The following is a 50,908-nucleotide window of genomic DNA, read 5'->3' as shown; positions in this document are numbered from 1 at the left end:
CCGCCCGATCACCACCGCGATCTGCGGAAACGACAACCCCTGCCCGAACAACACCTCAATCTGCGCCCGCTCCCCGGACGACAACCGTCTCCCCGACATGAACCAACATCCTCACGAAGATCCACCCCGTTGCAACAACCCCTTTGAACCCAAGCGCACCGGAAACCGCGATGTCGGGGAACTGGAGTCGATCAACGCGGACTCCGCCGGCGGAGTGGGCGCCGGTCAGCCCTTGACCGCGCCGGCCACCAACCCGGAGACCATCCGCCGCTGCACCAGCAGGAAGAACACGATCACCGGCAGGGTGAAGAGGGTGGACGCCGCCATCACCGGCCCCCAGGCGGTGTCGTCCCGACCGAAGAAGAAGGTCATCGCCACCGGCAGGGTGTAGCGGTCCTGGTCGTTGATGAACGTGAGCGCGAAGATCAGCTCGTTCCAGGCCGTGATGAACGAGAAGATGCTGGTGGCGACCAGCCCCGGGGCGACCAGCGGGAAGAGGATCCGCCGGAAGATCTGGGTCCGGCTGGCCCCGTCGATAGCCGCCGCCTCCTCCAGTTCCTTCGGCACGGCGGCGACGAAGCCGCGCAGCATCCACACCGCGAACGGCAGTGAGAACCCCAGGTAGGTCAGGACCAGGCTGAGCAGGTTGTTGTAGAGCCCGAGCCGCTGGATCATCAGGAACAGCGGGATGACCAGGGCCTCCAGCGGAATCATCTGCACCACCAGCAGCATGATCAGGATGCTGGTGCGCAGCCGGAACCGGAACCGGGCCACCGCGGTGGCGGCCAGCAGCGCGACCAGGCCGCTGAGCAGCACGGTCGCGACCGCGACCAGGGCGCTGTTGAGGAAGAAGTCGGCGAAGGTCACCCCGGGGATGAGGTTGCCGGTCAGGATCTCCCGGTAGTGCTCCAGCGTGGGGTGGGTGGGCACCGGTTGCGGAGTGGTCGAGAAGATCTCCCGGCTGGGCTTCAGCGACGTGGCGATCATCCAGTAGACCGGGAAGGCCGCGAAGAGCGCCACCAGCAGCCCGGCGCCGTTGAGCGCGACCTTCTTCACGACTCGTCCTCCTGCTTGAGCACCATCCGCACGTAGAGGCCGGTCACCACGAGCAGGATCAGGGTGAGGATCACCGCGATGGCCGCGCCGAGGCCGTACTTCGGCGGCGGCGAGAACGCCTCGGCGTACGAGTAGATCGAGAGCATGAACGTCGGCCGGTCCTGGGTGCCGCCGGCCAGCACGAACTGCTGGGTGAAGACCTTGAAGTCCCAGATGGTGGAGAGCACGATCAGGATCCCGAAGACCGGGCGCAGCAGCGGGAAGGTGATCCGCCAGAACACCCGCCACGGCCCGGCGCCGTCCACCCGGGCGGCCTCGTGCAGCTCGCTCGGCACGCTCTTCAGCCCGGCCAGCACGCTGACCGCGATGAACGGGAACGAGTGCCAGACCACCACCAGCGTCAGGATCGAGAAGAAGAGCAGCGGCGAGTTGAACCAGCCGTAGCCGGTCCAGTCACTGCGGCCGAAGAGGCCCTGCGACAGGCCGTCCGGCAGCGCGTTGAACAGCCAGGTGACCAGGCCGCTGGTGTCGTCGAAGATCCACTTCCAGACGATGGTGCCGGTCAGCGCCGGCGTCGCCCACGCCAGCATCACGCAGCTCGCCACGAAGGTGGCCATCTTGCGGCCCAACCGGTTGAGCAGCAGCCCGACCAGGGTGCCCAGGATCATCGTGAGCGCCACGTTGGCCACCGCGAAGAGCACGGTGTTGCGCAGCACCGTCCGGAAGAACGGATCGCTGAGGATCTGGGTGTAGTTGCCCAGCCCGACCCACGGCCACTCCCGGTCGCCCCGCAGCTGGCGGACGTTGTTGAGCCGGTGGAACGACATCACCACCACCTGGCCGAGCGGCCAGAGCAGCAGCACGCCGATGATGGCCAGACAGGGCAGGAGCAGCGCGTACGGCAGCAGGTTGTCGACCCGTCGACGCCGCCGCGCGGGGGTCTCCCGCGCGGCCGACGTCTCCGGTGCCTCGGTCAGCGTGGTCACTTGGCGTTGAGGATGCTTTCCATCTCCGCGGCCGCGTCGGCGGTGGCCTTCTCGACCGTCTTCTGACCCTTCATGACCGAGCTGTTCATCGCCTGGGTCACCGTCTTGGTACGGCTGACCTCCACCCACTTCGGGGTGAGCGGCGTGACCTTGGTGTTCTGCATCGTGGTCGCGAACGCCGACATGATCTTGTCATTGGTGTACTTCTCGCCGCCGACCAGGTCCTGGTAGACCGGGAAGAAGCCGAGGCTGTCGGCGAAGGTCTGCGCGTTCTTCTTGTTCAGCAGCACGGTCAGGTAGTCCCAGGCGAGATCCTGCCGCTCGCTGTCCTTCCAGAGGGCGATGTCGGAGCCGCCGGCGAAACCGGGCGCCGCCTTGCCGTCCGGGCCCGGGATCGGGAAGGTGCCCCACACCTTCTCGATGTCGGGGTTGTCCTTCTTGATCGCGCCCTGCTGCCAGCTGCCGGCGAACGCCATCGCCGCCTTGCCGGTGGCGAACTGGGTCCGCGCGTCGATCTCGTTCCACCCGGCGGCGGCCGGCGGGGCGACCTTGTGCACGGTCACCAGGTCGGTCCAGAACTTGACCGCCTTCTGGGCCTCCGGGGTGGTGTAGCCGGACTTCCAGCTGCCGCCCTGGTCGGTGGCGATCTCGCCGCCGGCGCCCCAGAGGAAGGAGTAGAAGGGCAGCTCGGAGTTGCCGGGCAGGGCGATGCCGTAGGTGTTCGGCTTCTTGGCCTGCACGGTCTTGGCCACGGTCACCAGCTCGTCCCAGGTGGTCGGCGGCTTGACGCCGGCCTCGGCGAACCAGTCGGTGCGGTAGTAGATCGCCCGCACGCCCGCGTACCAGGGCACGCCGTACTGCTTGCCGTCGAGCTGCGCGTTGCGCACCAGGTCGGGCAGGATGTCCTTGCCGTCGGCCCAGCCGCCCATCCGACCGCTCAGGTCGGCCAGCGCCTCCTGCGCCGCCCAGCCCTGGGTCTCAGTGTTGCCCAGCTCGGTGACGTCCGGCCCCTCACCGCCGGCGAGGGCGGCCTGGAACTTCTTCGGCGCCTCCAGCCACGGGATGTACTGCACCACCACGTCGGTGTCCGGGTGCTTCTGCCGGAACTCGGTCTCGACGGTGTCGAGGAAGCTGGTCTGGGCGTCGCTGCCCTCGCCCATCATCCAGACCGTCAGCTTGCTCGTGTCGGCCGCGCCGTCGTCGCTCGAGCCGCCACAGCCGGCCAGCGCCATCGCGGCCGAGGCCACCACGGCGGTGACCGGGGCCAGCCGCTTCCACCTGTTCACGCCACATCTCCCCTCGCGCCGCCTGGCACTAACCTTCTCCGCCGCACCTTAGTAGGAAAAAATCCTTTACGACAGTGGGGCGGTCGGCGGAAGCGACGCGACCGTACCGCAGGCCGGGCCGAAGGGGCAGGGGTGGCACCGGGGCGAATCTGGGCGTACCACGACGAAGGGGCGCCCGGCCGACGGCCGGGCGCCCCTTCGTGGGTCGATCTACGAATTACCGGTAGTTGACGCTGCGCCGCCGGCCGACGCCGGCGACCAGGGCCACCGCGATGGCGGCCACCACGACCTGCACCAGCAGCTCGGCCCAGTCGACCCCGGCGGTCTCGGTCGCGATGCCCAGCGCGCGGGCCAGCACCGTACCGAGCAGCGCGGCGCCCACACCGATCAGCATGTGCAGCCACATCGGCATGTTCTGCCGGCCCGGAACGACCAGACGGCCCAGCGCTCCGACGATCAGACCAACGATGAGCGCAGTGACGATGCCCCAAACGGTCAGCTCCACGATCGCCCTCCTCAAAGGAAACGTCTCACACGTTTTGTGTGCTTACTGTCGTGACCACAAAGTTCCCGGTCGCCTGAGAAACCAAACCGACTTTCCGGGACAGTGGCCGCCGGACGCTCCGGTATTGGCACGTTCTCCCCGCGCTGGCGGCGCTCAACTTCTACTGGCGACACTCGGCCGCGGCTGCCCGCGTTCGACTCTTACTGGCCGCGTCCCGCCCGGCGCGGGCCGCGGCGCGCGGCGCACGCGGACGGGCGCCCGACCTCTGGGAGGTCGGACGCCCGTCGAAGAGTGCCCTTGCCACCGGTCGCCGGCCGGTCCGCCGACGTCACCGGGTCATGCCGTGGCCGTTACCGCGTGACGCGGCGGCGGCGGCCGACGCCGGCCACCAGGGCCACCGCGATGGCGGCCAGCACGATCTGGACCAGCAGCTCGCCCCAGTCGATCCCGGCGGTCTCGGTGGCGATGCCCACCGCCCGCGCCAGCACCGTACCGAGCAGCGCGGCACCCACGCCGATCAGCATGTGCAACCAGATCGGCATGTCCTGCCGGCCCGGGACGACCAGACGGCCCAGCGCCCCGATGATCAGACCAACGATGAGCGCGGTGATGATGCCCCACACGGTCAGCTCCACGGTCGCCCTCCTTCAAGAATGAGTCACACGGTGTGTGCTTCCTGTCGTGGCCGCTAAGTTCCCGGGCCGCCGAAACGCCAAACCGGTTCACCGCGGACACCATTCGGCAGGAGTCGATACGATCCGCCGCGCCGGCACCCGCCGGAGCACCGTCCACGCAGGTCGGAGGCGGTGTCGCTGGGCCGACGGCCCGAGCCCGGGCAGCGAAAATTTCCGCCGCCACCGGACCCGGAGACGCGGACGGCCGGCGCCCCGGGCCCGGGTGGGCGGGACCTGGCGGTCCCGGCCTCGGGTGGAGCGCCGGCCGTCGTACGTCGTCGACGCCGGAGAGGTAAGCGGCTACTTCTTGCCGGGCGCCTTGCCGTCACCGCTGTCGGAGGAGAGCGCGGCGATGAAGGCCTCCTGCGGAACCTCCACCCGGCCGACCATCTTCATCCGCTTCTTGCCCTCCTTCTGCTTCTCCAGCAGCTTGCGCTTTCGGCTGATGTCACCGCCGTAGCACTTGGCGAGCACGTCCTTGCGGATCGCCCGGATGGTCTCCCGGGCGATCACCCGGCTGCCGATCGCCGCCTGGATCGGCACCTCGAACTGCTGCCGGGGAATGAGGTTGCGCAGCTTCGCGGCGATGGTGACGCCGTAGTTGTACGCCTTGTCCTTGTGCACGATGGCGCTGAACGCGTCCACCGGCTCACCGTGCAGCAGGATGTCCACCTTGACCAGATCGGACGCCTGCTCACCGGAGGGCTCGTAGTCCAGCGAGGCGTAGCCCTTGGTACGGCTCTTGAGCTGGTCGAAGAAGTCGTAGATGATCTCGGCCAGCGGCAGCGTGTAGCGCAGCTCCACCCGGTCGGCGGAGAGGTAGTCCATGCCGAGCAGGTTGCCGCGCCGCCCCTGGCAGAGCTCCATCACCGCGCCCACGTAGTCGTTCGGGGTCAGCACGGTCGCCCGCACGGTCGGCTCGTACACCTCGGCGATCTTGCCCGTGGGGTACTCACTCGGGTTGGTGACTACGATCTCCTGGCCGTCCTCGGTGATGGCCCGGTAGACCACGTTCGGCGCGGTGGAGATCAGGTCGAGGTTGTACTCCCGCTCCAGCCGCTCCCGGATGATCTCCAGGTGCAGCAGGCCGAGGAAGCCGCAGCGGAACCCGAAGCCGAGCGCACCCGACGTCTCCGGCTCGTAGTCGAGCGCGGCGTCGTTGAGCTTGAGCTTGTCCAGCGCCTCGCGCAGGTTGGGGTAGTCGGACCCGTCAATCGGGTAGAGGCCGGAGTAGACCATCGGCTTCGGGTCCTTGTAGCCGCCGAGCGCCTGGGTGGCCGGCCGGCTGTTGATGGTGACCGTGTCGCCGACCCGGGACTGCCGGACGTCCTTCACCCCGGTGATCAGGTAGCCCACCTCGCCGACCCCGAGGGCGTCGGCCTTCACCATCTCGGGCGAGATGACGCCGATCTCCAGCAGTTCGTGCACCGCGGCGGTGGACATCATCTTGATCCGGTCGCGGGCGCTGATCCGCCCGTCGATCACCCGGACATAGGTGACCACGCCCCGGTAGACGTCGTAGACCGAGTCGAAGATCATCGCCCGGGCGGGCGCCTCGGAGTCGCCGACCGGCGGCTTGAACTGTCGGACGATCTCGTCGAGCAGGTAGGGAACTCCCTCGCCGGTCTTGCCGGAGACCTTGATGCAGTCGGCCGGGTCGCCGCCGATCAGGTGGGCCAGCTCCTCGGCGTACTTCTCCGGCTGGGCGGCCGGCAGGTCGATCTTGTTGAGCACCGGGATGACGTGCAGGTCGTTCTCGAGCGCGAGGTAGAGGTTTGCCAGCGTCTGCGCCTCGATGCCCTGGGCGGCGTCGACCAGCAGGATCGCGCCCTCACAGGCGGCCAGCGAGCGGGAGACCTCGTAGGTGAAGTCGACGTGACCGGGGGTGTCGATCATGTTGAGCACGGCCTGCTCGCCGGCCCGGTCGCCCTCCCGCACGGTCCACGGCATCCGGACGGCCTGGCTCTTGATGGTGATGCCGCGCTCGCGCTCGATGTCCATCCGGTCGAGGTACTGGGCACGCATCTGCCGGGGGTCGACCACGCCGGTGAGCTGCAGCATCCGGTCGGCCAGGGTCGACTTCCCGTGGTCGATGTGGGCGATGATGCAGAAGTTCCTGATCCGCGCCGGGTCGGTGGCACCAGGAGCGTTCGCGCCGGAATCGAGCGTCGGTGGCACAGCTGTCCGTTCTGGTCGGCTGACGTGAGCGGGCCGGCGTGACGCCGGCCCCCTCTATGTTCCCACGCCGCCCCGGACGCGGTCGGATCACTCCTCCGGCGGCTCGACGAAGAGCGCGGCGAGGCGCGGCAGCCGCCGTCGGGCCTCCTCCTCGTCGTCGAAGTCCCAGAAGTCGTTGAGGTCGGGCGTGGTGACCGGGTCGCGGTCGGCCGGCAGGTCGGTCGCGGTCGCCTTCCGGTAGGCCTCCCAGGGCACCGCCAGCATGTCCTCCGACTGGAACTCCTCGCCGGTGAGCGCGGCGGCACGGATCTGCGGCAGCTCGGCCAGCGAGTCGGGGTCGGCGGTGGCGCGGGCGTAGACCTCCCGGCCCTGGGTCATCAGCCAGCCGCGGAAGTATTCGAAACCGTCGTCGGAGGCGCCCCCGTTGATCAGGTAGGCGGCGCCCCACAGGTCGACCCGGAACGAGGCGGCGAGCACCCGCCGCTGGTGGTGGGCGTAGCCGACGATGTCGGCCGGGTCGCGCTCGGCCAGCAGCGCCACCGCCCGGGCCGCGACCGCGCTGGCCTCACCACCGCCGCCGGCCCGGGCCCGGTCGATCAACTGCCAGAAGTCGTCGGTCCTCATGGCCTGGCAGTCTCGCAGACCGCCCGGCCCGAACCCGGCGGGACGAGCCCGACGCGGGCCCGGAAGTCGTCGGTGTGCACGGCTGCATCCTGCCCGCCGGGTACGACAGCATGGGAGGCGTGCCCGCCGACCCGCCGCCGCCGTACCACGCGACCGCCGTACGGCCGGGCTGGGACGAGTTACCGGCCGGCCTGCGCTCGGCGGTGGCCGCGCGGCTGGGCGGCCCGGTCACCGCCGTCCGGGTCGCCGGGGCCGGTTTCACCCGGGGCTTCGCCGCGGTGCTGACCACGGCCGACGGGGCGTCCGCCTTCGTCAAGGCGGCGACGCCGGCCGACCAGCCCCGGTTGGTCGACTGGTACGCCCGGGAGGCCGCCGTCCTCGCCCGGCTCCCGGCCGGGCTGCCGGTCCCCCGGCTGCGCTGGACCCTCGACGCGGCCGGTTGGTACGCCATCTGCCTGGACGCCGTGGACGGCCGCACCCCGCGGCTGCCCTGGGCGCCGGCGGAGCTCGCCGCCACCCTCGCCGGGTACGCCGAGGTCGCCGCCGCGCTCGCGGACCCGCCGGCCGACCTGCTCGCCCTCGACCCGCCCCGGCTCGCCGACCTGGCCCGTGAGGACATCCTCTGGTGGGGTGAGGTGGCCGCCGGCCGCGAGCCGCCGCCCGCGCTGCCCGATGCACTGGCGGTCCGCCTCCCCGAGCTGGTCGCGCTGGAGTCGCGGTTGCCCGGGTACGCCGCCGCCGGCCCACCGGACGGGTTGATCCACGGCGACCTGCGGCTGGACAACGTGCTGATCGACCGGGCCGGTCGGGCGTGGTTCTGCGACTGGGCCTGGCTGTGCCGTGGCCCGGCCTGGTTCGACCTGGCGGGCCTGCTGATCACCGGTCACGCCAGCGGGCTGGACGTGGACCGGCTCTTCGCCGACCATCCGACCACCGCCGACGCGCCCGCGGACGCGCTGGACGCGACGCTGGCCGCGCTGGCCGGGTACTACCTCACCACCGCGGCCGCGACTCCGCCGACCGCCTCCCCGCAGATCCGCCGGCACAACCGGTGGAGTGGCGAGCAGGCGCTGGCCTGGCTGGCGGCCCGCCGGGGCTGGGCCTGACCGGTCCCGGCGGCTCGGGCATGATGGTCCGGACGATCCGCCCCGGCGACGTCGTCCCGAGCCGTTTTGGCTCGTCCCGGTCCGACCTGGTAACCTGGCTTTTCGCGCGGCGACGACGCATGCTCCGTCACGCGCACAAGCTGACCAACCCGAGCTATCAAGACGAGGCTGTCGCGTGGCGAACATCAAGTCCCAGATCAAGCGCAACCGGCAGAACGAGAAGCGCCGGCTGCGGAACAAGTCGGTCAAGTCGTCGCTGAAGACCGCCATCCGCAAGTTCAACGAGGCCGCCGAGACCGGCGACGTCGAGCAGGCCACCGCCCTCATGCAGGACGCCTCGCGCAAGCTCGACAAGGCGGTCAGCAAGGGTGTGATCCACGCCAACCAGGCCGCGAACCGCAAGTCCGCGATCGCCAAGCGCGTGGTGACGCTCGCCGCCTGACCCGGCGGTACCCATAACTCACCGGAAGCCCTCGGCACCACGCCGAGGGCTTCCGGCTGTCTGTGACCCGGACCGTTGCCGGTCGCGGGTCGTGCCGATGGCGGGTCGGGCCGTGCCGGTCGTGCGCCGAGGGCGGTGCCGGGTCGGTGCGGTGCGGTCAGGACGGCGGGGCGGTGCGGTGCCGGCCGGCTCCGGCGTCGTCGGACCGTGCGGCGGGCTCGGTGGAGACCACGATCCCGGGCACGCTGTGGGTGATCCACTCCACCCGGGCGCGCCCGACGACCGGCTCCATCTGCCGGCGGAACCGGTCCCGCTCCTGCTCGGGTACGAGCGCCGCGGAGCGCACCACCACCGCGGCCACCATGTCGTTGAGCTTGACCATGACCGCGACGGCCGCCGGCAGGACTAGCACGGCCCACCAGCTGACCAGCTCGGCGAGGGCGAGCAGCACGGCCAGCGCGACGGCGCCCTCGAAGAAGAGGAAGCAGAGCACCCCGCCCGGGTTGACGAATCGCAGCCCGAGGGCCCGGGCGTAGAGCGGGCGGTACTGCTCCTCGTCGGCCGGGAGCGTGGCCCAGGTCACCCGGGTCGGTCCGGTCACCGGGCGCCACCCGCGCGGGCCGCCGCCACCGAGAAGACGGCCCGCTCCAGCGCGTACGCCCGGTCGTCGGAGCCGCCCTTGACCGCCGCGTTGCACTCGGCGGCCACCTGCATGGCCTGGACCAGCCCCTCCGGGGTCCAGCCGCGGCCCTGCCGCTGCGCCCGCTCGATCTTCCACGCCGGCATGCCGAGGCTGCTCGCCAGCTGGTAGGGGCTGCCCCGGCCGGCGGAGGCCACCCGGGCCACGGTGCGGACGCCGTCGGCGAGGGCGTCGGCGATCGGCACCGGGTCGACCCCGACGTGCAGGGCCCAGCGCAGGGCCTCCAACGCGGCCGGCACGTCGCCGACCATGGTGGCGTCGGCCACCGTGAAGCCGCTCACCTCCACCCGGCCCCGGTAGTAACGCGAGACCGTGTCCGCGCTGATCCGCCCGTCGGTGTCGGCGATCAGCTGCGAACAGGCGGCGGCCAGCTCGCGCAGGTCGTTGCCGACCGCGGCGATCAACGCCTCGGCGGCGTCCTCGGTGCACTTGCCACCGGCCCGGCGGATCTCGTCGCGGACGAAGGCGACCCGGTCCCGGTGCCCCTTGAGCTTCGCCGCGGGCACCACCGTCGCGCCGGCCGCCTTCAACCCCTCGGCGAACGCCTTGCCCTTGGCCGCGCCGAGGTGCAGCACGATCAGCTGCACCTCCGGGTCGGGGTTCTTCGCGTACGCCAGCAGCGCCGCCACCAGGTCCTTGCGGGCGTCCTGACCGGAGCGCAGCACCAGCACCCGCCGCCCGCCGAACAGCGACGGGCTGAGCATCTCGGCGATCTCCCCCACCGCGAGCGCGCCGGCCTGGTACTCGCGTACGTCCACGTCGGGGTCGACGCTGCGCGCCTTCGCGACGGCTTCGGCCACCGCGCGCGTGGCGAGCAGCTCCTCATCACCGAGGACGAGCAGAATGGGGGCGAGGCTGGCGGGGGTCACGTCGCCCATATTCGCACGCCCCACGGTGGGATCGTGCCTGCTCATCGGCCGCTCGGGCGGCGGAGCCCGCACTCAGTGCAAATCCAGACATTTATTTCAATTCCCCAGATAAACCTACAAATCGTCACTCAGAACGACGTGGACCTGGCCGGTGAGTTTGGCTGCACCACCCGCCGCCGGTGGACCCGGCCGGCGCGCGGTGGGTCGCGCCACCCGCCGCCCGTGGACCGTCCCGGCCGGCCGTCGCCCGCCCGGTCAGGACTGCGTCCCGGGGCGGACGCTCCGCGCCACCACCGCGAGGCCGGAGTCCCCGCGCACGGCCGCCACGTCACCGTCGGTGTCCGTACGCAGCACTCGCGCCCCGCCTCGTGAGAGCCGCGCGAGCAGCGCCGGGTGCGGATGCCCGTACGTGTTACCCGTCCCCACGGGCACCAGCGCGACGGCCGGGCGGACCGCGTCCAGGAAGGCCCCGTCCTGATAGGCCGACCCGTGGTGCGCCACCTTCAACACCTCGGCCCGGAACGCGCTCGGCGGCATCCGGTCCAGCAGAGCCTGCTGCTCCTCGGACTCCGCGTCACCTGGAAGCAGGATCCGCACCCCCGCCACCGTGGCACGCAGCACGAGCGAGTTGTTGTTCGGATCAGACCGGGTGCCCCGCAGCGGGTACGGCGGACCGAGGACGACCAGCGCCACCCCACCGACCCGGTACGTCCAGCCGGCGGGCGCGGTGACCAGCCGGGCCCGCCCACCGGCCGCCGCCGCCCGGACCAGTTCCTGCCCGGTCTCCGGCTCGCTCCACGCCGGAGTGAGCACCTCGCCCACCCGCCGCCCACGGAACACGCCGGCGACCCCGCCCACGTGGTCGGCGTGGAAGTGGCTCACCACCAGCAACGACACCTCACGGATGCCGAGCCGGCGCAGGCAGCCGTCCACCGCGGCCGGCTCCGGCCCGGCGTCGACCACCACCGCCCGCCCGGTCGCGACCGGAAGCACCACCGCGTCGCCCTGCCCGACCGCGCAGACGACCACCACCCAGCCGGAGGGTGGCCAGCCCCGGGCGACCAGCCGGACCGGCAGGGTGCCGAGCACCACCGCGACGGTCACCACCGCCACCAGTCGACGGACCACCGGCCGCCGGGTGGCGACCAGCAGCGCCACGGTCAACGCCGCCAACAGCAGCGCGCCCGGAACCCCGCCCATCCAGGGCAGCGTGCCCGCCGGCAACGCGGCGCCGTGCCGGGCCACCAGCACCAACCAGAACGCCGGCCAGCTCGCCAGCCACGCGACGAACTCCGCGCCGGCCGGCCAGAGCGGTGAGATCATCGCGGCCAGCACCCCGAGCACCGTGGCCGGCGCGATGGCCGGCACCGCGAGCAGGTTGGCCGGCACCGCGACCAGGCTGACCGTGCCGGAGAGCCCGGCGACCACGGGTCCGCAGGCCAACTGGGCGGCCGCGGGCACGGCCAGCGCCTCGGCCAGCCCGGCCGGCACGCCCCGCCGGCGCAGCCCGTCGCGCCACCGCGGGGCAAGCAACAGCAGGCCTCCGGTGGCGAGCACGGAGAGCGCGAAGCCCGGGTCGCCGGCCAGTTCCGGGTCGACCAGCACCAGCGCGGTGACCGCGGCAGCCAGCGCCGGCAGCGCGGCACGGGGGCGGCCGGCGGCCAGCGCGGCGAGCCCGATCGCGCCCATCGTGCCGGCACGCACCACGCTCGGCGAGGGGCGGACCAGGATGACGAAGCCCACCAGGGCCACCGCGCAGAGGCCGGCGGCGAGCCACGGCCCGGCCCGGGACCAGCGGGCCAGCAGGAGCACCGCACCCACGACGATCGCCACGTTGGAGCCGGAGACCGCGTTGAGATGGGTCATGCCGGTGGCCCGGAAGTCCTCCTCGACGGTGGGCAGCAGCCGGCTGGTGTCGCCGACCACCAACCCGGGTAACAGCCCGCCCTGCTCGGCGGGGAGCGGTGCGCAGGCCCGTTGCAGCCCGTCGCGGAGCGATCCGGCGGCGCGCTGCGGCCAGGACGGTGGACCGCGCCGCAGCGGCGGACCGGCGGCGCTGAGCACGGCCGCGGTGAGGTCGCCGCCACGGGGCAGGCCCAGCCGCCCCTCCGCGGCGAGCCGCTGCCCGGGCAGCAGTCCACGCCAGGCCGGGTCGGTGGCCAGCGCGAGCACCCGGACGGACGCGCTGATCCGCTGGCCGTCCGGCCCGACGAGGCCGACCAGCCGGGCGGGCACCAGCAGGGTGGCCGGGCGACCGGGGGCGCCGCGGATCGGTCGCGGATCGTCCCGTACGACCAACTCGGCGGTGACGCTCGCCCGCTGCTCGGCGAGGACACGCACGGCGGGCGCGTCCCGTACGGCCAGCCGGGCGGCAGTGGCCGTGCCGCCGCAGACGACGCCGAGCGCCACCGCGACGGCGATCCACCCGTAGCGCCGGACGACGGCCCGCGGCCGCCCGAGCAGACCCAGCAGGTGCAGCGCACCGACGGCCGCCAGCGCGGCCGCCACCCCGGCCATCAGCAGCGCGCTCGGCGCGTCGAGGTACAGCCCGGCCAGGGCGTTGAGCCAGGCCGCCACCGCCAGCCCGGCCAGCCGCAGGTCCGGCGGGTCGGCCGTCAGCGCCGTGCCGGACGCGGATTCTGCCGGCGTGCTCACACCGTCACCAGTTCCTTGAGCTGCTCGTAGCGGGCGTCGCCGATTCCCTCGACCTGCCGCAGGTCGCCGACCGACCGGAAGCCACCGTGCTGCTCGCGGTGGGTGAGGATGCGCTGGGCGAGCACCGGACCGACCCCGGGCAGCGCGTCGAGCTGCGCCAGGGTCGCGGTGTTGAGGTTGACCGGCCCGCCGGCGCCGGGGGCCGCGCCCGCGCCGGGCGGTGCCGCACCGGGCGCCGGCTGGCCGGCGGCGCCGGGCGGCGCGGGCACCCCGACCACGATCAGCTCGCCGTCGACGACCTTGCGGGCCGGGTTGAGCAGGGCCACGTCGACCCCGGGCAGCGCCCCACCGGCCGCCGCCACGGCGTCGGCGAGCCGGGCACCGGGCGGCAGACGCACCAGCCCGGGACGGCGTACCTTGCCCGCGACGGCCACCACCAGCTCACCGGCCGGGGTGGGCCCCGCCTCGGTGACGTCGGCCGCGACGGGGGCAGCGGCGCTCGCCGGTGACGGGACCGGCTCGGCGCGTGGCCGGGAGCGCCAGGCCCAGAGCCCGGCCCCGAGCACCACCACCACGGCCACGGCCGCCAGGGCACGCACCCCACGCCGCCCCGGATCGAATGCGCCCGGTCCGGGCAGCCGGGGCGCCGCACGCGCCGCCGGCTCACCCGCCGCCGACCGGTCAGCCCCCTCGTCGGGCAAGGCGACCCGCACGCCGGTGACCGCACGGTCCAACGGCGCACCCGACGCCAAACCGTCCGGCAGCGCGGCCGACGCCGCACGGTCCAGCGGCGCGCTGGCGGCCAGGCGGTCCAGCGGAGCATCCGATGCCACACGGCCCAGCGGCGCGCTGGAGGTCGCGAGGTCCACCGGCGCACCAGGGGCCGGGCGGTGCAGCGGCGCGCGGTCCGCCGGGGCGGGGTGGGTCGGGTGCGCCGTGACCGGGTCGGCGAGCGACGATGCGGCTGCCGGTTCCGGCCCGGTCGGCGGTGCGGCCGTCAGGCGCAGCAGGCGTTGCCGTACCACGGTCTCGTCGTCGTGTGACACGGCGTGACGCTACGGCCGCTACCGGCCGGGACGGCCCCGCCCGGCGTCGGCTGTGGACGGTTGAGCGGGCTGTGGAAAACGCCCTGATCACGCCGCTCTGTGCTAGCAGGGTCGGCGGCAGGTCGGCGGCAGGTCGGCGGCAGGTCGGCGGCAGGTCAGCGCGGCAGGTCAGCGCGGCAGGTCAGTGCCCTTCCGGGTCAAGGCCGAGCGCCGCGCGCCCGCCGTCGACCGGCAGGATCACTCCGTTGACGAAGCCCGCCGACGGCGAGAGCAGCCACGCGACGGCGTCCGCCACCTCCTCGACCCGACCGATCCGGCCCACCGGATGCAGCCGGTTCAGCTCGGCGCCAATGCGGGCGGCCTCGGCCGGGCCCTGCCCGGCGAGGAAGTCGGCGTGCCGCTCGGTGCCGATCGAGCCCAGCGCGACCGCGTTGGTCCGGACTCCCTGCGGCCCGTACTCGACGGCGAGGGCCCGGGTCAGCCCTTCGACCGCGGCCTTCGCGGTGGCGTACGGCAGGCAGCCGGGCACCGGCCGGGTGGCCTGGTGGGAGGAGACGTTGACGATCGCCCCGCCGGTGCGGGCGGCGAGGTACCGGCGGACCGCCGTCGCGGCGCCCGCGACGGCCGGCCGCAGGTTGGCCCCGATCAGGTCGAGCACCTCGCCGACCGGCGCGGCGTGCACCGAGGCGTCCCGGAACACCGCCGCGTTGTTGACCCACCCGGTCAGCGGCGCGGCCCGCTCGGCGAGGTCGGCGGCGCGGGCGATGACGTCCTCGTCACCGGCGTCGCCGACCACGCCGATCAGGCGGTCGGCGGCCGGGTGGCCGACAAGCCAGCCGAGCGCCTCGGCGTCGTGCTCGACCACGACCACGGTGCCGCCACCGGCCAGCAGCCGCTGCACGATGGCCCGACCCACTCCCCGGCCTCCGCCGGTCACCACAAAGGACACCGCCGCTGCTCCTCTCCCGGCACACACCGACGGCCGGCCTGCTCAGCCCTGCGGTCTCAAATTTGGGGCAGTTCGACAGCGTCCGTCAGGTCTGGCCGGGGTCGCCGGACGCCGCCGGACGGCGGTGCACCACCACGCAGGCCAGGCCCGGTCCGGCATGCGCGGCGACCACCGCGCCGGCCTCCGACAGGTACGTCTCGCGCACCTGGTCGCCGAGCCGCTCGATCAGCGCGGCGCGCAGCGCCTCGGCCCGCTGCGGCGCGGCGAGGTGGTGCACGCCCAGGTCGACCTCGGCGTCCCCGGCCGCCTCGACGGCCAGGTCGATCAGCCGTGCAACACCCCGACTGGCGGTGCGGACCTTGTCCTTGAGCACGATCGCCCCGTCCGGCATGTGCATGATCGGCTTCACCGACAGCGCGGTGCCGAGCAGCGCCTCGGCCGCGTTGATCCGGCCACCCTTGCGGAGGAACTCCAGGGTGTCCACGTAGAAGTAGATGGTGGTCCGGGCCACGGCGTCGAGCGCGGCCTGGCGTACCCCCGCCAGGTCCGCGCCCCCGGCGGCGGCCTCGGCGGCGGCGAGCACCGGGAAACCCAGGCCCAGGCCGGTGGAGCGGCTGTCGACCACCGCGACCCGCCCGCCCAGCTCGTCGGCGGCCAGCCGGGCCGCCTCGACCGTGCCGGAGAGCTCCGCCGACAGGTGCACCGACAGCACACCCTCCGCGCCGGCGTCGAGCAGCTCGCGGTACGTCTGCGCGAACTGCTCCGGGGCGGGGCGGGAGGTGCTCGCCGAGACCCGCCGGCCGCTGAGCGCCCGGGTCGCGTCGGTGGGGTGGACCTCCACCCCCTCCAGCCCCTCCGCGCCGTTGATCACGACGGTCAGCGGCACCACGGTCAGCCGGTGCGCGTGCACCAGCTCGGGCGGGAGGTAGGCGGTGGAGTCGGTGACGACCGCGACGGGCATGCCCGGCACGCTAGCCGATGCCGACCCCGCCCGACGAGGCCGCGTCAGACCGCGTCGGCGACGGCCGGCGCGACGACCAGACCGACGTTGTGCGACCGCAGGTGCCAGCCCCGTACGTCGTCGTGGCGCAGCTCGGTCCAGTGGCAGTTCTGCAGCGAGCCGACGGTACGCAGCACGCCCGGCTCCCAGCCGAGCAGGTGCCCGACGCCCTGCCGAGCCCCGCCGCCGTGGGTGGCGACCACGACGGTGCCGCCGGGCACGGCGTCGGCGGCCTCGGTGAGCGCCGCGCCGACCCGCTTGCCCAGGTCGTCCAGGGTCTCGATCTCCGCCCCCGGGTCGGGGTCACCGGCCCGCCAGCGGGCGTACTCGGCGGGGAACCGCTCGGCGACCTCGGTGAGGGTGAGCCCCTGCCAGCGCCCGAAGTGACGTTCCCGCAGCCGGGCGTCGCTGCGTACCGGCAGCCCGGTCAGGGCGGCCAGCGCGGCAGCGGTCTCCGCGGCCCGGCTGAGGTCGCTGGCGACCAGGGCGTCCGGACGCAGCCCGGCGAGCAGCGGCGCGGCGGCGCGGGCCTGCTCCCGGCCGAGATCGTTCAGCGGTACGTCGGTCTGGCCCTGGACCCGGTTGGCGGCGTTCCAGTCGGTGTTGCCGTGCCGCCAGATGATCAGGCGGGTCATTCCGCGGCGGAACCGGTGCCGGACTCGGCGTCGACCAGGTCACGGTCGACGAACGGGATCGTCGGGCAGTCCTTCCACAGCCGGTCGAGGGCGTAGAACTCGCGCTCCTCGGTGTGCTGGACGTGCACCACGATGTCGACGTAGTCGAGCAGCACCCACCGACCGCCGCGCTCGCCCTCGCGCCGCACCGGCTTGGCCTTCTCCGGCAGCTCCAGCAGGCGCTCCTCGATGGCGTCGACGATGGCGAGCACCTGACGCTCGTTCGGGGCCGCGGCGAGCAGGAACGCGTCGGTGATGGCGAGCTGGTCGCCTACATCGATGATGACGATGTCCTGCGCCTTCTTGTCGGCGGCGGCCTGGGCCGCGGCGGTCGCCAGCTCGTACGCGCGTTCAGAAACTGTCACCGTTCTCCTTCGATCAACCGTGCGACCCTCCAAGCGTCTCACACGCGGCGGCGTCCCGACTTGTCAGTTCTGGTCGATTACCCGGCCAGACGCCGCATAGCGGGCGTCGTCAGGCCTGATAGAGGCGCCGCTTGGCGATGTACTGCACCACACCGTCGGGCACCAGGTACCAGACCGGCTCGCCCCGGGCGACCCGGTCGCGGCAGTTGGTGGACGAGATGGCCATCGCCGGCACCTGCACCAGACTCACCGTGTCGGCGGGCAGATGCTCGTCGGTGAGCTTGAACCCCGGCCGGGTCACCCCGATGAAGTGGGCCAGTTCGAAGATCTCGTCCAGGTCCTTCCAGGAGAGGATCTTCGACAGCGCATCGGCGCCGGTGATGAAGTAGAGCTGCACCTTCGGCCCGTACTCGTTCTGCAGATCGCGCAGGGTGTCGACGGTGTAGGTGGGGCCGCCGCGGTCGATGTCGACCCGGCTGACCTGGAAGCGGGGGTTGGAGGCGGTGGCGATCACCGTCATCAGGTAGCGGTCCTCGGCCGGGCTGACCGGCTCGTCCGCCTTCTGCCACGGCTGACCGGTGGGGACGAAGACCACCTCGTCGAGACCGAACCGGTCCGCCACCTCGCTTGCTGCCACGAGGTGCCCGTGGTGGATCGGGTCGAAGGTGCCACCCATGATCCCGATCCGCCGGATATCTTCCTCCACCCCGTGATCGTAGGCCGGACGCCGTCGCCGCCGGCTCGGGCCCAGCCCGGCGTGACCTTCCGGACGGGGTGGCCCCGTGGGAAGCTCCGGCCATATACTCGTCCGCAAGTAATCGCTACCGAGCACCGGAGGCCGGTATGCCGAGGCAGCGCAAGGTCGGCAACCTGCTGGCCCTGGCCGTGCTCTCCGCCCTCGCCCAGCGGCCCATGCACCCGTACGAGATCGCCACCACTCTGCGCGCCTGGGGCAAGGACCAGGACATGGAGATCAAGTGGGGCTCCTTCTACACCGTCGTCCGCAACCTGGACCGGCACGGTCTGATCACGGCGGTGGAGAGCGTCCGAGCCGGCCGGCGTCCCGAGCGCACCGTCTACCAGATCAGCGACGCGGGCCGGGCCGAGCTGGTCGACTGGGCGCGCGAGCTGGTGTCGACCCCGGAACCGGAGCACCCCCGCTTCCGCGCCGGGCTCTCCGTGCTCGCCGTGCTGCACCCCGACGAGGCGGCCGAGCTGCTGCGGCAACGCCTGGAGCTGCTGGAGGAGGGGATCCGGGCCGGGCGCGACGCGCTCACCGAGCACCTGCGGCAGATCCCGCGACTGTTCCTGGTCGAGTCGGAGTACGACCTGGCCATCCGGGAGGCCGAGGCGACCTGGATCCGGGCCCTGCTGGCCGAGCTGCGCGCCGGCACCTACCCGGGGCTCGACCAGTGGCGGGCCTTCCACGAGACCGGCGAGCTGCCGCCGGAGCTGACCGATCTCGCCGAGAGGGGCGGCCCCACGCAGTGACGGACGGCCCCGACGCGGTGCGCCAACACCACGCCGGGGCCCTACCTCGGTACCGCACCTGGGAAGGTGCTCCGGCCCGAAGCGGCAACCACGAGGATAGCCGGGCTCCCTCCCAGGTCGGTGCCACCCGCGAGCACCGACGACCAGGGAGAGCACCATGACCACAGTGAGCACGGCCATCGTCATCGGCGGCGGCATCGCCGGCCCGGTGACCGCGCTGGCGCTGCACCGCGCCGGCATCACCGCCACCGTCCACGAGGCGTACCCGAGCAGCGCCGACGGCCTCGGCGGCACCATCGCGCTCGCCCCCAACGGCGTCGCCGCGCTGCGCGCCGTCGGCGCGGAGAGCCCGGTGACCGAGATCGCCACCCCGATCCACCGCACCGCGATGGGCGTCGGCCGTAGACACCTCGAACTGCCGGGGCTGGCCGGCGTACCGCCGCTGCGGGTGGTGCACCGCGCCGATCTGCACCGCGCGCTGCACGACCGGGCCGTCGCCGAGGGCGTGCCGATCGCGTACGGCAAGCGCCTGGTCGACGCGCGGGAGACGGCGGCCGGCGTCACGGCGCGGTTCGCCGACGGCAGCACCGCCACCGCCGACATCCTCGTCGGCGCCGACGGAATCCGCTCGACGGTCCGTACGCTCATCGACCCGGACGCGCCCGGCCCGCGCCCCACCGGGCTGCTCGGCTTCGAGGCGGTGGCCCGGCACGAGGTGGACGCCGAGCCTGGCACCATGACCTTCGCCTTCGGCCGGCGCGGCTACTACCTCTACTGGCCGGAGCCGGGCGGCGGCACCCGGTGGGGGGTGAACCTGCCGCAGGAGCGGCCGATGACCCTCGCTGAGGCCCGCGCGGTGCCGGCCGCCGAGTGGCTGCGGGCCCTGCGCGCCGCCTACGGCGACGACGACCCCGGCCGGCAGCTGATGCTGACCAGCGACGCCGACGACCTGCAGGTGGTGGGCTCCCTGCTGATCATGCCGCCGGTGCCGCGCTGGCACCGTGGCCGGATGGTGCTGGTCGGCGACTCGGCGCACGCGCCGTCGAACAGCTCCGGGCAGGGCGCGTCGCTGGCCATCGAGAGCGCCGTGCAGCTCGCCCGCTGCCTGCGCGACCTGCCCGACGTCGGCGCGGCGTTCGCCGCTTACGAGCGGCTGCGGCGCGGCCGGGTGGAGAAGGTCGCCGCCCGGGCGGCCCGGATCAACCGGGCCAAGGCGCCCGGCGCGCTGGCCCGGACGCTGATGCCGCTGCTCATGCCGCTGCTGATGAAGACCGCGATGGACCCGGAGCGGACGGTGGGTCACGAGCAGCGCTACGTCATCGACTGGGACGCCCCGGTGACCTCCGACCCGGCGGTGCGCTGACCCGTCACTGGGCCGCCGGCGCGCGCCGCCTTTTCGCGCGCGCCGGCGGTCGGGTCAGGCCGCGGCGGCGGCGACCGCGGTGCGGGCGATGAGCGCCCGCCGCAGGTCGTCGTCGGCGTCGGTGACCACCCGGCGCAGGCCGGGCGTCAGGTCGTCGCGGGCCAGCAGCGCCACGGCCGCCTCCCGGGTCGGCTGCGCCACGGCGTAGCGGGGAAAGGCCAGGCTGGCCACCCGGTCGGCGGTCCACGGGGTACGCAGCCGCGCCACGGCGGGCATCTCGGCGAAGTACCGCTCGACGTACGCCGCGGTCAGCTCGGCCTGCTCGGGCTGCCAGAAGCCCTCCGCGGTCGCCTCGACCAGCCGGTTGGAGAGCTCGGTGTTGCTGACGATGATCTCCCAGGCCGCCTGCTTCGCCGCCGCGTCGGGCAGTGCCGCGCGGCAGCGGGCGGCCCGCTCGGCACCGGCCGCGCTCGGGTCCGCCGCCTCCTCGGCGGCGATCTCGGCCTCACCGGCGGCGCCGAGCACCACCAGCCGGCGCAGCACCGCCCAGCGCAGCTCGGCGTCGACGGCCAGCCCGGCGGGCACCGCGCGGCCGGCCAGCCAACCGGTCAGCAGGTCGGCGTCGATGGTGGCCGCGATCAGTCCTCGGGCCGCGGCGAGCTGCAACGACCCGCCGGGGGCGGCGTCGGCGAGCAGGCGGGCGCAGGCGTCGCTGATCCGGGCCAGCGCCGCTTCCCGGGCGGCCGGATCGAGGTAGCGGTCGACCAGCGACCGGCTCAGCGTGAGCACGTCCTCGGTGATGATCACCTCCGTCTCCGCGGGGAGAGCGGCGGCGATCAGCGCGACCACCCCGGCGACCGGACGCTCGCCGTCCGTGGCCGCGTCCAGCGCCTCACTCCAGAGCAGCGCCCGGGCCAGCGGATCTGCCAGGCCGGGGAGCACCAGCGGTACGGCGTCGGCCGAGGCCTGATCGAGGCGCACCTTGGCGAAGGTCAGGTCACCGTCGTTGGGCAGCAGCAGCCGGGCGGCCGGCGCGCCGGTCAGCTCGTGGAGAACCGTTCGGCCGCCGTCGGCGCCCGGGTCGAGATCGACCTCGAACCGGTCGCGCGTGCCGTCGACGGCGTAGCGGCCCACGCCGATCCGGTGCGGGCGCAGCACCGGATGCGACTCGGGAGCGGTCTGCACCACGGCCACCTCGCTGTAGCGGCCGTCGGCGTCGACCGTGACCTCGGCGCGCAACGTGTTGACCTGCGCCCGGCGCAGCCAGCGCTCTGCCCAGTCGGAGAGGTCCCGGCCGCTGGCGGTGGAGAGGCTGGCCAGCAGGTCGTCGAGGGTGGCGTTGCCGAAGCGGTGGGCCGCGAAGTGCGCGTTGAGGCCGGCGAGGAATGCCTCGTCGCCGAGCCAGGCGACCAGCTGCCGCAGCACGCTCGCGCCCTTGGCGTAGGAGATGCCGTCGAAGTTGAGCAGGCCCTGGGCGGCGTCGGCCACCTCCTGCGGAGCGACCGGGTGGGTGGAGGGGCGCTGGTCGGCGGCGTAGCCCCACGCTTTGCGGCGCATGGCGAAGGTCGTCCAGGCCTGGTCGAACCGGGTCGCGTCGGCGGTCACCCGGGTGCCCAGGTACTCGGCGAACGACTCGTTCAGCCACAGGTCGTCCCACCAGCGCATGGTGACCAGGTCGCCGAACCACATGTGCGCCATCTCGTGGGCGATGGTGGTGGCCCGCAGCTCCCGCTGGCTGTCGGTCACCGCCGAACGGAACACGTAGTCGTCGCGGAACGTCACGAGACCCGGGTTCTCCATCGCGCCGGCGTTGAACTCCGGCACGAACGCCTGGTCGTACTTGCCAAACGGGTAGCGCTCGGTGAAGAGCTGGTGGAACCGGTCCAGGCACTGTCTGCTGACGGTGAAGATCTCCTCGGCGTCGGCGTCCAGGTGCTCGGCGAGCGAGCGGCGGCAGTAGATGCCCAGTGGGATCCCGTCGTGCTCGTCGCGGCGTACGTGGTAGGGCCCGGCGATCAGCGAGAAGAAGTAGGTGGCCAGCGGCGCGGTCGGGGCGAACTCCCAGCGGCCGGGCGACGGGCTGGCGGCCACCTCGGCGTTGCTGGCGACCGTCCACTCCGGCGGGGCGGTGACCGCGAGGGTGACCGACGCCTTGAGGTCGGGTTGGTCGAAGGCGGCGAAGATGCGCTGCACGTCGTCGAGGAAGGACATCGCGTAGAGGTAGGTCTCGTCGTCGGCCGGGTCGACGAAGCGGTGCAATCCCTCGCCGGTGTTGGAGTAGGCCATCTCGGCCTCGACGACGAGCGTGTTCTCGGCGCGCAGGCCGGTCAGCGGCAGCCGGTTGTCGTCGAGCGCGTCGGGGTCGAGGTCGGCCCCGTTGAGCCGTACGGCCAGCAGCTTGGCGGGTTTGACCTCGGCGAAGGTCGCGGTGCCGGGGGTGGCCCGGAACCGGATCGTGACGTGCGAGTGGAACCGCTCGCCACCGCCGGTCAGGTCGAGGTCCACCTGATAGGACTCGACGGTGATCGACGCGCCACGCGCGGTCGCCTCTACACGGGTCAGGCTCGGCATCCGCTTATCCTGCCCGATGGGGATCCGGAGACGTTCCCCCCGCGACGCGTGGCACTGGAGGAAACACCATGTCTGTGCACCCCAAGGGCGACTTCGACCTGTCCCGGGCGATCTGGCAGCGGGCCGACGGCGACACTTCCGAGAGCGCCGTGGAGGTCGCCTTCGTCGACGACCTGATCGGCATGCGCAACTCGGCCGAGCCGGACGGGCCGGTGCTGGTCTTCACCCAGGCCGAGTGGGACGCCTTCGTCGCGGGCGCCCAGGACGGCGAGTTCGACCTGGACTGAGCCGGCCGGCGTCACGAGTCGCCGTCGCCCCAGCCCAGGCCGCCCGGACCGGGGGCGTGGTGGAAGCCGGGGTGGCCGGCGACGTCGGCGCAGCGCTCCCTGTCGGGGCCGACAGCGCCGCAGAAGAGCCGCTCGGCCCGGTGCCAGGCGTCGGCGGGTGACAGGGCGGCCGCGCCGAGCGCCAGCTCGGGGCGCAGCAGGCTCAGCGCCTCGGCGTAGGCGACCGCCAGCTCCCGGGCGTCCACCGGGCCGGGCGCCGTGAAGCCCAGGTGCACGGTGAAGTGACGCGGCGGTCGGGTGGACCGCCGAGGCGGCGCGATCAGCGGGGCGTCCGCCCCGCCCGGCCCGACGCCGAGCGCACCGACCGCCCCCCGCTTCCGCCAGTACGGCGAACCGTTGCCCCGCATTCGTCCCTCCCCGTGATCGGTGGTGCCGTGCCGCCCCGCCGCGCCGACCCTCCGGCCGTCTGCCCGCGCGGGGCCGCTGCACGCAGACAACCAGGTTTGCGGGCTCCTGGGAGGGGCCAGCGGACGCTCCGGTCCGCTGGCCCCTCCCCCGCCGGCCCGCTCGGCGTTGGCCCGGGCGGCCCGGCGGCGGGGTTCAGGGGCCCTGACCTGGGTAGTCCGGCGTCAGGAAGATCCGGCGGCGACGGCCGTCACCCGCCTCAGGAGGCCCGATGGCGACGATCCCGGCCGACCGCAGCCCGGAGAGCACCCTCGCCCTGCTCCGCGACGGCTACCGGTTCATCGGCGCGCGCTGCGACCGGTACGACAGCGACATCTTCCAGACCCGGCTGCTGCTGAGACGGACCATCTGCCTGCGCGGCCGGCCGGCCGCTGAACTCTTCTACGACCCCGAGCGCTTCCAGCGGGCCGGCGCGACGCCGCTGCGGGTGCAGCGGACGCTCATCGGACGCGGCGGGGTGCAGGGCCTGGACGGCGCGGCACACCGGGACCGCAAGACGATGCTGATGGCGCTGATGACGCCGACCGCCGTGCGGCACCTGGCCCAGCTCTTCGACGACGAGTGGCGGGCCCGGGTCCCGGCCTGGGAGGGGGCCGGACCGGTGGTGCTCTACCGGGAGCTTGGGCGGATGCTCACCCGGGCGGTCTGCGCCTGGGCCGGAGTGCCGCTGGCCGAGGGGCAGGTCGTTCGCCGCACCGACGACCTGCACGCGATGATCGGCAGCGGGGCGGCCATCGGGCCGACGCACTGGCGGGGGCTGCTGGCCCGCCGCCGCGGCGAACGATGGCTGGCGGACCTCGTCGACCGGGTCCGGGCCGGCGCGCTGCCGGCGCCGGCCGGCACCGCGCTGCGGGTCATCGCCGAGCACCACGACACCCACGGCCGGCCGTTGCCGCGCCGGATCGCCGCCGTCGAGCTGCTCAACGTGCTGCGGCCGACCGTCGCGGTCGACCGGTTCATCGTCTTCGCGGCGCTCGCCCTGCACGACCATCCGGCGTGGCGACAGCGGGTCCGCGACGACGACGAGGCCACCGGTTGGTTCGTCCAGGAGGTCCGGCGCTCCTACCCGTTCTTTCCGGTCGCCGCGGCCCGGGTGCGGCGCTCCTTCGACTGGCAGGGCTACCACTTCCCCCACCGACGGCGGGTACTGCTCGATCTCTACGGCACCAATCACCACCCGGCGCTGTGGCCGGAGCCGGAGCTGTTCCGGCCGGAACGGCACGCCGGAGGCCGGCCTGATCCGTTCGGGCTGATCCCGCAGGGCGGCGGGGAGCACACCACGGGGCACCGCTGCGCCGGCGAGTGGATCACCATCGAGCTGATGAAGCGGGCGGTGACCAACCTGACCAGCTGCATGCGCTACGACGTGCCGCCGCAGAACCTGGCCGTGAGCCTGCGCCGGTTGCCGACGCTGCCGCCCAGCGGTTTCGTGATCACGAACGTGCGGCGCACGGCCTGACCGGCGGGCCGGACCACGGCCCGGCCCCGCCGGTCAGGCGCCGGGGTGCAGCACCGTACGCAGGCAGCCGTCCTGCTTCTTCTCGAACAGCTCGTACCCGCGTACCCCCTGCTCCAGCGGCAGCGGGTGGGTGGCCAGGTAGCCGGGATCGATCTCGCCGGTGGCGACCCGGTCCAGCAGCATCGGGATGTAGCGCTGGGCGTGCATCTGCCCCATCCGCAGCACCAGCGCCTTGTTCATCGCCGCGCCGAGCGGGAACTTGTCGACCAGACCCGCGTAGACGCCGACGATGCTCACCGTGCCGCCCTTGCGACAGGCCATGATCGCCTGCCGGACCGAGACCAACCGGTCGGTCTCCAACCGGGCCGCCTGCTTGACCCGGTCGTACGCGTAGCTCGGGCCGACGTCGTGCGACTCCATCCCGACCGCCTCGATGCAGGCATCCGGACCCCGCCCGGCGGTCATCTCGCGGAGCGCCTCCAGGACGTCGGTCTCGGCGTAGTTGATCGTCTCCACACCGAGCCGCCCGGCGGCGGTGGCCAGCCGCTCCGGCAGCCGGTCGATGACGATGACCCGCTCGGCGCCGAGGATCTGCGCGCTGCGGGCCGCCATCTGGCCGACCCCGCCGGCGCCCCAGACGGCCACCACCTCGCCGCCCTTCAGGGCGCAGAAGTCGGCCGCCATCCAGCCGGTGGGCAGCGCGTCGGAGGTGAACACCACGGCGTCGTCGCGCACCCCCTCGGGAACGGCGAACGCGCCGATGTCGCCGAAGGGGACCCGGATGTACTCGGCGTGGCTGCCGGCGTAGCCACCGGCCGCGTGCGAGTAGCCGAGGATGCCGGCCGGCGCGTGACCCCAGAGCTTCTCGGTGAAGACCGGCTGCGGATTGGAGTTGTCGCAGAGCGAGTACTGCTCGGTGCGGCAGTACCAGCAGGCGCCGCAGGCCACCACCGAGCCGACCACGACCCGGTCGCCGACCCGCAGACGCCGCACCCCGGGGCCGGTCTCCACCACCTCGCCCATGAACTCGTGGCCGAGGATGTCGCCCTCGCGCATCGCCGGCAGGTAGCCGTTGATCAGGTGCAGGTCCGAGCCGCAGACGCTGCTCGCGCTCACCCGGACGATGATGTCGCCGTCGGCCCGGAGCCGGGGCTCGGGCACATCGCGTACCGCCAGCTTCCCGACGCCTTCCCAGCACAGCGCCCTCATGCCCGTCCTCCCGTGCTCAACTTCTCCCGGACCCGGTCGGTCGCCCGCTCCTGTCGCGGGCTGCGACCGGACGGGTCGTGCCGGGTGTCGATGATCTGGCCGCACTCGATCAGTGACTTCACCCGGCGCAGGGTGTCCCGCAGGGCCAGGTCCGGCTCGTTCCCGGCGGCCAGGCCGAACGCCCGGCGCAGCGGGTTGGCCCGGTAGCGCAGTTCGGCCCGGATCTCGGTGCCCCGGCCCTGCGGGGCGTCGACCAGTTCGACCCGCCCCTGCTGCGGGACCGGCCCGTCGGTGACCCGCCAGCGCAGCACGCCCGGCCCGTCGACGGTGATCTCGGCCCGCCAGCCGCCGTTCCCGTCGGCCGGATCGATCGACTCGCACCGCCAGCGGTCGCCGTCGAGCTGCTCCAGGCTCGCCCACTCGGCCAGCGCCCGGTCCAGCCGCTCCCGGTCGGTCCAGAACCCGATCACCGCGTCCCGGGGCCGGTCCACGGTGACCCCTCGACGCACCACGTACCAGCCGTCCCGTCGCTCCGGTTGCCGGCGGCGCCGCCGCCGGGCCACCACCCGGCCCACCCCGGCGGCGGCCAGTGTGCCGGCGCCGAGCAGGGCCCACCTCGTCGCGTTGCTGGTCATCACGTCTCCTCCGTCCGGGCTGCTGCGGGCCTGACGCCCGTACCGGCAGCGCTACCCCGCACCCGCCGCTCGAAACAACGATCCGGACGCACTCCGCCCCGTGATCGGGCGCTTCCCCACCCGACCCCGGCGGGACCTTGGTCCGGAGCGGGGTCGGGCGGTTCGCTACCCGATCACGGGGCGGGTCCGCGCTGACCGGATCGGTCAGGAGTTCACCGGCCGGCGGCCTGCTGCGCCTGGCCCTTGACGTCCTGCGCGGCCGAGCGGGTGTCGTCCTTGACCGCGTGCACCGCGTCCCGCGCGGTCGCCTGCACCGACTGGGTGGCCTGCTGCGCCGGCTCACGCAGCTCGTCCCGGAGTTCGCCGGCGACCTCGGTCAGCTTCTCCTTCACCGCGCCGCTGTGCTCGCCGGCCTTCTCCTTGATCTGCGTCGCCACCTGCTGCTCGCGGCGGGTCGCCGGGATCAGCGAGGAGGCCAGCCAGCCGACGCCGAACGCGATCAGGCCGGCGGCGAGCGGGTTGCCCTCCGACTTCTGCCGGATGACCTGCGGCGCGCGCTGCGCGGCATCGCCGACCGTGGACGCCGCCGAGTGCGCGGCGTCGCCGACCGTCGAGGCCGCCGAGTGCGCGGCGTCGCTGACGCTGGACGCCGCCGACGAGGCGCGGTCGCCCACCGAGTGGGCGGCGTGGCCGGTGCCGTGGCCGAGGTCCGACGCGGTTCCCATGACCTTGTCCCTCACATTCTGCAGCGCGGTACGGGCCCGCTGCTTACGGTCGTCGACGATGCGGCTCGGGCTGACCTTGTACGCCAACGCGTCCACATCGGAGCTGAGGCTGTTTCGGGTGGCTTCGATCTCCCGGCGGATCTGGTCGGGATCGGTGCTCATCGGGTGACTCCCTCCGGGTGGGGCTTGAGCGCGTCGGGGATCCGCTGCACGCTGTCGTTGGTCTGCTTGAGGCCGCGTACGCGCTGCGCGTTCTTCTTGGCCATGGAGTAGAGGACCGCGGCGATCGCGGCCCAGATGACGGCCACGATCAGCCCCGCCCAGCCGGCGTCCATCACGTTGGACAGCCCGGCCCAGAGGGCCAGCGAAAGGAAGAGGGCCACCATGTAGCCGCCGAAGCCGGCGCCGCCGAAGAGACCGGCGGCCTTGCCCGCCTTCCGCCCCTCCTGGCGGATCTCGGCCTTCGCCAGCTCCACCTCCTGCCGCATCAGGGTGGACAGGTCGCTGGTGACCTGGCGCATCAGCTCACCGATGGAACTTCCCTTGACCTCCGCCGCGGTGTGCGGGGCGCCCGTGGCGGGCCCGGAGTCCAGTCCGGATCCCTGCGTCGGCATGCTCATGCCGCCGCCTCCCTTCGGATGGTTCGGTCGGTCACGGACGCACCGTCCCGCTCGACGGGACACCGGGCAGCGGGTCGGTCTGGGTCACCGGCGGCAGCGGCTGGCCGGTTCCCCCGGCCGGATCCGCGTAGCTGGTGGTGGTCTGCGGGTCGGCGTACGCGCCCGGGGCCGGGTCGAGGTAGCCGCCCGGCGGCACCTGCTCCGGGACCTGGCGCTGGGCCGGCGGGGTGGGGATGACGGCGGTGCGCTCGGGGTCGTCGTAGCGGTCGTAGGCCTGCCGGCCGGAGTCGCTACCGGCGGCGGAGATGTTGCGGGTCAGCCGGCCGGCGAGCACACCGAGCACGGCCGCGCCGACCAGGAAGGTGCCCGGGTTGCGCCGGGCGTAGTCGCGCACCTCGGTGACCAGGTCACCGGGCTCGCGCGCCTCCAACCAGCCGGCGACGCCGTGCACGCGGTCGGCGGCCTGCCGGGCCAGCTCGCTCACCGGGCCGGCCTGGCCACCCTGCTCGGCCATCGTGCGCATCTCGTCGGCCAGCGACCGGAGCCCGCCGGCGGCCCGACGCTGCTGCTCGCCGGTCTGGGCGGCGAGCTGGGTGCGGGCCTCTCCGTAGAGGTTGCGCGCCTGCTGCGCGGCCTCGCGCCCGACCTCCTTGCCCTGTTCCTTGGCGGTCTCGGCGACCGCGCCGCCGGCGTGCGCGGCCTCCGAGCCGACCTGGCGGGCCTGCTCGCGGACGCCGCCGCCGTTGCTGGAGTCGTACGTCGAAGAGGTGGGTGACAGATCGTGAGTCATGATTTCCCTTCCGCTCGCAATTCCGTCGCGGTTGCACTGGGGGATCGGCGCCGGGCTGCCCCGCCGCCGCCGATTCACCTACCCTCCGTTGCCGCGTCCATACCTGTTCCGTCATTTCTCTGCGCCGCGGTCGGCCGCGACTTCACAATGGAGGACCGGCGGGCGGGACAGATCCACGGAGGTGGCATCGATGGCACGGGGCGCACGCGGTGGCCGACCGGCGGGGCCGAAGCCTCGGGTCCAGCTGGCCGCCGCGGCGGTGGCCGGGGTCTTCCTGCTGGTCGGCGCACTCGGCTTCGTCCCGGGTGTCACCACCCGCTACGACGAGTTGGGCCCCGCCACGCACCACTCAGGGGCCCTGCTGTTCGGCGTGTTCCAGGTGTCGATCCTGCACAACGCGGTGCATCTCTTCTTCGGCCTGCTCGGCCTGGTGCTGGCCCGCACCGTCGCGGGCTCCCGGGTCTTCCTCGGTGCCGGCGGCGCTGCCTACCTCGGCATCTGGCTGTACGGGTTCGTGATCCACAAGGAGAGCGTGGTCAACTTCCTGCCGGTCAACAACGCCGACAACTGGCTGCACCTCGGGCTCGGGTTCGGCATGCTCGCGCTCGGCCTGCTGCTGTCGAACCAGGTCGGCACGGGCACCCGGTTGGACGTCCCCGCCGACCGGCCCTGACCTCGGGCACCCTCCGCGAACCGGCCCTGACCTCGGGCGACCTCCCGGCGACCCGCCGGTGCGGCGTTTGCCAATTCCGCCAGCGGGGCAACGCAGAGTTACCGGATCACCGGGCGGAGGGGATTGAGATGCCACGTTGGTTGCGGGACAACGCACTGGCCGTCGCCATGTTCGGCGCCTTCTTCGTCTTCCTGGTGCTGCAGAGCGTGTTCGGCTGGCAGACGCACAACGAGGAGCTGACCGAGTTCGGGGCCGCCCCGATCGGTTGGCCGGCGTACCTGGCCAGCGGGCACTTCGCCGAGGCGGTCTTCGAGAACTGGGAGTCGGAGTTCCTGCAGATGGGTGGCTATGTCCTGCTCACCGCGTACCTGGTGCAGCGGGGGTCGGCGGAGTCGAAGCCGGAGGGCCAGGACGACCGGCCGGAGGACGACGAGCGCCGGGCCACCCCGCAGTCTCCCTGGCCGGTGCGGGTCGGCGGGCTGCCGCTGGTCGTCTACCGGAACAGCCTCTCCCTCGCGCTGCTGCTCATCTTCGCCGGCTCGTTCGTCGGGCACCTGCTGGGCGGCACCGCGCAGTACAACGCCGAGCAGGCGCTGCAGAGTGGCGCGCCGCCGATCGGCGCGCTCCAGTTCCTCGGCACCAGCGACTTCTGGTTCCAGTCCATGCAGAACTGGCAGAGCGAGTTCCTCGCGGTGGGCACCCTGGTCGTGCTGAGCATCTTCCTGCGCCAGCACGCCTCGCCCGAGTCGAAGCCGGTCACCGTCGCCCACGCCGAGACCGGCGCCTGAGCCCGACCGTCAGGCCGGCACCAGCAGCTGCTTGGCGAAGCAGACGCTGTACGGGTTGTCCACGTACGGGCCGTAGACCGGGATCCGCGCGTAGCCGCACGAGGTGTAGAGCCCGATCGCGGCCGGCAGGTACGTCCCGGTCTCGAGGCAGAGCACCGCGTGCCCGCGCTGGAAGGCCAGTTCCTCCAGCGCGGCCAGCAGCTGACGGGCGATCCCCCGACCCCGGTACGCCGGCCGCACGTACATCCGCTTGATCTCACCGGTGCCCTCGTCGAGCGTCTGGAGCCCGCCGCAGGCGACCGCCCGACCGTTGACCACCACCGCGAGATAACGGATGTCGTCATGGGTCACGGTGGCCTGTCCGTCCAGCCCGCCGTCGGCCTCCCGCAGCTCTCGCTGCTGGGCGGTCACCAGGGCGGCGATCTCCGGGTCGGTGGCGGGACGTGACTCGATCAGCATCGCCCCACGGTATGCCGGGTGGATTTCACCCAGGTTTCCGGGATACGACCCGATCACGGACGGTACGAGGCTAGTCAGCGTCCTCGAGGTCGTCTGCCACATCAGCGCCGATCCCGTCGGCCTCGATCTCGTCCTCCGGACGCACCCGGCGGGCCTTGCGCGCGGCCAACCGCTCGGCCGCGTTGGCCCGGCTCGACTTCTCCTCCAACCGCACGTCGGCGCCCCGGATGTGCGGGACGAAGTCGGCGTAGTGGGTGGGCTGCCAGTCGAACTCGCGCTCGCCGATCCGGACCAGGTCACCGGGCTGCGCGCCGGCCTTGGCCAGCTTCTCCTCGACGCCCAGCCGGGCCAGCCGGTCGGCCAGGTAGCCGACCGCCTCGTCGTTGTCGAAGTTCGTCTGCCGGACCCAGCGCTCCGGGCGGGTGCCGCGCACCGTGTACGAGCCGTCCGACTCGGCCTCGATGGTGAACCCGGCGTCGTCCACCGCGGTCGGCCGGATCACGATCCGGGTCGGCTCGGCCGGCGGGGTCGCCGCGCGGGCGGCATCCACCAGCTCCGCCATCGCGTACATGAGCTCCTTGAGCCCCTCGCGGGTGGCGGCGGAGACCTCGAACACCCGGAAACCGCGCGCCTCGAGGTCGGGGCGGACGATCTCGGCCAGGTCCCGGCCGTCCGGCACGTCGATCTTGTTGAGCGCCACCAGCCGGGGCCGGTCGGCGAGACCGCCGTACTCGTTCAGCTCGGCCTCGATCGTGTCGATGTCGGCCAGCGGGTCCCGGTCGAGTTCCAGCGTCGCGGTGTCGATGACGTGCACCAGCACCGCGCAGCGCTCGATGTGCCGGAGGAACTCCAGGCCCAGACCCTTGCCGCTGGCCGCGCCGGGGATCAGCCCGGGCACGTCGGCAACGGTGAAGGTGTGGTTGTCCACCCGGACCACGCCGAGGTTGGGCACCAGGGTGGTGAACGGGTAGTCGGCGATCTTCGGCTTGGCCGCGGAGATCACCGAGATCAGCGACGACTTGCCGGCCGACGGGAAGCCGACCAGGCCGACGTCGGCGACGCTCTTGAGCTCCAGCACCACGTCCAGCTTGTCGCCGGGCTCGCCGAGCTCGGCGAAGCCGGGCGCCTTGCGCCGGGCGTTGGCCAGCGACGCGTTGCCGCGACCACCCCGACCGCCACGGGCCGCCTCGAAGGTGGTGCCCGCGCCGACCATGTCGGCCAGGACGGTGCCGTCGAGAGTCTGCACCACGGTGCCGTTCGGCACCTTGATGACCAGGTCGTGGCCGTTGGCGCCGTCCCGGTTCGAGCCGGCGCCACCCTTGCCGTTCTCGGCCTTCATGTGCGGACGGAAGTGGAAGTCCAGCAGCGTGGTCACCTGCGGGTCGACGACCAGCGAGACGGTGCCGCCGTGCCCGCCGTTTCCGCCGTCCGGGCCGCCGAAGGGCTTGAACTTCTCCCGGTGGATCGAGACACAGCCGTGCCCGCCGTCGCCGGCCTGCATGTGCAGGACGACCCGGTCAACGAACGTCGTCACGACGTCAATCCTTCCAGCGGGGACCGCCCCGCGCGAGAAAAAGCGAAGCGGGCCGGGACCCGGAGGTCCGCGGCCCGCAAAGCCTTCGAGTTACTGCTGCGGCACGATGCTGACGGTCTTGCGACCACGCTTGGTGCCGAACTGGACCGAACCGGCGGACAGCGCGAAGAGCGTGTCGTCGCCGCCACGGCCGACCAGGTCACCGGGGTGGAACTTGGTCCCACGCTGCCGGACGATGATCTCGCCGGCGCTGACGACCTGACCACCGAAGCGCTTCACGCCGAGCCGCTGGGCCGCGGAGTCACGGCCGTTACGCGAGCTGGACGCACCCTTTTTGTGAGCCATTGGAGGACGACCTACTTCCCGCTGGAGATGCCGGTCACCTTGACCTGGGTCAGCGGCTGGCGGTGACCCTGGCGCTTGTGGTAGCCGGTCTTGTTCTTGAACTTGTGGATCTTGATCTTCGGGCCCTTGGTGTGCGCGGCGATCTCGCCGGACACCGCGACCTTGGCAAGCTTCGCCGCGTCGGTCACCAGGTCGTCACCGTCGACGAGGAGCACCGCGGTGAGCTTCACCGCGTCACCGGGGGCACCGGTGAGCTTCTCGACCTCGATCACGTCGCCCTCGGCGACCTTGTACTGCTTGCCGCCGGTCTTGACGATCGCGTACATCGGAGGCGGACTCCCTGTCGTTGAGGCTGCTGGCGGTCGTCCCCGCGGCGGCTCGCCGGGTAGCAGTGGCACGGCGGCGCGGGCACGCGGGAACTCGGCACACCAAAGTGCGCCGCAGGTTAGCGTACGCCATGCCCGGCCCGCGACCCAAACCGACCCGGCCGGTCAGCGCGGGCAGAGCTGGTCCAGGCGCTGCTGGAGGCGGTCCAGCTCGGTCTCGTCGACCGCGTCGACGTCGGCGCCCATCGCGCCGACCTCCGCGCCCATGTCGCTGAGCAGCGTCGTCAGCTGCGGATCGGTGGCTCGGGCCGCCTGCTCACGCAGGGCGCTCCGCCAGCCGGTGAGGGCCGCCTCGGCCCGCAGCCGGGCGGCCTCGGCCCCCGTGCTGTCGTTCGCGCCGGCCGCCGCGAGCATCCTGCCCAACTCCTCGACGTACGTCCGGATCCCGGTGGCGCTGGCCTGCTGCGCGGCCGCGCAGACCGCCGGGGTGTTCCCGGCACCCGCCGGCGCGCTGCCGCCGGTGGTCGGCGCACCGGCCGCCGGGGCGCTGCCGGCCGTGGTCGCCGGGGCGTCGACCGGTCGGACGCCCGCACACCCGGCGGTCGCGGAGAGCCCGACGGTCAGCGCGGTGACGGTGAGCAGGTGGCGCACTCTTTCCTCCTTGGCCGGTTCCGGCCCGGGCCACCCGGATCCGGTCCGGGGTGGCTCGGGTACGGGACAGGGCCCCGTCCCCGGTCACATTGCCGGGGCCGGGGCCCTGTCAAACACCTGCCTGGTCAGACCGTCACGGACGGGTACGCCGCCGGGCGCCACCACGGCGGGACCGACGACGACCCGCGGTGCCCTCGGCCTCGTCGGCGTCCTCGCCGAGCGCGTCCGGGTCGTCCGCCGCGGCCAGCCGGGCCGACTCGCCCTGCTGGCTGTCGGCGACGGCGGGCGCTGCCTCGGTGTCGGCCGCGTAGCGGGACAGGTCGTAGCCCATCGTGTCGTGGTAGTCGGCCTCGGTGTCGGTGGCCACGGCCGGCTCGCTGATCTCGACCGTCGCGCGCTCCGCCGGCGCGCTCTTGCGCGCCCGGCGCCGCGAAGTCCCGCTGGTCGGCTCGGCCGCCGGGGTGGTGACCGCCGAGGCGACCGCCTTGACCTTCTCCCCTGCCCCGCCGGTACGCGGCTTCTCCGGCACCGGCTCGGTGTGAATGATCACGCCGCGGCCCTTGCAGCACTCGCAGGTCTCGCTGAACGCCTCGAGCAGGCCGGCACCGATCCGCTTACGGGTCATCTGCACCAGTCCGAGCGAGGTGATCTCGGTGACCTGGTGCTTGGTGCGGTCCCGGCCGAGGCACTCGGTGAGCCGGCGCAGCACCAGCTCCCGGTTCGACTCCAGGACCATGTCGATGAAGTCGATCACCACGATGCCGCCGAGGTCGCGCAGCCGCAGTTGACGCACGATCTCCTCGGCCGCCTCCAGGTTGTTGCGGGTGACCGTCTCCTCCAGGTTGCCCCCGGAGCCGGTGTACTTGCCGGTGTTGACGTCGATGACCGTCATCGCCTCGGTCCGGTCGATCACCAGCGACCCGCCGGAGGGGAGGAAGACCTTGCGGTCCAGCCCCTTGAGGATCTGCTCGTCGATCCGGTACTCGGCGAAGACGTCGGTGGTGCCGGTGTGCCGGCGCAGCCGGGCGACCAGGTCGGGCGAGACGTGCGACAGGTACGACTCGACGATGTCGTACGACTGCTCGCCCTCGATCACCAGCTCGCGGAAGTCCTCGTTGAAGAGGTCCCGGACCACCCGGATCACCAGGTCGGGCTCCTCGTAGAGCAGCACCGGGGCACCACCCTCGGCCGCCTTGGCCTGGATGTCCTCCCACTGCGCCTGGAGCCGCTTGACGTCCCGCGCCAGCTCGTCCTCACTGGCGCCCTCAGCGGCTGTCCGGACGATCACGCCCGCGCCGTCCGGGACCAGCTTCTTCAGCACGTCCCGCAGCCGCTTGCGCTCGGTGTCGGGCAGCTTGCGGCTGATCCCGGAGGCGTTGCCGTTCGGCACGTAGACCAGGTGCCGACCGGAGAGCGCGATGTGGCTGGTCAGCCGGGCGCCCTTGTGCCCGATCGGATCCTTGGTGACCTGCACCAGCACCGAGTCGCCGGACTTCAGCGCCTGCTCGATCGAGCGCGCCCGCCCCTCCAGCCCGCTGGTGTCCCAGTTGACCTCGCCGGCGTAGAGCACCGCGTTGCGGCCCCGACCGACGTCGACGAAGGCCGCCTCCATGCTGGGCAGGACGTTCTGCACCTTGCCCAGGTAGACGTTGCCGGCCATCGTCCCGGAGGAGTTGCGGGTCACGTAGTGCTCGACCAGCACGCCGTCCTCGAGGACGGCGATCTGGGTACGGTCGCCGCGCTGGCGGACGGCCATCACCCGGTCGACCGCCTCCCGGCGGGCCAGGAACTCCGACTCGCTGAGGATCGGCGGCCGGGTGCGCCGCTGCTCCCGGCCGTCCCGGCGGCGCTGGCGCTTGGCCTCCAGCCGGGTCGAGCCCGAGACGCCCTGCACCTCGTCCACGGTGCGGCGCGGCTCGCGGATCTTGACCACGGTGGGAACGCCGTCGTCCGCGCCTCCCTCGACGTCACCGGCACCCCGGCGGCGGCGACGCCGGCGGCGGCGGGTCAGCCCGTCCCCGTCGGTCTCCTCGTCCTCGTCGCCCTCGGCCTCCGCCTCGGCCTCCGCCTCGGCCTGCGCCGCCTCCTCGGACTCCTCGTCCTCGGAGTCGTCGGCGCCGCCCTTGCCCCGGCCGCGACCACGACGGCCGCGCCGACGCCGACGCCGGGCAGCGGCGCTCTCGTCGTCCTCGTCCTCGTCCGTCTCCTCGGCGGCCTCTTCGGCCTCCTCGGTCAGCTCCTGCTCCGCCTCGGCCGGCTCCACCGGCTCGACCTCGCGGCGACCGCGCCGCCGACGGCGCGACGGCTCGGCCGCCTCCTCGGCAGCCGGCTCCTCGACGGCCGGGGCGGGGGTGGGCTCGACCTGCACGACCGGCACCGACTCCGGCTGCGGGGCCATGAACAGCACGGTGGGCGCGGAGAGCGTGGCCCGCCGCCGGCGGGTACGCGGCTGCTCCGGCTCGGCGGCCTCGGCGGGCTCGCTCAACTGCTCGGTGGTGCCGGACACGGCGACACCGGGCGACACCTCGCCGGACGGGGCCTCGGCGCCACGACCGGGCTCGGCCACGCCGCCGGTCACCGGCTCCTCCGCCGCGGCGGTGGGGGCCGGCGGGGCGGCCTCGGCCGGCAGCTCGCCGGCCGGCGCCTCCGCAGCCGGCTCGGCCACCGCGGGGGCGGCCTTCTTCCGCCGGGTACGGGTGACCTTGACCGGCGGGACGACCTCCGGGGAGGCGTCCTCGGCCGCCGCCGCGACCAGCGGCTCCTCGGCGGCCTTGGCAGGCGTCGCCTTGCGGCGGCGACGCGTGGTCTTCGGGGCGGTGTCGAGGTCACCGGAGACCGGCGCCAACACCTCCGCCTGCGGGGACTCGTCACTACCGGTGCTCACGGCGGGCGCCTCGACCGGCGCCTCGGCCTGCTCCGGCTGGTTCAGCGGCGCGGCCCGGCGGCGGGTGACCCGGGTCCGCCGCGCCGGCGCGGGTTCGGCGACCTCGCCGCCGGCCTCGACCGCGGGCTCCGGGCCCCGGTCGCCGACGGCGCCCCGGCTCTCGACGGCCCCGCCGTCGACGGGGTTGTGCTGCTCGGCGGTTTCGCCGGCCGGCTGTGAACCGGTCCGTTCGCCGCCCTCGGGCTCGTTCTCGAGCATGGACGTTCTCCAGTTCTGGCTGCCCCGGGCGCGGGTGAGCGCTGCCACGCAGGGTCGCCGCAAAGTGTTTCCGCCGGGCGCGCAAGGTGCGCGACCGCCGAAGTCTGCCTATCTTCCGAGCGCTGACCGTCGGTCAGTGCCCACCGATGGTTGCCCCGTCGCGGTCCGCATCCAACGGATCCACGATCGCGCCCTGCGCGGTCAACGTGCCCTGAGCCAGCCGGGTCACTCGCGGTGGAACCGGCGGCTCCAGGTCGGCCACCACGCGGAGGCCGGAAAGGACGTCATCGGGTCGTACGGACGGGGTGACCTGCCGCACGACCACTTCGAGTATCGCACACGGTACGGCCGGTCCCCCGGAAGGAGTCGCTGTCGGCGCCGCCACATCGATGGCGATGACCGCCTGCCGCGCGTCGAAGGTGCGCCGTCCCTGCTTGGTCATCCGCTCGACCAGCACCTCGTCGACGGCGGTGAAGGCCTCCACCGCGGCGCGCAGCGTCGCCGGCTCGATTCCCGGCAGCTCGATGCGCCAGTCCGACGCCTCGATCCGGTCGGGCAGGCTGCCGCCGGTCGCCACCACCGCGTCCAGCACGTCGAGGCCGGGCGAGAGGGCGGCGTCCAGCGCGGCGCGCAGCGCGGCCGGGTCGACCGGTGCCTGCAGACCGATCTCCAGGTACTCCGCCTCGCTCGCCACGCCGGTCGGCGCGGCGCTGGCGTACGAGATCTTGGGGTGCGGGGTGAAGCCCTGCGAGTAGGCGATGGGCACACCGGCCCGACGTACGGCCCGCTCGAAGGCCCGGGCGAAGTCCCGGTGCGAGGTGAATCGCAGCGGCCCGCGCTTGGCGTACCGGATCCGGACGCGCTGGACGACCGGCGCCTGCCCGCCCTCCGGCTGTGGTCTTTTACTGATCGTCGTGCTCCTCGCTCGGTCAGTCACGCGTTGATCATGAAGTTATTGTCCGCGACACGCCGCACCGGTGACAACAACTTCATGATCAAGCAGCTGGGCCCGCGTGGAGGGGGCCAGCGGGGACTGGTCAGGGGTGGGCGGGGGTGGCGGGGGTGGCGGTGGGGACCTTGAGGCCGGAACCGGCGATCGGGGTCAACGGGAGAAGTTTCTTCCCGGTCGGGCCGATCTGGATCTCGGTGTCCATGGCGGGGCAGACGCCGCAGTCGAAGCACGGGGTCCACCGGCAGTCGTCCTGCTCGTACTCGGAGAGGGAGTCCTGCCAGTCCTGCCAGAGCCAGTCCTTGTCCAGCCCGGAGTCCAGGTGGTCCCAGGGCAGCACCTCGAGCTCGTCGCGCTGCCGGGTGGTGTACCAGTCGAGGTCCACCCCGAACGTCGGCAGCATCTCGGCCGCGGCGTCCACCCAGCGCTGGTAGGAGAAGTGCTCGCTCCAGCCGTCGAAGCGGCCACCGTTCTCCCAGACCTTGCGGATCACCGCGCCGACCCGGCGGTCACCGCGGCTGAGCAGGCCCTCGATCAGCGACGGCTCGCCGTCGTGGTAGCGGAAGCCGATCGCACGGCCCAGCGAGCGGTCCGAGTTGATCTCCTGCTTGAGCATCTTGAGCCGGTTGTCGATGACCTCCGGCCGCTCCATCGCCGCCCACTGGAACGGGGTGTGCGGCTTCGGCACGAACCCGCCGATGGAGACCGTGCAGCGGATGTCCTTCGACCCGGTGGCGGCCCGACCGGCCTTGATGACCTCGTGGGCCATCCGGGCGATCTGGAGCACGTCCTCGTCGGTCTCGGTGGGCAGGCCGCACATGAAGTAGAGCTTCACCTGCCGCCAGCCGTTGGTGTAGGCGGTGACCACGGTGCGGATGAGGTCCTCCTCGGACACCATCTTGTTGATCACCTTGCGGATCCGCTCCGACCCGCCCTCGGGGGCGAAGGTCAGGCCGGTCCGCCGCCCGTTGCGGGACAGTTCCTGGGCCAGGTCGATGTTGAACGCGTCGACCCGGGTCGACGGCAGCGACAGCGAGACGTTCGTGCCCTCGTACTGCTGGGCGAGGCCCGAGCACATGTCGCCGATCTCGGAGTGGTCGGCGGAGGAGAGCGAGAGCAGGCCCACCTCGTGGAAGCCGGAGAACTCCAGGCCCTCGCGGACCATCTGACCGACCGTGGTGATCGACCGTTCCCGCACCGGGCGGGTGATCATGCCGGCCTGGCAGAACCGGCAGCCCCGGGTGCAGCCCCGGAAGATCTCGACCGCGTACCGCTCGTGCACCGTCTCGGCGAGCGGCACCAGCGGCTTCTTCGGGTACGGCCAGGCGTCCAGGTCCATCGTCGTGCGCTTGTGTACCCGGAACGGCACGTCCGCCCGGTTCGGCACAACCCGCTGGATCCGGCCGTCGGGCAGGTAGTCCACGTCGTAGAAGCGCGGCACGTAGACGCTCTCGGTGCGGGCCAGGCGCAGCAGCAGCTCGTCCCGCCCGCCCGGGGAGCCCTCGGCCTTCCACTCGCGGACGATCGTGGTGATCTCGAGGACCGCCTCCTCGCCGTCGCCGAGCACGGCGGCGTCGATGAAGTCGGCGATCGGCTCCGGGTTGAACGCCGCGTGCCCACCCGCCACGATCACCGGGTCGGCGTCGGTGCGGTCGGCCGCCAGCATCGGGATGCCGGCCAGGTCGATCGCGGTGAGCAGGTTGGTGTAGCCCAGCTCGGTGGAGAAGGAGATGCCGAACACGTCGAAGTCGCGTACCGGGCGGTGCGCGTCGACGGTGAACTGCGGCACGCCGTTCGCGCGCATCAGCGTCTCCAGGTCCGGCCAGACCGCGTACGTCCGCTCGGCGAGCACGTCGGGCAGCTCGTTGAGCACCTCGTAGAGGATCTGCACGCCCTGGTTGGGCAGACCGACCTCGTACGCGTCGGGGTACATCAGGGCCCAGCGCACCGTGGCCGCGTCCCAGTCCTTGACCACCGCGCCCAACTCGCCACCGACGTACTGGATGGGCTTGGTCACCTGGGGCAGCAACGGCTCCAGCCTGGGCCAGACGGAGTTGGCCGCGACAGGGCGCGGCGTCGTGGACGGGACGCTCATGAAGCCCAAGGGTACGCGCCCGTCCGGCGATGGCCGCGCGCAGTGCGCGGCATCCCGGCGGTGGGCGGATCGCCGAAACTGGCACCCCGGTACTAACCTCGGACCGGCGCGAGAGGAGATTGCCGCGATGCCGGAGCCGCAGCCGGGCGCAGACCGGCCGGCCGACGGGAAGATCCCGGGCACGGAGCCGGACCGCGATCCGACCGTCGCCGGGGAGGGGGCCTCCTCCCCCGTACCGCCGGAGGGCGTGTCCCACCCGGGCCCACCGACCCCGCCGGAGCCGCAACCCGACGCGCCGTCCGTCGACGACGGCGGCGACGGCAGCGACCGTCGGCCCACCGAGCCGGAGCCGGCCAGCGAGTCGGCCGGGCCCGAGGGCACCCGGGGACTCACCGAGCCGGCGGCCGACCCGGCGGATTCCGCCAGCGACGATCGGGCGGCGTCGGACGGTCCCTCCGGCACCCGGCGGCTACCCGTCGCCGAGGCCGAGGGCGACCCGACACCGCCACGGTGGAGCGGCTCCGCCCCGGTGCCACCACCGCCACCGCGCCGGCGCGCCTGGGGCGAGTCGGCCGAGCCGACCCCGCTGCCGCCCACGCCGCCGGAACCCCCCGAGCACCGGGTTCCGGTCGACCCGTGGGCCGGCGCGGACACCGGCGGCTGGGAGCTGCCCTCGGCCGAGCTGCCGCCGCTGCCGCCGACCGTCTCCTATCCGGCGCCCCCGCCGACCCGCCCGTACTCGGGACCACCCGCGCCGGTCCCCCCGCCGCCGGTCTCGCCGGCGCCCCCCGTTCCGCCGCACCAGGTCGCGCCGCGCCATCCGGTGCCGGCCCCGCCGGTCGCGCGGCCTCCGGTGACGGCCCGCCCGGCGCCGCCCGCCCCGCCGGCGCCGCCGAAGCAGCGCCGGTCGAAACGGTCGCCCGCCCCGCCGCCGGCCGCGCCGCCGCCCGACTGGCGTGCCCCCAAGGGGTACGTCCCGGTGCGCAAGCGGCGCCGCTGGCCGTGGCTGCTGCTGCTCAGCCTCGCCTGCTGCTGCGGCTGCCCGGCCTACTACGGCATGCCGATCTCGGCGCAGTATCCGGCGAAGGCCAGCCTCCCGGGTCGGGTGGCCGACCTGTCGCTGCGCGAGGACAGCCGCAGCGAGCAGGCCGCCCGGCAGTTGGAGACCGAGGTACGCAAGGCGCACTGGCTCGCCGAGGACACCTTCGCCGGCGTCTACACCACGGCGGACGGCAAGCCGGTGACGGTCTTCGGCGGGACCGGCTTCCGGCTGACACCGGAGGCGGACGCGGACGACGAGATCGCCCGGCTCACCGAGCAGTACCAGCTCGACCCCGCCGAGAAGGTCGACACCGGCGTACGCGGCCGGCACGAGCGCTGTGCGGTGGGCAGCGCCGACGGCACCGACGTGGTGGTCTGCACCTCGGTCGACCACGGCAGCATCGCCACCGGAGTCTTCACCCGGCTCTCCGTGCAGGACAGCGCGGCCCTGCTCGACACCCTGCGCGGACAGATCGTGACGGCCGGCCAGAACTGAGGCCGGTCCGATCGGGCCGGGCAGCGCTGTGGCAGCGGGACGCTCGGGTCAGGCCGGGCCCTCGCGGGTCGGGTCCGGGTGGGCGCGCGGCGGGGCGTAACGGGAGACGTACTCCTGGCCGGTGAGCTTCTGGATCTCGTTCATCATCTCGTCGGTCATCGCCCGCAGCGAGGTGCGGTCGTCCGGACGGCCGGTGAAGTCCAGCGGCTTGCCGAACCGCACGATGACCTTGCCCGCGCCCGGGCGCGGCAACCGCGCACCGATCGGCTGCACCTTCTCGGTGCCGATCATGCCGACGGGAATGATCGGCACGCCGGCGGAGATGGCCAGCCGGACCGCGCCGGTGCGCCCCCGGTAGAGCCGCCCGTCCGGCGACCGGGTCCCCTCCGGATAGACCACCACCAGGTCGCCGCCCTTGAGCGCCGGGATGGCCGCGTCGAAGGCGGTGAGGGCGGCCCGCCCGCCGGCCCGCTCCACCGGGATCGCACCGAGCCCGGTGAGGACGAACTTGGAGAACGCCCCCTTCAGGCCGACGCCCTTGAAGTACTCGGACTTCGCCCAGAACGCCAGGTGCCGCGGCACCACCGTGCCGACGAAGAGCTCGTCGGCGACCGAGAGGTGGTTGCCGGCGAGGATCGCCCCGCCGGTCTCCGGCACGTGCTCCAACCCCTCCACGGTCGGCCGGAAGGCCAGTCTCATCGTGGGCCCCACGGTGAGCTTGCCGATGGTGTAGAGCAGCGGCACTGGTCCTCCGGCGAGTCGTGTACGAAGCAGGCGGTGTCACGGTAGCCGACGACACCCCGCCACCCCGAACGGGTGGCGAACCATCCGGCTGCGCCACGTGGCGATCCTGCTCGGCTGCCCCGGGCGGCGGGAGTGCGGACCTGCCCCGGCACGGCATGACCAGCGTCACGCCGCCGGTTGTCACGGCACGCCCCGGCTGGTCCGTCGTGACGGTGTCGGATCTATCAGGGAGGTAGTCGTGCAGCGGATGAACCCCGCCGAGGTGGCGCCGCAGGCGTACCAGGCTGTCATGGGGATGGAGAAGTACGTCCGGGCGAACGTCGAGCACACCGTGCTGGAGCTGGTGAAGCTGCGGGCCTCGATGCTGAACGGGTGCGCGTACTGCGTGGACCTGCACAGCCGGGACGCCCTGGCGGGCGGCGAGTCGAGCCGGCGGCTCTTCGCCGTGGCCGCCTGGCGCGAGGCGCCGTTCTTCGACGAGCGGGAGCGGGCCGCGCTGGCGCTCACCGACGCGGTCACCCAGCTCGGTGAGCACGGCGTGCCGGACGAGGTGTGGGACAGCGCCGCGAAGGTCTGGTCGGAGAAGGAACTGGCCGACCTGGTCATCGCGATTGCCACAATCAACGTGTGGAATCGGATCGGCGTGACGATGCAGCTGGAGCCTCCGGCGCAGGTGTGACGACTGCTGGGGCGGCAGAGGCGGCCGGTGCGCTCCAGGCGCACCGGCCGATGCTGCTCGGCCTCGCCTATCGCCTGCTCGGCAGCCGGTACGACGCGGAGGACGTGCTCCAGGAGGCGTACCTGCGCTGGCTGGACGTGGACCGCTCGGCGGTGGCGGAGCCCCGGCGCTACCTCTCCCGGGTGGTCACCCGGCTGGCTCTGGACCGGCTGCGGGTCCGGCAGGCGGCACGCGAGACGTACGTCGGGACGTGGCTGCCGGAGCCGGTGCCGACCGGCTCCTCGCCGTTCGGCCCGCTGGACCGCGCGGAGCTACGCGACTCGCTCTCCACCGCGCTGCTGCACGTGCTGGAGCGCCTCACCCCGCCGGAGCGTGCGGTGTACGTCCTGCACACCGCCTTCGACCTGCCGTACGCCGAGATCGCCGAGATCCTGGACCGGACCCCCGAGGACTGCCGGCAGCTGCACCACCGGGCAGCCACCCGGGTACGGCAGGAACAGCGCCGGTTCACCGCCAGCCGACCCGAACGGGAACGGCTGCTGGACGCGTTCCTGGCCGCTGCCCGGGACGGGGACCTGGCGACGCTCACCGGCCTGGTCGCCAAGGACGCCACGGCCTGGAGCGACGGTGGCGGCCGGGTGCCGTCCGCCCGCAACCCGATCACCGGCGCGGACCGGATCGCCCGGTTCTTCGCCGGGATCTACGGCCCACACCGCCGGTGGACGGCGCGCCGGCTGGAGCTCAACGGGGAGCCCGCCGTGCTGCTCACCCGCGCCGACGGCAACCGGTACACGCTGAGCGTCACCGCGGCCGATGGCCGGATCACCAACATCTACGTGATCGGCAACCCGGCGAAGCTACCGCCCGCCGACTGAGCCGGGGGCCGTCCGCCGCGTCGGTGACGGGGGTTTCAGCCCAGCTCGGGGAACCAGAGCGCGATCTCGCGCTTCGCACTGTCCGTCGAGTCCGAGGCGTGCACGAGGTTCTCCCGGTTGGACAGGGAGAAGTCGCCACGGATGGTGCCGGCCGTCGCCCGCCGTCCGTCGGTGGCCCCGACGAGCCCGCGGACCACCTCGATGACCTGGTCGCCGGAGAGCACCAGGGCGACCAGCGGGCCGCCGGTCATGAAGGCCTTCAGCGGCGGGTAGAAGGGCTTGTCCACGTGCTCGGCGTAGTGCTCGTCGGCCAGCGCGGCGTCCATCGTCCGGGTCACCATCGCGTCGATCCGCAGCCCCTTGCGCTCGAAGCGGGAGATGACCTCGCCCACCAGCCCGCGACGGACCGCGTCGGGCTTGATCAGTACGAGGGTGCGCTCGTCGGGGGTGCTGGACACGCTGGGTTCCTCCTGTGCGCGGAAGACGGTCGGGCTGGGTACGGTCAGCCTAGCGACCCGGTCCCGGCACCGGCGCGGCGGCTGGCCTTTCCCCCGGTGGCCGCCGCGGCCTAGCCTGGCCCTTGACCCCCGGGAGGTCCACAGTGGCGAATGGCGGGAGCCGACCCATCGCGCCGGTACGCAAGTTGATCGCCGCGGTGCTCGGCACCGTGGCCACCTTCGTGATCCTCTTCGGCCTCGGCATGACCAGCTGGGCCATCGTGGCGCTCGGGGTCGCCCTGTTGGTGCTGGCCATCGCGCTGGCCACGGTGCGGGGCGGCGGGCGCACCTGGGTGGTCGGCGAGGGGCACGTGCACAGCGCGTCCGAGCCGCCCACCCAGTACGCGTTCGGCCGGTGTGAGCTGCAGCTGGTCATCGACGCGCCCGGACTGCCGCCGCGGAGCAAGAAGATCATCGAACCGCGGGTGCCGGTCGCCAAGTGGCCGTCGCTCGGTCAGACCCTGCCGATCCGGGTCGCCCTGGACGACCAGCGGCACGTCCGGGTGCTCTGGGACGAGGTGCCCACGCACGCCGAGACCGCCGCCGCGGCGAGCGCCGACCTGCCGCCGGAGTACGCCGGTGCCGAGCCGATCGACGAGATGCTGATCGAGCAGGACGCCCCGCCGTGGGCCGGGCGCTCCGCCGAGGACGACTTCCGGGACGACTTCCGCGATCCGCTGGCCCCCGACCCGGTGCGCGACGAGCCGGTCGGCCCGCCCGAGGAGCGCGAGCCGGTGGTGGTGCACCAGCGCCCGGGCGGCCCGGTCGTGCTGGAGGGGACGCTGGTCGAGCAGCCGGCGGCCAACCCGCTGCCGCGCCGGGCCACCCCGGCCCCGCGCTCGCCGGCCGAGGAGCAGTTCGAGGCCCCTGCCGAGGCCGCGGCCGGGCCCACCGCTCCGGCGGACCCGCTGGACCCGCTCGACCTACCGCTGGACGATCCCGCGCCCACTCGCCAGCCGGCCAGGGACGCGCAGGTCACCCCTGAGGAGCTGGACGAGGCGATCTTCGGGTACGAGCCGGAGGCGGCCGCGACCGACCCGATCGTGGCAGGCGCGCCGATCAGCGGGGTCGGGCTGACCCTGCTGGTCACCGACCTGTCCCGCTCGCTCGACTTCTACCGCGGCCGGCTCGGCTTCACCGAGGTCGACCGGGGCGCCGGAAACGCGGTGCTCGCCTCCGGGACGACCCGGTTGGTGCTGCGCGAGGTGACCGAGGCAGCCCCGGTCAGCCGCCGGCTGGTGCACGTCAACCTCGAGGTGGACGACATCCAGGCGGCGTACGAACGGCTGCGCGACACGGGCGTGCGCTTCACGTACGCGCCCCGGGTGGTGAACCGGGGCACGAAGCTGGAGGTGTGGGCCGCCGCCTTCCGGGATCCCGACGGCCACGGCATCGCGCTCACCCAGTGGCGCGAACGCGCCGAGGCCTGACCCGACGGTCGCGTCGTCAGCGGGTGACCGGTGGCGGATGTTCCGCCCGGGTTGGCGGTGCTCGTCGCTGTCGAACTGCTCCAGATATGAACATCCGCCCTGCTGCCGCGCCGACCCGCCGCCCGCGGCCCCGGCGGTTCAGATTTGGGGCAGGTCGACAGCGTCCGGTTGCACCGGCTCGCGGAGCATGGATGCCACCCCCGCGAAACGCTCCACCCCACACCTCAGCCCAGGATCACCCGGCGGACGTGCAGGGCGTAGGCCCAGACCAGGGCGAAGATGACGCCGAGCGCGAGCAGCGACCAGTGCAGCAGGCCGGCGAGCATCAGCAGGCCCTGCAGCACGGTGCCCGCGTGCCAGGCCCACGGCCGGCGCATCATGCCGGCCAGCACCACCGCCGCCACGGCCAGCGCCACCACCACGCCGATCGCCGCGCCACCCAGGTCGCCGCCGATCACCCGGATCGGCTGGATGGCGAGCAGCAGCACCAGCGCCTCGATGGTCAACGCGCCCGCGCCGAGACCGCGCACCGCCCGCTCCGGGTTGCGCAGCCCCGAGCGCCGTGGCTGCTCCGGCTCGCTCATCGCTTCAGCAGCCGGCGGGCGTCGGCCACGGTCACCACCGAACCAGTGATCAGCACGCCCACCCCACTCAACTCGCCGGGTACGTCCTCCTCGGCCAACGCGACCGCCGTCTCGATCGCGTCCGGCATCTCCTCGGCCACCTCGACCCGGTCCGGGCCGAACACCTCGGCGGCCAGCTCGGCCAGCTCGGCGGTCGGCATCGCACGCGGCGAGCTGTTCCGGGTGACCACGAGCTGGTCGACCACCGGCTCCAGCAGCTCCAGCAGGGCCGGGGCATCCTTGTCACCGAGCACGCCGACGACCGCGACCAGCTTGCTGAAGGCGAACTCCTCCTGCAGCGCGGTGACAGTCGCGGCCATCCCGTGCGGGTTGTGCGCGCCGTCGAGCAGGATGGTCGGCGCGCTGCGTACCCGCTCCAGGCGACCGGGCGAACTGGCCGTCGCGAAGCCCTCGCGGACGGCCTCGATGTCGAGCTGGCGGCGGGTGCCGGCGCCGAGGAACGCCTCGACCGCGGCGAGCGCGACCGCCGCGTTCTGCGCCTGGTGGGCGCCGTGCAGCGGGATGAACACCTCTTCGTAGACGCCGCCGAGCCCCTGCAGGGTCAGGACCTGGCCGCCGACGGCGACCGCCTTGCGCAGCACGCCGAACTCGGAGCCCTCCCGGGCGATGGTCGCGCCGACCTCGGCGCAGCGCTCCAGGATCGGCCGGGCCGCCTCCTCCTCCTGCGCCGCCGAGATCACCGTGGCGCCGGCGTGGATGATGCCGGCCTTGTGCAGCGCGATGTCCTCGACGGTGTCGCCGAGCCACTCGGTGTGGTCCAGCCCGATCGGGGTGATCACGGCCACCCCGGCCTGGAGCACGTTCGTCGAGTCCTCGGCGCCGCCGAGGCCCACCTCGACCACCGCCACGTCGACCGGCGCGTCGGCGAAGGTGGCGAAGGCCATCGCGGTGGTCATGTCGAAGTAGGTCAGCGGCTCGGCCGAGCGCTCGTCGACCAGCCGGGCCAGCGGGGCGATCTCCCGGTAGGTGGCCGCGAAGCGCTCCTCGCTGACCGGCTCCCCGTCCAGGCTGATCCGCTCGCGCACCGTTTCCAGGTGCGGGCTGGTGTAGCGGCCGGTGTGCAGCCCGAATGCCCGCAGCAGAGAGTCGATCATCCGGGCGGTCGAGGTCTTGCCGTTGGTGCCGGTCAGGTGGATCGACGGGTACGCCCGCTGCGGGCTGCCGAGCAGGTCGAGCAGGGACTCGATCCGGTCCAGTTCGAAGACCATCCGGGTGAAGCCCCGCTCGGCCAGTTCGGCCTCGACCTTGGCGAAGTCGGAGTGATCGGTCACGAGGGCAGCGCCTCCAGGGCAGCGTCGATGCGGAGCAGATCGGCCTCGGCGGTGGCGAGCCGGTCACGGATCTTGGCGACCACCGGCTCGGGCGCCTTGCCGACGAAGGCCGGGTTGTCGAGCTTGCCCCGGGCCTGCGCGACCTCCTTCTCGGCGGCCGCGCGGTCCTTGGTCAGCCGGGCCCGCTCGGCGGCCACGTCGATCGAGCCGCGGGTGTCCAGCGCCACGCTCACGTCGCCGGGCATCGCCAGCGTCGCGCTCGCCTGGAACCCGTCGGCGGCCGGGTCGAGCCGGGCCAGCGACCGGATCAGCGGCTCGTGCGCGGTGATCCCGGCCGTGGTGAGGCCGTCCAGCCGTGCGGCGACCCGCTGGGTGGGACGCAGCCCCTGGTCGGAACGGAACCGGCGGATCTCGGTGACCACCCGCTGCACCGCGCCGACCTCCGCCTCCGCGGCGTCGTCGAGCCGGGCCCGGTCGGCCACCGGCCAGGGTGCCCGCATGACCGTCTCGCCGCCGGTGAGCGCGATCCAGAGCTCCTCGGTGACGAACGGGATGATCGGGTGCAGCAGCCGGAGCAGCTGGTCGAGCACGTGGCCGAGGACCCGGCGGCTGACCTCGGCCGCCGGCCCGCCCTCGGCGAGCACCGGCTTGGACAGCTCCACGTACCAGTCGCAGACGTCGTCCCAGGCGAAGTGGTAGAGCAGGTCGCAGACCTTCGCGAACTCGTACGCCTCGAACTGCTCGTCCACCTCGGCGGTGACGTGCGCCAGCCGGGACAGGATCCACCGGTCGACGGTGGACAGCTCCTCGGCGGCCGGCAGCGGGCCGTCCGCCCGCGCGCCGTTGATCAGCGCGAACCGGGTGGCGTTCCAGAGCTTGTTGCAGAAGTTGCGGGAGCCCTGGCACCACTCCTCGCTGACCGGCACGTCCTGGCCGGGGTTACCGCCCCGGGCCAGGGTGAACCGGGTGGCGTCGGCGCCGTACCGGTCGATCCAGTCCAGCGGGTCGACCACGTTGCCGAACGACTTCGACATCTTCTTGCCGAACTGGTCGCGCACCATCCCGTGCAGGGCGACCACGTCGAACGGCGGCCGGCCGTCCATCGCGTAGAGGCCGAACATCATCATCCGGGCGACCCAGAAGAACAGGATGTCGTACCCGGTGACCAGCACGCTGGTCGGGTAGAACTTTGCCAGCTCCGGGGTCTGCTCCGGCCAGCCGAGCGTGGAGAACGGCCACAGGCCGCTGGAGAACCAGGTGTCGAGGACGTCCTCGTCCTGGTGCCAGCCCTCGCCGGTCGGCGGCTCCTCGTCGGGGCCGACGCAGACGATCTCGCCCGCCGGGCCGTACCAGACCGGGATACGGTGCCCCCACCAGAGCTGGCGGGAGATGCACCAGTCGTGCATGTTGTCGACCCAGGCGAAGTAGCGCTTGGCCAGCTCGGCCGGCTCGATCCGGACCCGTCCGTCGCGCACCGCGTCACCGGCGGCCTGGGCCAGCGGGGCCGTGTTGACGAACCACTGCAACGACAGCCGCGGCTCGACCGTCGTACGGCAGCGCGAGCAGTGCCCGACCGCGTGCACGTACGGGCGCTTCTCCGCGACGATCCGCCCCTGCTCCCGCAGGGCGGCGACGATGGCCGGTCGGGCCTCGAAGCGGTCCAGCCCCTCGAACGGCCCGGGCACGGTGATCACGCCGCGCTCGTCCATCACGGTCAGCGAGGGCAGGTCGTGCCGCTGGCCGATCTCGAAGTCGTTGGGGTCGTGCGCCGGCGTCACCTTGACCATGCCGGTGCCGAAGCTCGGGTCGACGTGCGCGTCGGCCACGATCGGGATGCGCCGGCCGGTGAGCGGCAGCTCGACCTCGGTGCCGATCAGGTGCCGGTACCGCTCGTCGTCGGGGTGCACCGCCACCGCGGTGTCGCCGAGCATGGTCTCCGCCCGGGTGGTGGCCACCACCACCTCGTCGCTGTACCGGATGGAGATCAGCTCGCCGTCGTCCTCGGTGTGCTCCACCTCGATGTCGGAGAGCGCGGTCAGGCAGCGCGGGCACCAGTTGATGATCCGGTTGGCCCGGTAGATGAGGCCGTCGTCGTAGAGCTTCTTGAAGATCGTCTGGACGGCCCGGGACAGGCCCTCGTCCATGGTGAAGCGCTCACGGTCCCAGTCGACGGAGTCGCCGAGGCGGCGCATCTGGCCGAGGATGGCTCCGCCGGACTCGGCCTTCCACTGCCAGACCCGCTCGACGAACTTCTCCCGACCCAGGTCGTGGCGGGACAGCCCCTGGGCGGCGAGCTGCCGCTCGACGACGTTCTGGGTGGCGATGCCGGCGTGGTCCATGCCGGGCAGCCAGAGCGCCTCGAAGCCCTGCATCCGCTTGCGCCGCACCAGGGCGTCCTGCACGGTGTGGTCCAGGGCGTGGCCCATGTGCAGCGAGCCGGTCACGTTCGGCGGCGGGATGACGATGGTGAAGGGCGGCTTGTCGCTCTGCGCGGTGGCCCGGAAGTGGCCGGCGGCTACCCACTGCTCGTACCGTCGCTGCTCTACCTCGCCCGGCTGGTACTGGCCGGGCAGGGTGGGGGCGTCGGGGCGTCGGGCATCCAGTCTCTCGGTCACCTGACAAGTCTACGGAGGGGTTCGGCTGACCTGACGTGCGCCACCGATGGTTCGCGTACGGTGTCGGCTATGTCCGACGCACATCTCACCGAACGTCAGCTCGGCGACGGGCCGGAGCCCGTCGAGCTGACCGAGGAGCCGATCCAGCTGAGCAACCGGGACCCCGGGGGCGCGCCCGAGCCGCGGGCGACCTGGTCGCGGCGACGGCGGATCGGCTGGGGCGTGGCGCTCGCGGTCGGACTCGCCGGCGCCGGCGCCCTCGGCGTGGCCGGCTGGCGCATCGCCGAGCAGAAGGACACCCGGCTGGCCACCCCCGACCGGGTGGCCGGGCTGACCCGCGACGACACCGAACGGGCCCGCAGCACCGCCGACTACCTGCGCAGCGGCTTCGCCGCCGACATCGAGCTGGACCGCAGCTTCGGCACCGTCTACCGGGACCCGGCCGACGACAAGCGCTCGGTGCTCGTCTTCGGCGGGACCACCCTGCTCTGGCAGCCGGAGCGGGACCTGGACAGCCTCTTCGGCCTGATGGCCGACGAGACGGGCAAGGTGGACGGGCTGCGCGAGGTGCCCGCCGGCGACCTGGGTGGCGTGATGAAGTGCGGTACCACCAGCGGCGAGGGCGGCGACTTCGCCGTCTGCGGCTGGGCCGACCACGGCAGCGTGGTGATGGGGATGTTCCCCGGCCGCGCCGTCGACGACGCCGGCGCGCTCTTCCGCGACCTGCGCGCCGGCATCCAGACCCGCGGCTGACCGCCGGCGCCGCACGCGCTCCCCACCACGGCTTGCCGCCGCGCAGCTTCCTCGCGCGGCGCCTTTCGCCTGACGCAAAAACGCCGTCAGGGCCACCCCCAAAATTGGGGTGGCCCTGACGGGAACGATTGTCCGGCGGCGTCCTACTCTCCCACACCCTCCCGAGTGCAG

The 50,908-nt window shown here is 73.1% G+C and carries 49 protein-coding genes and 1 pseudogene; 13 read left to right on the top strand and 37 right to left on the bottom strand.

Annotation, left to right across the window (positions count from 1 at the left end):
• The 8 genes from ACIBBA_RS32545 to ACIBBA_RS32510 form a co-directional block, all read right to left on the bottom strand.
• Nucleotides 1-99: helix-turn-helix domain-containing protein (locus tag ACIBBA_RS32545; RefSeq protein WP_396702587.1), on the bottom strand; the 99-nt coding region annotated here is incomplete at its 3' end.
• A gap of 126 nt (nt 100-225) precedes the next feature.
• Complete coding sequence (locus tag ACIBBA_RS32540) at nt 226-1,056, bottom strand: carbohydrate ABC transporter permease (RefSeq protein ID WP_350873992.1); 831 nt, start codon at nt 1,054-1,056, stop codon at nt 226-228.
• Complete coding sequence (locus ACIBBA_RS32535) at nt 1,053-2,042, bottom strand: carbohydrate ABC transporter permease (RefSeq protein WP_396702579.1); 990 nt, start codon at nt 2,040-2,042, stop codon at nt 1,053-1,055. The genes ACIBBA_RS32540 and ACIBBA_RS32535 overlap by 4 nt, the downstream gene beginning before the upstream one ends.
• Nucleotides 2,039-3,328 (bottom strand): sugar ABC transporter substrate-binding protein, encoded by a 1,290-nt coding sequence (locus tag ACIBBA_RS32530; RefSeq protein WP_350873990.1) that lies wholly within the window; start codon nt 3,326-3,328, stop codon nt 2,039-2,041. The genes ACIBBA_RS32535 and ACIBBA_RS32530 overlap by 4 nt, the downstream gene beginning before the upstream one ends.
• Before the next feature lie 217 nt (nt 3,329-3,545).
• Nucleotides 3,546-3,833 (bottom strand): GlsB/YeaQ/YmgE family stress response membrane protein, encoded by a 288-nt coding sequence (locus ACIBBA_RS32525; RefSeq protein WP_396702577.1) that lies wholly within the window; start codon nt 3,831-3,833, stop codon nt 3,546-3,548.
• Between the two features lie 350 nt (nt 3,834-4,183).
• Nucleotides 4,184-4,468 (bottom strand): GlsB/YeaQ/YmgE family stress response membrane protein, encoded by a 285-nt coding sequence (locus ACIBBA_RS32520; protein WP_396702575.1) that lies wholly within the window; start codon nt 4,466-4,468, stop codon nt 4,184-4,186.
• Nucleotides 4,469-4,807: 339 nt separating this feature from the next.
• Entirely contained in the window at nt 4,808-6,685 is a 1,878-nt protein-coding gene (lepA, locus tag ACIBBA_RS32515) for a translation elongation factor 4 (RefSeq protein ID WP_396702573.1), read from the bottom strand.
• An 87-nt stretch (nt 6,686-6,772) separates the two neighbouring features.
• Nucleotides 6,773-7,309, bottom strand: a complete 537-nt coding sequence (locus ACIBBA_RS32510) for a DUF4240 domain-containing protein (RefSeq protein ID WP_357049280.1) — start codon at nt 7,307-7,309, stop codon at nt 6,773-6,775.
• Nucleotides 7,310-7,428: 119 nt separating this feature from the next.
• On the opposite strand from ACIBBA_RS32510, the gene ACIBBA_RS32505 reads away from it, so the two are divergent.
• Entirely contained in the window at nt 7,429-8,415 is a 987-nt protein-coding gene (locus ACIBBA_RS32505; RefSeq protein WP_396702571.1) for a phosphotransferase family protein, read from the top strand.
• 175 nt (nt 8,416-8,590) lie between these two features.
• Entirely contained in the window at nt 8,591-8,857 is a 267-nt protein-coding gene (gene rpsT, locus ACIBBA_RS32500; RefSeq protein WP_350873984.1) for a 30S ribosomal protein S20, read from the top strand.
• Between the two features lie 157 nt (nt 8,858-9,014).
• Here the strand turns inward: rpsT and ACIBBA_RS32495 are convergent, their stop codons facing one another.
• The 9 genes from ACIBBA_RS32495 to nadD all read right to left on the bottom strand — a co-directional run bounded on the left by ACIBBA_RS32495 (nt 9,015) and on the right by nadD (nt 17,821).
• The gene (locus ACIBBA_RS32495; RefSeq protein ID WP_396702569.1) at nt 9,015-9,458 is read right to left on the bottom strand and encodes a hypothetical protein; all 444 of its coding nucleotides are present in this window, start codon (nt 9,456-9,458) and stop codon (nt 9,015-9,017) included.
• The gene (gene holA, locus ACIBBA_RS32490) at nt 9,455-10,435 is read right to left on the bottom strand and encodes a DNA polymerase III subunit delta (protein ID WP_396702585.1); all 981 of its coding nucleotides are present in this window, start codon (nt 10,433-10,435) and stop codon (nt 9,455-9,457) included. Before holA ends, ACIBBA_RS32495 begins: the two co-directional genes overlap by 4 nt.
• Before the next feature lie 246 nt (nt 10,436-10,681).
• Nucleotides 10,682-13,081 (bottom strand): ComEC/Rec2 family competence protein, encoded by a 2,400-nt coding sequence (locus ACIBBA_RS32485; RefSeq protein ID WP_396702567.1) that lies wholly within the window; start codon nt 13,079-13,081, stop codon nt 10,682-10,684.
• Complete coding sequence (locus ACIBBA_RS32480) at nt 13,078-13,896, bottom strand: ComEA family DNA-binding protein (protein WP_396702583.1); 819 nt, start codon at nt 13,894-13,896, stop codon at nt 13,078-13,080. The genes ACIBBA_RS32485 and ACIBBA_RS32480 overlap by 4 nt, the downstream gene beginning before the upstream one ends.
• A 412-nt stretch (nt 13,897-14,308) precedes the next feature.
• Nucleotides 14,309-15,076, bottom strand: a complete 768-nt coding sequence (locus ACIBBA_RS32475) for an SDR family NAD(P)-dependent oxidoreductase (protein ID WP_396702565.1) — start codon at nt 15,074-15,076, stop codon at nt 14,309-14,311.
• A gap of 85 nt (nt 15,077-15,161) precedes the next feature.
• Nucleotides 15,162-16,037: a DegV family protein gene (locus ACIBBA_RS32470; RefSeq protein ID WP_396702563.1), complete on the bottom strand. Its 876-nt coding sequence runs from the start codon at nt 16,035-16,037 to the stop codon at nt 15,162-15,164.
• A gap of 44 nt (nt 16,038-16,081) precedes the next feature.
• On the bottom strand, nt 16,082-16,711 hold the full coding sequence (locus ACIBBA_RS32465; protein WP_396702561.1) for a histidine phosphatase family protein: 630 nt from the start codon (nt 16,709-16,711) through the stop codon (nt 16,082-16,084).
• Entirely contained in the window at nt 16,708-17,115 is a 408-nt protein-coding gene (gene rsfS, locus ACIBBA_RS32460) for a ribosome silencing factor (RefSeq protein ID WP_350873975.1), read from the bottom strand. The genes ACIBBA_RS32465 and rsfS overlap by 4 nt, the downstream gene beginning before the upstream one ends.
• Nucleotides 17,116-17,224: 109 nt before the next feature.
• Nucleotides 17,225-17,821, bottom strand: coding sequence for a nicotinate-nucleotide adenylyltransferase (gene nadD / locus ACIBBA_RS32455; RefSeq protein WP_350873974.1), 597 nt, complete (start codon nt 17,819-17,821; stop codon nt 17,225-17,227).
• Nucleotides 17,822-17,958: 137 nt separating this feature from the next.
• On the opposite strand from nadD, the gene ACIBBA_RS32450 reads away from it, so the two are divergent.
• Both ACIBBA_RS32450 and ACIBBA_RS32445 read left to right on the top strand, forming a co-directional pair.
• The gene (locus ACIBBA_RS32450; protein WP_396702558.1) at nt 17,959-18,606 is read left to right on the top strand and encodes a PadR family transcriptional regulator; all 648 of its coding nucleotides are present in this window, start codon (nt 17,959-17,961) and stop codon (nt 18,604-18,606) included.
• 157 nt (nt 18,607-18,763) lie between these two features.
• Nucleotides 18,764-19,969, top strand: a complete 1,206-nt coding sequence (locus ACIBBA_RS32445; RefSeq protein ID WP_396702556.1) for an FAD-dependent oxidoreductase — start codon at nt 18,764-18,766, stop codon at nt 19,967-19,969.
• 54 nt (nt 19,970-20,023) lie between these two features.
• Here the strand turns inward: ACIBBA_RS32445 and pepN are convergent, their stop codons facing one another.
• Complete coding sequence (gene pepN / locus ACIBBA_RS32440) at nt 20,024-22,540, bottom strand: aminopeptidase N (protein WP_396702554.1); 2,517 nt, start codon at nt 22,538-22,540, stop codon at nt 20,024-20,026.
• Between the two features lie 68 nt (nt 22,541-22,608).
• Here pepN and ACIBBA_RS32435 point away from each other — a divergent pair, with 68 nt between their 5' ends.
• Nucleotides 22,609-22,827 carry a DUF397 domain-containing protein gene (locus ACIBBA_RS32435; protein WP_396702552.1) on the top strand — a complete coding sequence of 73 codons (219 nt, stop codon included), beginning with the start codon at nt 22,609-22,611 and terminating at the stop codon, nt 22,825-22,827.
• Nucleotides 22,828-22,838: 11 nt separating this feature from the next.
• Here the strand turns inward: ACIBBA_RS32435 and ACIBBA_RS32430 are convergent, their stop codons facing one another.
• Nucleotides 22,839-23,234: a hypothetical protein gene (locus ACIBBA_RS32430; RefSeq protein ID WP_396702550.1), complete on the bottom strand. Its 396-nt coding sequence runs from the start codon at nt 23,232-23,234 to the stop codon at nt 22,839-22,841.
• Between the two features lie 269 nt (nt 23,235-23,503).
• Here ACIBBA_RS32430 and ACIBBA_RS32425 point away from each other — a divergent pair, with 269 nt between their 5' ends.
• Nucleotides 23,504-24,751 carry a cytochrome P450 gene (locus ACIBBA_RS32425; protein WP_396702548.1) on the top strand — a complete coding sequence of 416 codons (1,248 nt, stop codon included), beginning with the start codon at nt 23,504-23,506 and terminating at the stop codon, nt 24,749-24,751.
• A gap of 33 nt (nt 24,752-24,784) precedes the next feature.
• Here the strand turns inward: ACIBBA_RS32425 and ACIBBA_RS32420 are convergent, their stop codons facing one another.
• The 5 genes from ACIBBA_RS32420 to ACIBBA_RS32400 form a co-directional block, all read right to left on the bottom strand.
• Entirely contained in the window at nt 24,785-25,960 is a 1,176-nt protein-coding gene (locus ACIBBA_RS32420) for a zinc-dependent alcohol dehydrogenase (protein WP_396702546.1), read from the bottom strand.
• A complete protein-coding gene (locus tag ACIBBA_RS32415) occupies nt 25,957-26,595 on the bottom strand; it encodes a cyclase (protein ID WP_396702544.1) in 639 nt (212 codons plus the stop codon). The genes ACIBBA_RS32420 and ACIBBA_RS32415 overlap by 4 nt, the downstream gene beginning before the upstream one ends.
• Nucleotides 26,596-26,807: 212 nt before the next feature.
• Nucleotides 26,808-27,482 carry a DUF3618 domain-containing protein gene (locus ACIBBA_RS32410; RefSeq protein WP_396702542.1) on the bottom strand — a complete coding sequence of 225 codons (675 nt, stop codon included), beginning with the start codon at nt 27,480-27,482 and terminating at the stop codon, nt 26,808-26,810.
• Complete coding sequence (locus ACIBBA_RS32405) at nt 27,479-27,940, bottom strand: phage holin family protein (RefSeq protein ID WP_396702540.1); 462 nt, start codon at nt 27,938-27,940, stop codon at nt 27,479-27,481. The genes ACIBBA_RS32410 and ACIBBA_RS32405 overlap by 4 nt, the downstream gene beginning before the upstream one ends.
• Before the next feature lie 31 nt (nt 27,941-27,971).
• Nucleotides 27,972-28,730 carry a hypothetical protein gene (locus tag ACIBBA_RS32400; RefSeq protein ID WP_396702538.1) on the bottom strand — a complete coding sequence of 253 codons (759 nt, stop codon included), beginning with the start codon at nt 28,728-28,730 and terminating at the stop codon, nt 27,972-27,974.
• Between the two features lie 190 nt (nt 28,731-28,920).
• On the opposite strand from ACIBBA_RS32400, the gene ACIBBA_RS32395 reads away from it, so the two are divergent.
• Complete coding sequence (locus tag ACIBBA_RS32395; RefSeq protein ID WP_396702536.1) at nt 28,921-29,403, top strand: DUF4383 domain-containing protein; 483 nt, start codon at nt 28,921-28,923, stop codon at nt 29,401-29,403.
• Between the two features lie 128 nt (nt 29,404-29,531).
• On the top strand, nt 29,532-30,191 hold the full coding sequence (locus ACIBBA_RS32390; RefSeq protein WP_396702534.1) for a DUF6766 family protein: 660 nt from the start codon (nt 29,532-29,534) through the stop codon (nt 30,189-30,191).
• A 9-nt stretch (nt 30,192-30,200) separates the two neighbouring features.
• On the opposite strand, the gene ACIBBA_RS32385 is transcribed toward ACIBBA_RS32390, so the two are convergent.
• The 8 genes from ACIBBA_RS32385 to ACIBBA_RS32350 form a co-directional block, all read right to left on the bottom strand.
• Nucleotides 30,201-30,650, bottom strand: a complete 450-nt coding sequence (locus ACIBBA_RS32385) for a GNAT family N-acetyltransferase (protein ID WP_396702532.1) — start codon at nt 30,648-30,650, stop codon at nt 30,201-30,203.
• Nucleotides 30,651-30,720: 70 nt separating this feature from the next.
• Nucleotides 30,721-32,184 carry a GTPase ObgE gene (obgE, locus tag ACIBBA_RS32380; protein ID WP_357049226.1) on the bottom strand — a complete coding sequence of 488 codons (1,464 nt, stop codon included), beginning with the start codon at nt 32,182-32,184 and terminating at the stop codon, nt 30,721-30,723.
• Between the two features lie 90 nt (nt 32,185-32,274).
• Nucleotides 32,275-32,529, bottom strand: a complete 255-nt coding sequence (gene rpmA / locus ACIBBA_RS32375) for a 50S ribosomal protein L27 (protein ID WP_350873956.1) — start codon at nt 32,527-32,529, stop codon at nt 32,275-32,277.
• 11 nt (nt 32,530-32,540) lie between these two features.
• A complete protein-coding gene (gene rplU / locus ACIBBA_RS32370) occupies nt 32,541-32,855 on the bottom strand; it encodes a 50S ribosomal protein L21 (protein ID WP_250797382.1) in 315 nt (104 codons plus the stop codon).
• Between the two features lie 165 nt (nt 32,856-33,020).
• Complete coding sequence (locus tag ACIBBA_RS32365) at nt 33,021-33,506, bottom strand: hypothetical protein (protein ID WP_396702529.1); 486 nt, start codon at nt 33,504-33,506, stop codon at nt 33,021-33,023.
• A gap of 133 nt (nt 33,507-33,639) precedes the next feature.
• On the bottom strand, nt 33,640-36,648 hold the full coding sequence (locus ACIBBA_RS32360; protein WP_396702527.1) for an Rne/Rng family ribonuclease: 3,009 nt from the start codon (nt 36,646-36,648) through the stop codon (nt 33,640-33,642).
• Between the two features lie 133 nt (nt 36,649-36,781).
• Complete coding sequence (locus ACIBBA_RS32355; RefSeq protein WP_350874208.1) at nt 36,782-37,501, bottom strand: TIGR03936 family radical SAM-associated protein; 720 nt, start codon at nt 37,499-37,501, stop codon at nt 36,782-36,784.
• A gap of 184 nt (nt 37,502-37,685) precedes the next feature.
• The gene (locus ACIBBA_RS32350) at nt 37,686-39,692 is read right to left on the bottom strand and encodes a TIGR03960 family B12-binding radical SAM protein (RefSeq protein WP_396702525.1); all 2,007 of its coding nucleotides are present in this window, start codon (nt 39,690-39,692) and stop codon (nt 37,686-37,688) included.
• A gap of 448 nt (nt 39,693-40,140) precedes the next feature.
• Between ACIBBA_RS32350 and ACIBBA_RS32345 the strand changes: the two are divergent.
• A pseudogene (locus ACIBBA_RS32345) lies at nt 40,141-41,229 on the top strand (hypothetical protein); the annotation flags it as partial.
• Nucleotides 41,230-41,277: 48 nt separating this feature from the next.
• Here ACIBBA_RS32345 and ACIBBA_RS32340 read toward each other — a convergent pair.
• Nucleotides 41,278-41,973 carry a lysophospholipid acyltransferase family protein gene (locus ACIBBA_RS32340; protein ID WP_396702523.1) on the bottom strand — a complete coding sequence of 232 codons (696 nt, stop codon included), beginning with the start codon at nt 41,971-41,973 and terminating at the stop codon, nt 41,278-41,280.
• Between the two features lie 247 nt (nt 41,974-42,220).
• On the opposite strand from ACIBBA_RS32340, the gene ACIBBA_RS32335 reads away from it, so the two are divergent.
• The gene (locus tag ACIBBA_RS32335; RefSeq protein WP_396702581.1) at nt 42,221-42,652 is read left to right on the top strand and encodes a carboxymuconolactone decarboxylase family protein; all 432 of its coding nucleotides are present in this window, start codon (nt 42,221-42,223) and stop codon (nt 42,650-42,652) included.
• A complete protein-coding gene (sigJ, locus tag ACIBBA_RS32330) occupies nt 42,649-43,527 on the top strand; it encodes an RNA polymerase sigma factor SigJ (RefSeq protein ID WP_396702521.1) in 879 nt (292 codons plus the stop codon). Before ACIBBA_RS32335 ends, sigJ begins: the two co-directional genes overlap by 4 nt.
• 35 nt (nt 43,528-43,562) lie before the next feature.
• On the opposite strand, the gene ndk is transcribed toward sigJ, so the two are convergent.
• On the bottom strand, nt 43,563-43,985 hold the full coding sequence (gene ndk, locus ACIBBA_RS32325) for a nucleoside-diphosphate kinase (RefSeq protein WP_350873947.1): 423 nt from the start codon (nt 43,983-43,985) through the stop codon (nt 43,563-43,565).
• 143 nt (nt 43,986-44,128) lie between these two features.
• Here ndk and ACIBBA_RS32320 point away from each other — a divergent pair, with 143 nt between their 5' ends.
• Nucleotides 44,129-45,454, top strand: coding sequence for a VOC family protein (locus ACIBBA_RS32320; protein ID WP_396702519.1), 1,326 nt, complete (start codon nt 44,129-44,131; stop codon nt 45,452-45,454).
• A gap of 224 nt (nt 45,455-45,678) precedes the next feature.
• Here ACIBBA_RS32320 and ACIBBA_RS32315 read toward each other — a convergent pair whose 3' ends face one another.
• The 3 genes from ACIBBA_RS32315 to ACIBBA_RS32305 are packed head-to-tail and all read right to left on the bottom strand — an operon-like array spanning nt 45,679 to nt 49,984.
• Nucleotides 45,679-46,038 (bottom strand): DUF4233 domain-containing protein, encoded by a 360-nt coding sequence (locus ACIBBA_RS32315; protein ID WP_350873945.1) that lies wholly within the window; start codon nt 46,036-46,038, stop codon nt 45,679-45,681.
• Nucleotides 46,035-47,369 carry a folylpolyglutamate synthase/dihydrofolate synthase family protein gene (locus ACIBBA_RS32310; RefSeq protein ID WP_350873943.1) on the bottom strand — a complete coding sequence of 445 codons (1,335 nt, stop codon included), beginning with the start codon at nt 47,367-47,369 and terminating at the stop codon, nt 46,035-46,037. The genes ACIBBA_RS32315 and ACIBBA_RS32310 overlap by 4 nt, the downstream gene beginning before the upstream one ends.
• Complete coding sequence (locus ACIBBA_RS32305) at nt 47,366-49,984, bottom strand: valine--tRNA ligase (protein ID WP_396702516.1); 2,619 nt, start codon at nt 49,982-49,984, stop codon at nt 47,366-47,368. Before ACIBBA_RS32305 ends, ACIBBA_RS32310 begins: the two co-directional genes overlap by 4 nt.
• Nucleotides 49,985-50,053: 69 nt before the next feature.
• On the opposite strand from ACIBBA_RS32305, the gene ACIBBA_RS32300 reads away from it, so the two are divergent.
• Nucleotides 50,054-50,737: a hypothetical protein gene (locus ACIBBA_RS32300; RefSeq protein WP_396702514.1), complete on the top strand. Its 684-nt coding sequence runs from the start codon at nt 50,054-50,056 to the stop codon at nt 50,735-50,737.
• Nucleotides 50,738-50,908 lie beyond the last annotated feature (171 nt).

This window comes from Micromonospora sp. NPDC051006 (assembly GCF_044456245.1).
In the GTDB taxonomy this organism is placed as follows: domain Bacteria; phylum Actinomycetota; class Actinomycetes; order Mycobacteriales; family Micromonosporaceae; genus Micromonospora.
The sequence above is the reverse complement of the archived record's forward strand: the minus strand, read 5'-3'. Positions and strand labels throughout refer to the sequence as shown.

Excerpts from the sequence above, each read along its gene's own strand:
- ACIBBA_RS32510 (WP_357049280.1), bottom strand. The coding sequence starts at position 7,309 with ATGAGGACCGACGACTTCTGGCAGTTGATCGACCGGGCCCGGGCCGGC.
- holA (WP_396702585.1), bottom strand. The coding sequence starts at position 10,435 with ATGGGCGACGTGACCCCCGCCAGCCTCGCCCCCATTCTGCTCGTCCTC.
- ACIBBA_RS32470 (WP_396702563.1), bottom strand. The coding sequence starts at position 16,037 with ATGCCCGTCGCGGTCGTCACCGACTCCACCGCCTACCTCCCGCCCGAG.
- ACIBBA_RS32465 (WP_396702561.1), bottom strand. The coding sequence starts at position 16,711 with ATGACCCGCCTGATCATCTGGCGGCACGGCAACACCGACTGGAACGCC.
- ACIBBA_RS32450 (WP_396702558.1), top strand. The coding sequence starts at position 17,959 with ATGCCGAGGCAGCGCAAGGTCGGCAACCTGCTGGCCCTGGCCGTGCTC.
- ACIBBA_RS32445 (WP_396702556.1), top strand. The coding sequence starts at position 18,764 with ATGACCACAGTGAGCACGGCCATCGTCATCGGCGGCGGCATCGCCGGC.
- pepN (WP_396702554.1), bottom strand. The coding sequence starts at position 22,540 with ATGCCGAGCCTGACCCGTGTAGAGGCGACCGCGCGTGGCGCGTCGATC.
- ACIBBA_RS32435 (WP_396702552.1), top strand. The coding sequence starts at position 22,609 with ATGTCTGTGCACCCCAAGGGCGACTTCGACCTGTCCCGGGCGATCTGG.
- ACIBBA_RS32430 (WP_396702550.1), bottom strand. The coding sequence starts at position 23,234 with ATGCGGGGCAACGGTTCGCCGTACTGGCGGAAGCGGGGGGCGGTCGGT.
- ACIBBA_RS32425 (WP_396702548.1), top strand. The coding sequence starts at position 23,504 with ATGGCGACGATCCCGGCCGACCGCAGCCCGGAGAGCACCCTCGCCCTG.
- ACIBBA_RS32420 (WP_396702546.1), bottom strand. The coding sequence starts at position 25,960 with ATGAGGGCGCTGTGCTGGGAAGGCGTCGGGAAGCTGGCGGTACGCGAT.
- ACIBBA_RS32415 (WP_396702544.1), bottom strand. The coding sequence starts at position 26,595 with ATGACCAGCAACGCGACGAGGTGGGCCCTGCTCGGCGCCGGCACACTG.
- ACIBBA_RS32410 (WP_396702542.1), bottom strand. The coding sequence starts at position 27,482 with ATGAGCACCGATCCCGACCAGATCCGCCGGGAGATCGAAGCCACCCGA.
- ACIBBA_RS32405 (WP_396702540.1), bottom strand. The coding sequence starts at position 27,940 with ATGAGCATGCCGACGCAGGGATCCGGACTGGACTCCGGGCCCGCCACG.
- ACIBBA_RS32400 (WP_396702538.1), bottom strand. The coding sequence starts at position 28,730 with ATGACTCACGATCTGTCACCCACCTCTTCGACGTACGACTCCAGCAAC.
- ACIBBA_RS32395 (WP_396702536.1), top strand. The coding sequence starts at position 28,921 with ATGGCACGGGGCGCACGCGGTGGCCGACCGGCGGGGCCGAAGCCTCGG.
- ACIBBA_RS32390 (WP_396702534.1), top strand. The coding sequence starts at position 29,532 with ATGCCACGTTGGTTGCGGGACAACGCACTGGCCGTCGCCATGTTCGGC.
- ACIBBA_RS32385 (WP_396702532.1), bottom strand. The coding sequence starts at position 30,650 with ATGCTGATCGAGTCACGTCCCGCCACCGACCCGGAGATCGCCGCCCTG.
- rpmA (WP_350873956.1), bottom strand. The coding sequence starts at position 32,529 with ATGGCTCACAAAAAGGGTGCGTCCAGCTCGCGTAACGGCCGTGACTCC.
- rplU (WP_250797382.1), bottom strand. The coding sequence starts at position 32,855 with ATGTACGCGATCGTCAAGACCGGCGGCAAGCAGTACAAGGTCGCCGAG.
- ACIBBA_RS32360 (WP_396702527.1), bottom strand. The coding sequence starts at position 36,648 with ATGCTCGAGAACGAGCCCGAGGGCGGCGAACGGACCGGTTCACAGCCG.
- ACIBBA_RS32350 (WP_396702525.1), bottom strand. The coding sequence starts at position 39,692 with ATGAGCGTCCCGTCCACGACGCCGCGCCCTGTCGCGGCCAACTCCGTC.
- ACIBBA_RS32335 (WP_396702581.1), top strand. The coding sequence starts at position 42,221 with ATGAACCCCGCCGAGGTGGCGCCGCAGGCGTACCAGGCTGTCATGGGG.
- ACIBBA_RS32315 (WP_350873945.1), bottom strand. The coding sequence starts at position 46,038 with ATGAGCGAGCCGGAGCAGCCACGGCGCTCGGGGCTGCGCAACCCGGAG.
- ACIBBA_RS32300 (WP_396702514.1), top strand. The coding sequence starts at position 50,054 with ATGTCCGACGCACATCTCACCGAACGTCAGCTCGGCGACGGGCCGGAG.